This window comes from Planococcus halocryophilus, from assembly GCF_022489025.1.
Taxonomy (GTDB): Bacteria; Bacillota; Bacilli; order Bacillales_A; family Planococcaceae; genus Planococcus; species Planococcus halocryophilus_A.
In genome coordinates this window covers 57,672-115,342 of record NZ_JAKVTG010000009.1, presented here as the reverse complement: position 1 = coordinate 115,342, position 57,671 = coordinate 57,672, and the positions used below count along the sequence as shown (strand labels likewise).

The window sequence follows — 57,671 nt, the reverse complement described above, 5'->3', positions numbered from 1 at the left end:
GAAGTCCTAGAAAATCCATCTTTAATAAACCGACCGCTTCAAGTTCCTGCATCGGCCACTGCGTCAAATAAATGCCTTCATGACCTTTTTCAATTGGTACATGATTGACTAATGGAGTTGGGCTTAAAATCACACCTGCTGCATGAGTAGAAGCGTGTCGTGGTAGTCCTTCTAATTTCAAGGCAGTCTTAAACCAAGATTTTCGTTCTTCACGTTCGATGATCCAGTCATTAAACTTTGTAGATTCTTTTAAAGCTGAACGCAAAGTTGTGCCAGGACGATTTGAAATTAGTTTTGAAATAGCTTCAAGTTCTTCTGCTTCAAAACCAAATACACGCGCAGTATCTCGCGCAACTGCTTTTGCAGATAATGTTCCAAATGTAATGATTTGCGCGGTTCGAACAGCTCCGTATTTTTGTGCCACATAGTCTACCACTTCATGGCGTCTATGATCAGCAAAATCGATATCGATATCCGGTAGCGTAATACGCTCTGGATTTAAGAAACGCTCAAATAACAAACCATGTTCGATAGGATCGACATCGGTAATTTTCAATGAATAAGCAACAAGCGAACTCGCTGAAGATCCCCGACCAGGTCCCGTCATGATGTCTTGATCCTTGGCGTATTTCATAAAATCCGCAACAATTAAGAAATAATCGATGAATCCCATTTTCGCAATAATCGATAATTCATAGTTTAGCCGCTCCTGATATTTTTCCGAAAAACCTGATACTCGTTCTTCAAGTCCCGTTTTGCATAATTGTGCAATATAAGCTGCTTTATCCGTTTTCTCGGATAAGGGAAATATCGGTAACAACTGACGATTCATTGGTATATTCACTCTACAGCTTTTCAACATATTTGCCGTTTGTTCCATCCATTCTTTTTGGTCTTCGAACCACGACAAAAACTCTTGTTGGCTCGGAACGTAAGCATTCGTATGTTCCGGTTTCTGTCTTTCTGGATCATTCATTTTGAGGCCTTGACCAATCGCAGATGCAACTTCATAAGCAAAAGCATCTTGTTGATGCATATAGCGGATTTCATGTGAAGCAATGATTGGAATATTGATTTTTTCACAAAGCGCAATAAATGCGGATTCGTATACAGATACCACGCCACCAGGACGTTCTATGCTACCAAATGCTGCTTTGCCAAATAAACTCTTTATGTACTCGACAACTAAACTGCGATCGGTCATGAGCCATTCAGTTTTGTTTGGAATTACACATATTAAACCTTCTCTATACGCTTTTAGCCATTGCTCAGGAATGGCGTCTTTATCTCGAGTAGATAATGCGCTCGAAATTTTCAACAAATTGTCATACCCTTTGTTTGTTTGAGCATATAAGACAATTGGGTAATGTTGATCTTCATATTCGATAAAAGTCGAAAGGCCGACAACCCCATGGATGCCGGCGCGGCGGCACGCTTCCCAAAATGGAAGGATGCCATATAATTTTGTATTAACGATTGCGACTGAAGTAGCTTCTTGCTCCTTTAAAAACGGGAAAAGTTCGTCAAGGCGCACCGTGCTTTTCAGCAAATCAGCCGATGTGCTTATATGCGGATAAACCATTGACACTAGACTCTCCTCCTTAGTTTGCGGCTGCACAAATTTCTGCAAGACGTTCGATTACACGATCAGCTTCTTCCCATGAATATGCTGTAGCACCAGAAGCCATTGGATGGCCGCCGCCACCAAACTCTTTTGCTAATGTATTGATAATAGGTCCTTTTGAACGCAATCGAACTCGAATTTCTTTTTCTTCTTCAATAAAGATTACCCAAGCTTTCATCCCTTTTACATTGCCGAGTGAGCCGACTAGTAAAGAAGTATCCGATGCCGTTACATTAAATTCTTTTAAAATGTCTTTCGTGATTTTCACATGTGCTGCACCATTTTCATCCATTTTGAAATTTTGGTACATATATCCTTGCAGATGCAATAATTTGCGGTCCATCTCGTACATTCCGTTATGTAGGGCATTGCGATCAAAGTCATATTTGATCAGTTCACCTGCAACCGCAAATGTTTTTTGTGTAGTACTCGGAAATAAAAACCGCCCCGTGTCTCCAATAATACCTGCATACAATAAACGAGCAGCTTTAGCAGACATTGTCCAAGCTTCATGTTTATGACCATATTCGTAAAGCTCATAAATAATTTCCGAGGCAGAACTTGCTGCCGTATCAACATGTATGATATCGCCATAGGCATCGTCATTTGGATGATGGTCAATTTTAATAAGCTTGGCACCCGTTTTATACCGCTGATCGTCAACACGGTCAGTATTCGCTGTGTCCGTTACGATGATTAAAGCCCCTTCAAAATCTTGATCTTCAACAATATCCGGGAAATCTAGAAAGTCCATTGTGTATTCATGTGTGCCCGCAGCTAAAATGCGCTTGTCCGGGTAATTTTGTTCTAATAAATATTTCAAACCAAGCTGAGATCCATACGCATCTGGATCTGGTCGAACATGACGATGAATAATAATTGTAGAATATTGCTTAATTGTGTCGATGATTTGGCTGCTCATTTTTAAGTTCCTCCATTTATAAGGAAATCCATTCGCAATTTTCTTCAATTCTCAGTACAATGAGGTATGAGTTTTGAATTCAGGAGGTCCTTATGTTAATTTTTGTAATTTTAATTATTTTATCATTTGTTGTTTATTTTTATAACAAAACAAAGCAATTTCGTACACGAACAGTTTTACCGATTCGAAAAAAATGGTATGCGGCGCGTGCTTCAATGGCGCTAGGTAGTTTCGTTACATTCTTCGGCATTAATCAACTATTTGTTTTTCAGTCGATACTTACGTATATCATTTCAAGCGTCTTTATCATTCTTGGCTTGGCTTTAGTCTATTACAATTTCAAAGCATCAAAACATTACCATGCATTTCTTGAAGAAGAAGCAGATTTAAATCCTTAAACAAGCTTAGAATTTCAGGCAGCAGGCACACTCATTTAAAGAGTGCTCCTGCTGCCTTTTTTACATCGTAATTTCTGTATTAACGATCCAATAATTGGAAAGTCAACATGGCTTTTCCAACAATTTCATTTTCTAACGATACTTCAACATCCACTTTTGCCGACTTTCGACTAATATCCAAAATTTGAGGTCGGACTAAGACGAGTGCATCTAGTTGAACAGGCTTTAGGAAATAAATTGACGCGTTTTCTAGCACGCTGTCTTTACGGTTTTTTGTTTTCAAAATCGCCGACGCCGCTTCCGTCAAAATCATCGTATAAGCAGCATGGGAAATCGAGCCGTACGCATTGGTCATTTGGGGTGTAACACGAAACTCCAAAATCAATTTATCACTTATTTGCTGATGTAGTTGGCTTTTGATAATGTCATCGATAGTTTCGCCTTGTTGGGGTTGACGCTGTGCTGTTTGAATCGCTTTTAACACGTCTTGTCGACTAATGACACCTTTGAGTTTGCCATGATCATCTGCGACTGGCAGTAAATCAATGCCTTCCCAAATCATCCGATGTCCTGCAGCGGCAACACTTGTTTGCATAGAAACGGTTATCGGATCTTTAGTCATCACTTTTTCCACTAATTCTGTAGCTGAATGACCAATTACATCACGCGACGTAATAATTCCGACTAGCTTGTTCGTATGATCTACTACTGGAAATCCGCCATGAGTTGTTTCTTCATTTAGCTCATGGTAACGGCTAATTGGCTCTTTAAGATTCAAATGTGCCGTTACTTCTAATGGAATTAAGATATCTTCAATTAACAAAATCTCTTTTTTGATCAGCTGATCGTAAATTGCTCGGTTAATCATTGTCGCTACTGTAAACGTATCATAGCTAGTTGAAATGACAGGCAGCTCAAATTCATCCGCCAATTTTTTTACTTGATCAGCTGCTTCAAAGCCTCCTGTTACGAGTACTGCTGCACCTGCCCTAAGTGCATATTCATGCGCTTTGTACCGGTTACCGACAATCAATAAATTGCCCGCTTCCGTATAACGCATCATGTCTTCTAGTTGCATTGCCCCAATTACAAATTTGTTCAATGATTTATGCAATCCCGCTCTACCGCCTAGCACTTGTCCATCGACAATATTTACAATTTCAGCATATGTAAGTCGCTCGATATTTTCTTTCTTTTTGCGTTCAATTCGAATGGTCCCAACGCGTTCTATAGTAGACACCAAACGTTTTGTTTCTGCTTCTTTAATCGCTCGGTAAGCCGTTCCTTCACTTACCTGCAAATCTTTTGCAATACGCCGCACTGAAATTTTCTCACCTACGGCTAAAGTCTCAATATACGCTAATATTTGTTCATGTTTAGTCGCCATGATTTCACCCATTCTTTCTACGTTCCTATATCCTCTAGTGTAGCATAACTTACGAAAAGTTGAGAGGGCCGTTTAGTCTCGACAGGCATAAGACGCACCGGCGACGTGGCGTTCTTTGCCACACAGTCGGGGTGACTTATGTCCCGGGAGACTGGTCCTCGAAACTAGACATGACGAAAAGTTGAGAGGGCCGTTTAGTCTCGACAGGCATAAGAAAACACATAAAAAACCACGAAAAGCTAAAGCTTCTCGTGGAACTATCTTTTGATAAATCAAGCATCTAGCAAGCTCATATGTTTCCTATCAGTTTGTAGGAATTGATTCTAAATCAACACTTTCTCCTGGCTGTAAAATGTTTACTTGGACATTTTTAACTAATGACTTGAAATGCTCAGGATCTTGTTCAATGGGTGGGAATGTATTGTAATGAATTGGTACAACTATTTTGGGATTTAGTAACTCGACTGCATAAGCTGCATCTTCTGGTCCCATTGTAAAATAATCACCAATGGGCACAAATGCCACATCAATATCATTTCGCTCACCCAAAATCTTCATATCTCCAAACACTTCTGTATCCCCAGCATGGTAAATAGTTTTTCCTTCTGCTTTAAATAAAATACCAGCAGGCATACCGCCATAAACAACTTCTCCATCATCGGTTGTAAAAGATGAACTATGGAACGCTTTCGTAAACTTCACCACTCCAAAATCGAACTTATGCGCACCGCCCAAATTCATACCAACTGCATTTACGCCTTGACTGCTTAAATAATTAGCAAGCTCGACTGGTGCTATTACTTGTGCGTTATTGTTTTTTGCCAGTTCAACCGTGTCCCCGACATGATCATTATGAGCATGCGTTAATAGAATGGCGTTTGGCTTTTCATTTGCAACCTGCAAATCTGTAAGTTTGTTTCCACTAATAAATGGATCAATTAAAATCGTAAATGCACCTGTTTTAATTTTGACGACAGAATGACCGTGATATGAAACGTGCATAATATCCCTCCAATAATTTTTGGAAATCGTAATTCCATCTTTCATAGCTGTATTATACCCTGATTTTTGATATGCTACACATGTAGAGGAGGAATATACATATGAACAAAATTCAGCAATTGCAAAGTTATTTAAAGGAACAATCAATTGATGCGGCGTTTATTACAGATCCTTATAATGTTTTTTACGTTAGCGGTTTCAAGAGCAATCCACATGAACGCCTATTAGGTGTTATGGTGTTCGCAGATGCTGAACCATTTTTGATTTGCCCGAAAATGGAAATTCCCGATGCTAAAAATGCAGGGTGGATTGGCGACATCGTCGGTCACGAAGACACGCAAAATTCGATGGAGATTTTGTACAATACAGCCCAATCACGCGGGATCGATTTGAAAACGATGGCTGTTGAAAAAGCCCATATGACTGTTGAGCGTTACGAATCGCTCTTATCATTCTTCGGCTCACTTTCAATCGCTCAATTGGACGACCAGCTAAATGCGATGCGTGTCATTAAAGACGATGCAGAATTACAAATCTTGCGTGAAGCAGCAGCATTAGCTGACTACGCAATTGAAGTAGCTGCTCGAACGATTAAAGAAGGCATTACCGAAATTGAAGTTATGACAGAGATTGAATTGGCATTGAAAAAACGTGGTGTTACGCATATGTCATTTGATACTACTGTATTAACTGGCGCCCGTGCAGCTTCACCTCATGGCAAAACTGGAGAATACAAACTACAACAAGGCGACTTAGTTTTGTTTGATCTTGGCGTTGTTCATAAAGGCTATTGCTCAGATATTACTCGCACATTAGCTCTTGGTGAACCAAACGAAGAACAAAAAGAAGTCTATGACGTTGTATACCGTTCTGAAATGGCTGCTCTTGAAGCGGTTAAACCTGGCGTGACAGCAGCTGAACTCGACCATATTTCACGTCAAGTAATCGCAGACGCTGGATACGGCGACTATTTCACACACCGTCTAGGACACGGTCTTGGAATTGATGTTCATGAGTTCCCTTCAATTCACGGAGAAAACACAATGACGATGGAAAAAGGAATGGTCTTCACATTAGAGCCGGGTATATATGTTCCAGGCAAAGTTGGTGTGCGCATTGAAGATGATGTAGCTGTTACTGCTGACGGCTACGAAGTATTAACAAAGTATCCAAAAGAACTTCAAATTATCAACAACTAATCGCGAAAGCGGCATCGGAATTTTTCCGATGCCGCTTTTCTTTAGGAATTAGTTAGATTTATCATTTAATAGACATAAAATTCAGCAAATTAACTTCAATTTAGCAGGAACTCTTCTTTTTATAGCGAATGAGTACCTATAGACAGATGAAGGAGGAATGTAAGATGACATTAAAATACAGTCAAATTCTTGTAGCGGTAGATGGTTCTAAAGAAGCAGAGTGGGCATTCAAAAAATCAGTGGGTATTGCAGAACGAAACAACGCTACATTAAACTTAGTCAATGTAATCGATACACGTTCGTTTGCTGCAATCGAGGCATATGATCGATCAATTGCTGACCGTGCACAAAAGTTCGCTGAAGATTTATTGGAAGAGTATAAAAAAGAAGCGTTAGCTGGCGGTGTTGAAAAAGTAAATATTGTCGTCGATTACGGTTCTCCAAAATCCATGATTTCTAGAGACTTAGCTCAAAAAGTTGAAGCTGATTTAATTATTTGTGGTGCAACTGGATTGAATGCGGTTGAGCGTTTCTTAATCGGCAGTGTATCTGAACATATCGTTCGGTCTGCCAAATGCGACGTTTTAGTCGTACGTACAGAAGAAGCTCAAGACGATGCACCTACTGAATATTACTCAGCAGACAAAGCTGGAAAACCTGAAAACTTCTAAACTCCATTGAAAAAATCCTTTCGCTAATGTGAAAGGATTTTTTTGTTTTATGATTTTATTTTGATAATAATTTTTCCGCGGGCGTGGTGAGTTTCACTCAATTCGTGAGCGTCTCTTACCCCCTGTTCAGTAAAATCGAATACATGGCCAATTGTTGGTTTTAATTCTCCAGATATGAAAAGGTTGGCCAATTGATGCAATTGGGCACCACTTGGCTCTAGCCAATAACTCGTCGCATTTACTTCATGCTCTTCAGCTTTCTCAGGAGATGGTTGTCCGGCAATGGAAATCAACTTACCGCCCTTTTTCAACACTTTGAAACTTTTATCTAATATTTCACCGCCCATAGTATCTAAAACGACATCAAAATTCTCCAGCAATTCACTAAAATCTTCTTGACTATAGTTAATCACACGGTTTGCTCCTAAAGATTTAACCAATTCATCATTGGTATCACTCGCAGTCGTTGCTACATAGGCTCCAATGCTATTAGCTATTTGAATAGCCATCGTTCCCACTCCACCAGCTCCTGCATGAATTAGGACCTTTTCTCCTTTTTTCACATGTGCAAAGCCAACAATACATTGATAAGCAGTTAGTCCAGCTAATGGAATAGCCGCACCTTCTTCAAATGACATACTTTCAGGCATATGCGCAAGTAAGTGCGCTTCTACTGGGACAAATTCCGCGTAGGTCCCTTGTCTTGTTGTCGCAGGTCTTGCGAAGACGCGGTTTCCTACATTGAAATGCTTAACGTTTGCTCCAACTTCAGAAACTACACCTGCCATATCCCACCCCAAAATAATCGGAAATTCCCAAGGTAGCATTTCTTTTAAATAACCTTCACGTAGCTTCCAGTCAATTTGATTGACTGAAGTTGCATAAACTTCAACAAGCACTTGATCATCCGTAATTGATGGCTTTTCAATTTCTCGTTCAATTAATTGCTCTCTGCCACCGTAGTTATCAATAACAATTGCTTTCATCTCGGACCTCCCCTTTCGTTGTTATATAAATATACCCTCTTTCAAGAAATTGTATACCTAGTTAAAGACGATATTTGCAGCCTTCTTTTTATAGGTGGATATGTTATTATTAATCCTGTTCGTTAAAGAGGTTCGCAAACTCCCTCTCTAAAAAACTAAGGAGTGTATCAGATGAAAAACGAAAAAGCAGTCGTCGTTTTTAGCGGCGGCCAAGACAGTACCACTTGCCTATTTTGGGCGATTAAGAACTTTAAAGAAGTTGCAACGGTAACTTTTGATTATGGACAACGCCATTCTGCTGAAATTGAATGTGCTCGAAAAATCGCCGATGAACTTGGTGTCCTTTTCAAAGTACTGGACATGACATTGATCAACCAACTTTCAGCAAATGCGCTGACGCGAGATGACATTGAAGTAACAGCAGAGGAAGGTGAACTTCCTTCGACATTTGTTCCAGGTCGAAATCTCTTATTTTTATCTTTTGCAGCCGTTTATGCAGATGCCATTGGTTCGCGACATTTGATTACAGGTGTCAGTCAGACCGATTTTAGTGGATATCCCGATTGCCGCGATACGTTTATCCGGTCATTGAACGTCACATTAAACCTGGCAATGGATAAACAATTTATCATTCACACACCATTGATGTGGCTCGACAAAGCAGATGTATGGGAACTCTCCGATACACTTGGAGCGCTTGATTTTGTTCAAGAAAAAACATTAACATGTTATAACGGCATTCCGAGCACCGGCTGTGGCGAATGTCCAGCTTGCCAATTACGCAATGAAGGCCTCGCGCGCTATCAAGCGAAAAAAATGGCAGGTGCAAACACATGATGCAGCAATTTTATCCGACGGTTTCTCATAATTATCAATTTGAACTCAATAAAGACATGCATTTTTCTGCCGCTCATTTCATCCCAAGTGAAGATGCCGGAAAATGTAAAGTGATGCATGGGCATACGTACCACCTCAATATTACAATCGGGGGCAATCAACTCGATTCCATCGGTTTTCTAATTGACTTTAAATTATTGAAAGAGTTGATCCATAAAAAATACGATCATAGTGTTTTAAATGATCATCCTGAATTTGCAAACAAATTTCCGACAACCGAACTTCTAGCTCAACAAGTATGGCAATCGATTCAAACAATGCTTCAAGCAACAACCAATCGACCAAATTGCCTGCAAGTCATTGTTCGCGAGACACCGACAAGCTATGTCGTGTATCGACCACGTCAGGAGGATTTGTTATGAAAATTCCTGTTATGGAAATATTCGGCCCAACTGTTCAAGGAGAAGGCATGGTAATGGGTCAAAAAACGATGTTTGTCCGCACAGCGGGCTGTGATTATTCTTGTTCTTGGTGTGATTCCAAATTTACTTGGGACGGCACAGGGACTAGCGTTTCGAAACAACCAGCTGATATTGTCGAAGAGTTGATCCAAACTGGTGGCGAAAATTTTTCACATGTTACCATATCAGGCGGGAACCCTGCACTTCACAAAGGGATTGGCGAACTGGTAGAACTTTGTCATCAACAAGGTTGGAAAGTAGCAGTAGAAACGCAGGCCTCTATTTGGCAAGAATGGATGCCAGCAATCGACGACATTACCTTGTCACCAAAACCACCTAGTTCAGGCATGAAGACCGATTTTGCGAAACTAGATTTGTTTTTGGAGAAATTGCAAACTGCCAATGTCAGTTTAAAAGTTGTTATTTTTGACCAAGATGATTTCGCCTATGCCGAAAACCTTCATCAGCGTTATCCGAATGTCCCATTCTTTTTACAAACGGGCAATGAAGATACAACTACGACAGATGATGCTCAACTCGTATCAAACTTACTCGAGCGCTATGAACAATTAATCGATTATCATGTGAAGTCTCCTATCATGAATGATGCGAAAGTGCTGCCGCAATTGCATACGTTAGTATGGGGCAATAAACGAGGCGTTTAATAGATTTGTATTTGATAAACGTGATGGCAAATCATACAACAATTATTCGAAAACAAAGGGTGTTGGAATAAACTTATTCCAACACCCTTTTCGTTTTATGCTTTTTTTACAAATTCTGATTTCAGTTTCATTGGACCAAAGCCATCGATTTTGCAGTCAATATCATGATCGCCTTCGACTAGTCGGATGCTTTTTACTTTTGTGCCGATTTTCAACGTTGATGAGCTACCTTTAACTTTCAAGTCTTTAATAACTGTAACTGCATCGCCATCTTTTAAAATCGACCCATTTGCATCTTTTACGACTTTTTCTTCTTCAGATTGTTCTGCCTCAGCAACAAAATTCCATTCATGCGCACATTCAGGACAAACCAACAGACTACCATCTTCATAAGTATATTCCGAATTACATTTAGGGCAATTTGGTAATGCTTTCATGTTCTCCTCCACTTGGTCTACCCATATATCACATGACAATAAGACCGCTCTTTTTAATCATTATACCAGAATTCCAAGGTGGTAAGCAGACATTATTTGACAACTAATACCGGACAATTTGAATGATTAACAACTTTTTGACTAACTCCACCAAGTAATATTTTTGAAACGGGATTTAATCCACGGCTTCCGATAACAACCAAATCAAATCCGCCATCGTTTGCCATTTCAATAATGACCGGGGCCGGACGACCATGCATCACTTCGATTTTATAAAACGTTTCATTTAATTCAAGTTGCTCTCTAATTGATTGAACCTTTTTCTTTCGTGACAACTCAAATTCAAGTTGACCTCCGTCATGGACTTTTTCATGACTGTCTTCATTAAAATCAGACACATAGACAACGGTCACTTCTGTATCTTTACTCATTGCTGCCAACTGTACAGCGTGTTTGCCTGCTCGCTTCGAATTTTCGGAACCATCTACGGCGACTAAAATTGACTTATACATTTTCTCCACCCCTTCGACTATTTTCCGCGGCTTAGTAACAAAACGCTCTCTATAGTACTATTCGACTTTAATATCCCTTTTCCTGCTAAGTGAAGAAAAACCGGTGATATGTAGCATCACCGGTTTCTTCTATACTTACTTATTGTTTATTTATAAGTTAATGTTTTTCCTGTAAATCCAAATAACACGGTCAATACTGGAGACAACAGACAAAAGACGGCAAATGGCAAGTACTCGAGAGTGGGAACGCCGATAACACCGGTTATGAAAATTCCACATACACTCCATGGCACGAGTGGATTAACAACTGTTCCTGCGTCTTCCATGACACGGCTCAAGTTTTTACCGGCAAGTCCCACTTTATCATACGGTTCTTTAAATGCTTGACCCGTTAACAAAATCGATAAGTATTGTTCTCCGATTAAAATATTGATACCGATTGCTGTCAAAGCAGATGCGGCAATAACAGAAGATACTTTTTTCAACAAGCTTTCAATTTTAGCTAATAGACACTGTACAATCCCTAACGTGAATAACAAGCCACCCATGCTTAATGCTAAAAGTACGAGTGCCACTGTAAACATCATACTTTCCATGCCACCTCGTGATAACAAACTATCAATCTCTGCAATCCCAGTAGATGACACATACCCGCTAAATAGCACATTGAAAATCTCAGAAGCTGTGGATACTTGGTGCAGAAAAGAAATCACAATAGCCGAAATTGAGCTAATCGCTAGCGTCATCAATGCCGGTACCTTTATAAATGTTAAGACAATCAAAACAATTAGCGGAATCAACGTATACCAATGAATCATCCCTGTAGCTAACAGACCTTCCTTAAATCCACTGACATCTTGTATCGTCCCCTTTGTAGACCGTGGGGAAACAATGAGGAAAAAAATCAACGTAAGCACAAATGCTGGTATCGTGGTCCAGCCCATATTGCGAATATGCTCAAACAAATCAACACCTACGATAGAAGACGATAAATTTGTTGTATCTGACAACGGCGACATTTTATCACCAAAAAATGCGCCTGAGACGATAGCACCCGCCGTTACTGCAAGCGATAAGTCCATTGCCGTTGCCATACCTATAAATGCCACACCAATCGTCGCAACCGTTGTTAGCGAACTACCGACCGATAAACCAATTAACGAAGTAACAATAAAAACAATAGCAAAAAAGAACGTCATTGAAATTATTGAAAATCCAGCATATATCATTGTCGGAATGGTCCCACTAATCATCCAACTACTAATGAGCATGCCGATAAAGAAAAACAAAAATACGGCACTCATGCCTGCTCCTGCGCCTTCTACCAAACCTTTTTCAAGTTTTTGGTAAGATACACCTTTTACTAAGCCATAACCAAACAACAATAATATCGATAGTAGAATTGGAATATGAGGAACCGATCCAAACTGAATGATGCTAATACTTATCAGTAAAAAGATCGCAATTGTAATAAAAATAGCTTCCAAAAACTTTGGTGTGATGACTGGTTTAATCATATGCATAATAAAATCTCCTTTTCTATATAAAAAAGAGAAAACCCCCGCCCCAATAAAGGGACGAAGGTTTTCTCCGCGTTACCACCCATTTTGATGTTCAGATTTCGCTAAACATCCGCTCTTTTACGAATCGTTCCAAACTGAAAGCGTAATTCACCCAATTTGTTGCCTGAATTCTCACCCACCATTCAGTCTCTTGTTGCTGCACACAAATTGCCTACTAAACTATCAAACGATTATTCTATATAGTGTAACTGAACTTAATAGACCATAATTATAACTATTTCTTTTTAAAAAGTATATTGAAATAGATTTTACCAGTCTTCTCGGACAAGTCAATACTTTTAGTCAGGTTTTTATTTGATGACATATGTTTTTGTCAGCCAATCATATAGTGTCTGCTTGTTTTTTGTGAAAATGACCATGATAACGGAAAGAAAAATCAATCCATAGATTAATCCCCAAATAAAGTAATCTGATAATTGGAGTTCCGCTTCTTTTAACTGAATCATCCGATAGACCATAAAATGAGACAGTTCCCAAGGCAAAAATTTCAAGAACGTCCGACTAACTGCTCGACCAACCGACAAAGGTTGGTTATTTTCGTCCGTCACAATAATGTTTATTTTATGTTTCCCAAAAGACTGCTTACCAATCTTTGAGTCAGCAATAATAAAATAGATGGAAACAGGTAGCGTAAGCATCATAAATCCCGTTAGTTGAGCGATAACCCGAGAACCTTGAAACCACTCTTGTACTGTAGGAATTACAAACATTGATAACATAAGCAATAGCAACATATAAGAAAAAATCAACACATAGTCAAATGCAAATGCTTTTAAACGTCGTCGAAATCCTGCATACATCAAACTCCTCCCAGTCACTATTGAAGACCCATTTGAAATTAAGGATGAGTGGTTAGTTCTAAAAAAAGAGACAAGGATTTTCCCCTGCCTCTTTTCACCTAAGCTCAAAATCGAGTTACGCTATCAATCACGTACCCATTTTTCGACGGTTATTGCTTACTTTTTTCGATTGTTGGCTCTTCATTTTTTTAGTTGAAAGTGAAGCGTTGCTGCCACCTTGTTTATCGTCAGCCTGGTTTTTCTTTGCTTCTAGTTGACGTTTTACAGCTTCTTGAAGACTTACTTTTTTCGGCGCTTCGTTTGACTCAGTCATTGCGCATCCCTCTTTTCGTCTGAAATGGTACATATGGCTTTTTGTAGCTTAAGTATAGCACAATTTGGTTGGACTATTCTTTGTTTTCTTTAAACCAGCTTGTTACTTGTGAAAAGAATTTAGACATTGATTCTGGCTTTGACATATTCGGAACGCGCGCTAACAAGACCTCTTTCGGTGCTTTAATACCTTCTTGTTTTTTCTGTAGTACAAGAATTCCTTTAGCATGAGCCGAGTTTTTAAATAAGCTTTCCGGTAATTCCATGACCGATTGAATATGAGCATGTTTTTTCAAAAAGCTATGTAATTGACTCGCATGTTCGGATTCAAACAAAGCTTTTGGAACGATGAAAAACAAATAACCGCCATCAGCCGTATGTTTTAACGATTGCTCGATAAATAAATGATGTGCATAAGACATACCTTCATCTGCTTTTAATTCGTATGTGGCTGCAGTTTCATCGTCTGGATAATAACCTACTGGTAAATCCGAAACGACAACGTCTACTGGATCAATTAATAAGGGTTGCAATGCATCTTGCAAGTAAAAAGTAATAGGCTGTTCTACTAAGTTTCCAGCGTTTGATGCGAGACGAACAAGAAGGTCATCAAGCTCTACGCCCGCTCCGGTCATGCGTCCATCCAAGTAATTCATAACAGTTAATAGCAAATTCCCTGTTCCAACAGCCGGATCTAAAATTACTGCCTGTTCTTTTTTAACAAACAACTCAACTAAATAACCAACTAACAAACCAAGAGCGTCGGGTGTCATTTGGTGATGCGGTTGAATATGTTCTTTCATGCCTTTTAATACTGCTAATTGAAGCGCTTTGCGAATATCTTCTTTGCTTGCGCCTTCTTCAGGCTTAATCAAACCATCTAACCATTTTTCAGTAGTAGTCAATAAGCTCTCCAAATACGCATTATCTTGTTCTTTTTGGATTTCTGTTGTGTGATTATCAATAAAATTAAAGGTTTTTTCCATTGCTGAATTCATACTTTCGCCGTCCTCAATAAGGAAACCCACTCTCTCGAGTGGGTTTCATGTATTATTTTGTTAATTCTTTAACTGCATTTAATGCTTTCTCGTAATCAGGATGATCTGTTCCTTCAGAAACATACTCTGCGTATGTAACTTTGTCATTTTCATCAAGTACGAAAACTGAACGAGCCAACAATCGAAGCTCTTGCATCGTCAATCCGTAAGCTTCACCGAATGACAAATCGCGATGATCTGACAAAGTCGTGATGGCATCCACTTTGTTAATGTCTGTCCAACGTTTTTGTGCAAACGGTAAATCAGCCGAGATAGTCAATACTTCTACATTGTCTCCTAAAGAAGTAGCTTCTTCACTGAAACGTTTTGTTTGGTCTGAACATACCCCTGTATCTAGTGATGGAACTACACTAACTAAACGAACTTTACCAGTTGTATCTTTTAATGTAACTGGTTCCAAGCCGTTTGATAAAACCGTAAATTCAGGTGCTTGATCTCCTACTTTTACTTCTGTGTTCGGTAAAGTAACAGGATTATTTTTGAATGTAATTTGTGCCAATCAATACGCCTCCCTTTTCATAATATCTTCATCATACTAAAATGCCTTGGTCTCTTGCAACTCAGACCCCTCTGTCTGATTCTTCTTTAACATTTTGTTTTTTCTAAAAGAATCTTCATGAACGACTGTCGTATCTGCAATATAGTCGTGGACGCCTTGTTTTAATGGTGTAAAGCCGACGATCCAGTAAAGCGGTAATATCGTCACCGAAATAAAGCGGCCAATCCACTCTCGAAACAAAAGCGTCACAATCGATAGGTTATCAGATTTCAACGACACGACACGAATACCCATAATCATCTTCCCAACCGTTTGTCCGAAAAACTTAGTCATTAAAACAAAATAGCCATAGAAAATCACAGCGGATACAATTGCGAACGGTCCATACCAAGGCATGTTAGTTGTTTCCAGTCCAGATAATGCAAATACCGGTTTAACTAAAATTGAGGTAAGGGCCGCAACAACAAGCAAATCAATTAAATAAGCCCAAAAACGCACCCAAAATCCAGCCGGTTTCCGTTCGTAAAAAAGAACTTCTTGATAACTCGGTGTTTGAGAAAACTCCTTCGCACCTTGCATTTCTGCTGATTTCTCTGTTTCATGGTCTGTCATGATGGTCCCTCCTTATTTATCACCGTATAAATACATCATACGCGGAGAACTGTATTCAGTAAGTAATTTCGAAATCATCTGTGTCTCGATATCATTACCAAAGAAAGAATTAACTTTCATTGATAGCAATGAACTCCAACCTTGCGAAGTTCCATATTGGAATACTTGTGCATTGCCTAAATCAAAATCTGTTTTTACTTGATCGATGACGTCTTCTTCAAAACCAAAATCATCTGCTAAATTCACTTCTACTGCTTGACGACCATTCATAATCCGACCATCTGCTACAGCTTTAACTTCTTCTTCAGTCATACCCCGACCATCTTCAATAACGTCTACAAAGGATTCATATGAATCATCGAGCATCTCTTGAAGCAATGCACGTTCATCATCTGTCATATCACGCGTTGGGCTCATAATATCTTTGTAAGGACCCGACTTGATCGTCACAAAATCAACTCCGTAACGTTCTGCTAGTTCCCCATAATTGACGCTTTGCATGATGACACCAATTGAACCTGTTAAAGTTTCTTCATTAACAAAAATCTTTTCTGCCGGTGCTGCAATGTAATAGCCACCAGAAGCAGCAATTGCACCCATCGAAACGTAGAATGGTTTTCCAGTTTCTTCTTGAATTTCCGTGATCTTGTCATAAATCTCAGCAGACTCGACAACTCCGCCTCCTGGAGAATTCACAGCAAGTACAACTGCTTTAACCGACTCATCTTCTTTAATATTTTCTAATTGTTCCATAAAGAAAGAGTGATTATAACCTGTTGTTCCGAAGAACGAAGCTGCATCTCCTGTGTCTTGAATAACGCCATCCACATTTAAAACAGCTACGCGACTATTATAATCGCCATCTTCCATAACTACTTCCGACAAACCAGTTTGTGTACTCCCCATTATTTCATCGACACTTTCACTAAATCCGCCTTGAAGAAATGCAAAGGCTGAGTTGATAACCAGCGAAATTCCCAATACGGCTGCAGCCACTACTAAAGCAATCCATCGTTTCGTATTCATTTTTATCATTCCCTCCATAGTTTCTACTACTTACTATACGTGAAACATCTGAAAATGTTTCATTAAAAAATTTAAACTGAAACTTTTCGGTTAGCTCGTCGAACTCCCCTAGCTTCTAAAAATTTTGAGGACGTAAACAAAATTAAGGCACTCCATATTAATGAAAACGAAATGATTTTAATCACATCAAAAGCTTCTCCATAAATGAAAACACCGATTAATAGCATTAATGACGGGGCAATATATTGAAGGAACCCAATCATATACATCGGAATTAATGGAGCTCCAATGGCAAACAACAATAATGGAAATGCTGTAATCAATCCACTAGCTAATAACAAACTATCTGTCGACAACCCCATCTGTAAAAAAGAGACGCGGTCAATGGAAAATAAATAAAAATAATACCCAATTGCGAGCGGAAAAACAAACAAAGTCTCAATCGCTAATCCACGAAGAGCATCGAGTCGAATTGTTTTTTTGATTAATCCGTAAAAAGCAAAGCTAAATGCCATACCAAGTGCTAACCAAGGCAAAGAGCCGAAAGAGAAAGTTAAAATCAAAACGCCTGTCGCAGCTAGCAAGAACGCAACTTTTACCGCTGGTGATAATTTTTCTTTCAAAAAAATGGCCCCCAATAACATCGAAATCAATGGATTGATGTAATAGCCAAGGCTAGTTTCGACGATCCGATCATGAGAAACTGCATAAACATAGAAAAACCAATTGGCGGAGATTAAAAAAGACGCAAGCATTAATAAGAAAAACTTCTTCTTCGCTGCCCATAAACTTTTCAAGTCAAGCCATAATTGACGACCTCCATTAATTAATAAAATAAATCCAAGAGTCAATATAAAAGACCAAATAATCCTCGCTGCCAACACTTCATCTGCCGGGACATGTGCAAGCTGTTTCCAAAAGATCGGCATGAACCCCCATAATGTGTAAGTTAAAATAATGACCAAAACACCTTTTTTAGAATCTATCACTCTGCATCGCGCACCATTCTTATTATATTTTGTATTTCGAAATAATAGTCTCATTATAGGCTGCTAATAGGCAGAAAGTAAATGTAGGTGCATTAATATTCAGCCATAAAAAAACAGTGTAAAAAGAAACACCTCTCATTAAAAAAAGAGGTGTTTCTTTTTTAGGATGCGTTTAGTTTTTTACACTTTCTTGCTGACGCAATTCTACACGTCGAATTTTTCCTGATGCCGTTTTTGGCAATTCTGTTCGGAAATCAATGGCCCGCGGATATTTATACGGAGCCGTTAGTTTTTTCACATGATTTTGTAAGTCTTTTACTAACTCATCTGATGCAAATTCACCTTCTACTAAAACAACAAAAGCTTTAACGATTGTGCCACGAACTTCATCTGGTGCGCCGATAACTGCACATTCCTGAACAGCTGGATGCTTGACTAGCGCATCTTCGACTTCAAATGGCCCGATTGTATAACCGGAGGAAATGATGATATCGTCTCCGCGACCTTCAAACCAGAAATAACCATCCTTATCTTTAGACGCTTTATCACCAGTAACATAATAATCTCCGCGGAACTGCATACTAGTGCGTTCAGGGTCTTTAAAATATTCTTTAAACAATGCAGGTGTTTCTACATGAACTGCAATATCTCCAACTTCGCCAACAGCGCATGGTTTACCTGAGTCATCGATAATCTCTACACGGTTGCCCGGTGTTGGTTTGCCCATTGAGCCCAGACGAGATTCCATGCCTTTCATAACACCAACGAGTAAGGTATTTTCCGTTTGACCATAGCCATCTCGTACTTCCAACGAAAAATGCTCTTTAAAGACATTGATCACTTCGGCATTTAGTGGTTCGCCTGCCGATACTGCACTATGCAATGCGGACAAATCATATTTCGCTAAATCTTTTTGCTTGGCCATTAATCGATATTCCGTCGGTGTACAGCAAAGCACGTTGATTTTACGTGTTTCCAAAAGATCCAAATACACTGTAGGATCAAATTTTCCGTTATAAACAAAACCAGTAGCTCCACTACCCAACGTTGCTAAGAACGGACTCCAAATCCATTTTTGCCAGCCTGGACTTGCTGTTGCCCAAACGACATCGCCTTCTTTCGCTCCTAGCCAGTGTTCTGCTGACGTACGAAGATGTGCGTATGCCCAGCCATGACTATGGACCGCGCCTTTTGGATTTCCAGTAGTTCCTGATGTATAGGACAAAAACGCCATATCATCTTTTTTGGTTGGTGCAGCTTTGTATTCTTCAGAAGCGCTTGCCATTTCATCTAGTAATGAAATCCACGATTGATCTGAATCACCGATAACAAACTTCACGACATTGTCCATTTCTTTTACGCCTTCAAATTGATCCATAAATGGCTCATATGCAATAACTGCTTTCGCATCACTGTGATTTAATCGATACGCAATATCTTTAGCACGCAGCATCTCAGAACTAGGTATAACGGCTAACCCCGCTTTTAGCGCTCCTAAGTAGGCAACATATGCTTCAATAAGGCGTGGTACCATCACAAGCACGATATCCCCTTTCACTAGTCCTGCTTTTTCAAAGCTATTCGCTGCACGATTCGCTCGTTTGATTAATTCATCATATGTAAGTTGATGTTTCTCACCTTTATCGTTTTCCCAGAGGATTGCAAGCTTGTCTTCTCCTGTTGCATATCGCTCAATTTCTTCAACTAAATTATATGATTCTGGCGCTAACAAATCTTGTCTTTTCAAAATAATTCCTCCTGCTCTTGATGTAAGTGCTTGTCCATATATTATTATACAATAGAAATTTAAGTATTCATACAATTTCATATAATTCGACTACTAAGCAATAAATTATACCGAAACATTATTTTTATCTATCTGGCTTTACTCATCTATAAACGTTCCTATTTAAAACAACAAAAAAACCTCCTAAAAGGAGGCTTCACATTCATAAAAAATCTTCAAATTGGTTAACTTTAGGACGCGGGAACTGGATTACTTCCCGTTCTGCTACAGCTTCTTCGATCAACTCATCAAAAGACACAAAGTTCTCATAGTATTCTACTTTTTCAAGCTTCGGTTTGGTCTTTGGATTAGCCGGTGTGAAAATTGTGCAGCAATCTTCAAACGGTCGTATGGAAATATCATAAGTCTCTATTTGTTGAGCGATATCAATAATTTCTAATTTATCCGTCGCAATAAGCGGGCGTAATACCGGCGTATTCGTCACTGCATTAATCGCTTGCATGCTCTCTAAAGTCTGACTCGCAACTTGCCCTAAACTTTCTCCCGTAATAATCGCTCTGCAATTGGTTTCCGCTAATACCAAATCCGCTACACGCATCATCATGCGACGTGTAGAAGTCATTGTGATATTATCAGGCACTTGCTTATGCACTTCTTGTTGAAGCTTTGTAAAAGGAATAATATGCAGTTTGACAGATGAACCGAATTGCGACAATCTCTCAGCCAGATCAAAAACCTTTTCCTTTGCACGATCATTAGTAAACGGCGGGCTAAAAAAATGGATTAGTTCTAATCTGACGCCTCGTTTTAACATATGATAGCCTGCAACTGGACTGTCGAGACCGCCTGATAGCATTAACAAAGCTTTGCCTCCTGCTCCAACTGGTAAGCCTCCAGCTCCTTGAATGACTTCTGCCATCATATAAACGGCTTCTTTTCGAACTTCCACTTTCAAATCAATCTCAGGATCTTTCATTTGAACTTTTAAATCTGGAAAGATTCTTAATACATGAGAGCTTAGTTCTTTCATGATTTCAGGTTTTTCGTGAGGAAATTCTTTGAATGGTCTTTTTACCGATACTTTAAAACTTTTATCGGTATCTTCTATTTTAGCAATTACGGCTTCTGCTGTTTTTTTCATAGCTTCGATGTCTAGTTCACATGCCGTTACTGGACTAAACGATTGGATACCAAATACATGGGGCAAACGCTCAATCACTTGAGCCAATTCTTGTTCATCGTCTGAAGTGATAAACATGCGGTCGCGTTCGGCCTTTATGTGAATTTGGTCTAAGTCAGAAAAAGTTTGTCTGACATTGTCGCGTAGCCTTCCGATAAATGAACTACGATTTTTGCCTTTTGTTGATAATTCTCCGTAACGGACAAGAATTTGATTGGTTTTCATAACAGTTTAAACTCCTTTAATCATGCGGTATACCCGCTGAAACGCTTTTTTTAGCGCATTGATGTCTTGTTCAGTTGTAAACTCGCCAAAGCTAATTCGGATTACACCATCTTTAAACTCTCGCGGTAAACCAATAGCTAGAATTACCGGACTTGCTTGGCTATTTTTTGATGAGCATGCACTTGAAGTAGAGATGATTACCGATTCTTTTTGTAAACCGGATACAAGAATTTCACCTTTTAACCCTTTTACTGCTACTGTCAGAATATGCATGGCCCCGTTTTTAGGACTCACAATTTTGACACCCGTAAATCCCGAAAAAAATTGACGCAATTCTTGATTCCATTGCGAATACAATGGGTTTGGCGCAGCCAATCTCAATGCTTTCGCCAATGCCACTGCATTTGGTACAGAAACAGTACCGCTTCGCATGTCGGATTCTTGACCGCCACCGTATTGGATAGCTTGTAAATCTACTCCGGAATAGGCTAGTAATCCGCTACCTTTTAAGCCGTGTATTTTATGCCCTGATATGGTCAATAAATTCGGCATAGCAGTTGTGTCAAAATCGAGTTTGCCGATACTTTGAACAGCATCCACATGGAAAAAGATGCGCCGCTTTTTCAAGAGATGCGCAATGTCTGCAATTGGATGAACGGTTCCAATTTCATTATTAACATGCATGAGTGATACTAGAATCGTATCGTTTCGCAAAGAATTTTTCAACTTGTCAATATTGATCTCTCCGGCATTTCCTACTGCCAAGCGCGTAATTTCAAATCCTTCGCTCTCTAATGCATCAATACTTTTCAACACAGAAGGATGTTCCGTTTCGAAAGTAATAATATGTTTACCACGATGTTGATAGTTTCGAGCTGTCCCAATCAATGCCAGGTTATTAGCCTCTGTGCCACCAGATGTGAAGATGATCTTATCCATATGCAGCAACTCTTTTATTTGGCTGCGTGCAGTTTCTAACAAATCTTCAGCCTGATTGCCTAATTCATGGAGTGACGCTGGGTTTGCATAAAACTGTTCGTTAACTTTCACAAAAGCGTCAAGTACTTCTTTTTTCGGCTTAGTCGTTGCACTATTATCCAAATAAATCATCTTGCCACCTCCGAAAAGAAAACCACCAGCAATGTCAGCTGGTGGTTTTACATTTTGTTTTGTTTACATGCATTAAGCGTCTTCTTTAACCAATACTTCAATTCGTTTCATTGAACCTGGTTCAAAGTTTTCAACCGCTGTTGCGGCTTCTTCTAATGCTTTCGTGTAGCGAAGCTGTCTGAATGATTCTTCAGCCTCTTCCAGTTTTGCATCTAATTGAAGATTGGATTTGCGGTAACGGTTTCCGTATTGAATAATGCGTTCAATCAATAGGACATTCTCAACCATTTCAACTGCTTTCGCATGGCCATCTTCAATACTTTTTTCAGCTTGCTCTAAATAACTATGCACTAACTTAATATTCAATGGAACTTCTCGTAAAGTTTGCATCGTAACAAAGAGATGTTCTTCAGCTTCTTCAAGACGCACATCCATGTCTTCCGGTATTCCAGGTATATTGGCTTTGTGTAACACACGATCTGTTTCTTGCAATTTGCGTTTTAATAGCTCTACTTTTTCGCGAGCCTTGTTTTCTTCGATACGCAAGTTCTTCAATGCCGTCATAAAATCAATTTGAGTCGAATCGACAATCGATAAGTCTTCACGAATATGAACCAATTCTTCTTGAAGACTTGAATAAGCTGATTGATCTTCTTCTAAACGAGTCATCAGTAGTTCAAAGCGTTTTGCTAATTGCTCCATCTTGTCCATACACGATTTAGGAATAGCCGCTTCGCTTTCAGTAATTTTATAGCTATGTTGAACGTATCTGCTTTCTTCTTCCATTTCTTTCGTATCGCGCGCTACAACTTCTAAATGACGTTCTGTGTCAATACGGTGCTCATCCACATACATCTTCGCTTCAACTTCTTTTTCTAACATTTCATAAAACGAATCGATGCGATCTTTTATTTTTTCAACAGCAATTTTTGTTTGTGTCATTTCTAAGTTTTCAATGTTTTCTTTCAGTACTTCCAACTCTTCTTCTATTTCATCAAGTTGAAGGGTTAACTCTAAATGCCCAAGATAATAAGAGTTTTCTTCCATTTCACTCTTACCTTGACGCAATTCAGCAATATAAGAAGGGATTTTCGTTTGAATATCCGCCAATAATGAAGGAATATCGTCTACTAATAAAAACGCTTCTTCGCCTTCTGCTGATAACCCAATGACAATTTCACGAGCTTTCAAGTAATTGCCTTCGCCCGTTAGTTTTTCGTATTCATCAAATAACGGAATAAACGATTCGAGTTTTTTCTCAAGTGGTTCACCTGCTGCTCCGTAAGATTGCTGGTGAGCCAATAGATTTTTACGTGCACGTCTATATTTTTCTTGAAGAAGATCAATTTCGCTGCGATTTTTCTCTTCGCTACCGATCAATTCTTCCAACTCCACCAAAATGCTGTTCATTTGTTGATCAACGCTATCAATCTTCACTTCTGTATCTTGTTCTAGTTTTGATGCTTTGTTAAATCTAAAACGATTGATCGCTTCCTCAGCATCGTATAGTGAAGCATCAATTTTCGGGATATGTACGTCCATGATTTCAGTCCATACGTTGCGCCAGCGTTCGAACATTTCTTCTGTCTGGCCGTTCATGTTCAATTGTTTCACTTTAGTTAGTTCTTCAAGAATTGGTTTATTTTGTATTTGCAGTTTTAACTGTTCCAAGCGCTCAATTTCAGCTAAATGTTTTTTACGAAACATAAAACCAATGATTGTTACCGCTAATAGAATGATGACCGCAATGATGATATACTCCATCATAAGTCACATAGCCCCCTGTTCCAAAATCACATTACCAGTTATACGTAAATGTATTCATGATTCTTTTATTTTAACATGTATTCTACTCTTTTGTTTGCCAAATTAGAAGAAAAGCGATTATATTTTTTAATAAGTAGAAAAGAGGATGCCTTAATGAGACGAGATGGTCACATTCACACCCCCTTTTGTCCACACGGGACAAAAGACTCAACTAAATTATACATTGAAAAAGCAATAAAGTCCGGATTTACTGATATTTCATTTACAGAACATGCACCACTTCCAGCCAATTTCACTGATCCAACACCTGACCAAGACAGTGGCATGAGCATGACTCAGCTATCATCATATATAGATGAAATTACCCACCTTAAAAATGTTTATCAAAAAGATATTCGCATTCGCTTAGGGTTGGAAGTCGATTATATCGAGGGCTTTGAAAAAGAAACGACTCATTTTTTAAATGATATGGGTCCAGTTCTAGACGATGCCATTTTGTCGGTTCATTTTCTGCAAGTAAATGACCAATATTTTTGCGCTGACTTCAGTAAAGAAATTTTTACAGAACTCGCAGTGGCTTGTGGATCTGTAGAAGCTGCTTATCAGCTTTACTATGACACCCTTGAAAAATCGATTTACGCAAACCTTGGACAATTCAAACCAAATCGAATTGGACATCCAACATTGATTCACAAATTCCAAAAAGCACATGGCGAAAAGATCAATGATGACAAACAAATTCGGCATATTCTTCAGCTTATGAAAAAAAACGGCTTTGAACTGGATGTAAACGGTGCAGGATACTCGAAACCAGAGTGTTTGGAAGCTTATCCCCCACTCCCTTATATCGAATTTGCTAAATCACTTGGTATTCCGTTAGTGTTCGGCTCAGATGCCCATAGTGTCAATGGCTTGCATAAGCATTACGACAAAATTTATACTTACTTAAGTTAACGAAATTTGATTTACAACAAATACTATAAACTGAAACGAGGGAATTTTTTTATGTTCACACAAGCAAATTACAGTGGCAGCAGCATCGAACAATACACCATGCTTTCAAAGCAATTAGATGCTTTGTTAGACGGCGAGAAAAACAGCATTGCCAATTTAAGCAACGCCTCTGCTTTACTCAATCAATTTCTTGAACGCATCAACTGGGTTGGGTTTTATTTGATGGAAGAAGGCGAGCTTGTCCTTGGTCCTTTCCAAGGTTTGCCGGCTTGTGTACGAATTCCTGTCGGAAAAGGCGTTTGCGGTACAGCCGTTGCTGACAAAAGAACAATGTTAGTGGAAGACGTTCAAGCATTCCCTGGCCACATTGCATGTGACGCAGCAACACGTTCTGAAATCGTTGTTCCCTTGATGAAAGAAGATCAAGTAATCGGCGTTTTAGATATTGACAGCCCCGAGCTAGATCGTTTCACAAAAGACGATCAGCAAGGCTTAGAACTTTTCGTTAACGTGTTAATGAAACATTTATAATTGTAAAAAACCCGAAACTCACGTTGTGAGTTTCGGGTTTTTTTTAGATTTCTTGAAGTTTTGGTTTAACTTGCTCAAATGCTTTGTTTAGATCAGCGATCAAGTCATTCGTATGCTCAAGTCCAATTGACAAGCGCAGCAAGGAATCACTAATCCCCATCGCTTGTCTGCTTTCAGGAGGCACCACCGCATGCGTCATTGTTGCCGGATGTTGAATTAATGTTTCGGCATCGCCTAAACTAACCGCAATTTTGATAAGTGATAACGCATTTAAAAAGGCTTGCGCTTCTTTTTTACCACCTTCGATTTCAAATGAAATCAACCCGCCACCTTCACGCATTTGGCGTTTCGCAATTTCAACCTGCGGATGACTGTCATCGAACGGATAATATATATTTTTCACGATTTCTTGTTGTTTTAAAAAGGCTAATACAACTTTTGTGTTGCTAACATGTCGATCCATTCTGACATGCAGCGTTTTTAATCCTCTAAGCAATAGCCATGCATCAAATGGCGACATAATGCCACCGACATCTTTTTGTACGGTCATACGAATATGTTGCATCTCTTCAGCATCGCTTCCGACTAGCACTCCACCGACCACATCCCCATGACCGTTCAAGTATTTCGTTGCGCTGTGCAAAACAAAGTCTGCACCCATTCGTAACGGATTTTGCAAATAAGGTGAACAGAACGTATTATCCACAACGACACGAATATTATGTTTTTTCGCTACAGCCATTACTGCTTCAAGATTCACGAGTTCCATTGTCGGATTGATTGGCGTTTCTACGTAAATGCAAACGGTCTCTGGACGAATCGCATTTTCTACTTCTACTTCTGTTGTCATCGACACCAAGCTATGCGTAATTCCGTATTTTTCTTCCATAATTTCTAATAGCCCAAACGTACATCCGTAAATACCTCTTGAGCAAAGGACATGATCTCCTGCTTTAGTCAAATAAATTAAAATCGCACTAACTGAGGCCATCCCCGACCCAAAAGCTAATGCACCTTGACCTCCTTCAATTTCCGCCATTCGCTCTTCGAGTACGCGAACTGTTGGATTTCCAAGACGCGAATAAATATTACCTTCGCAATTTCCTGCAAAACGATCTTCCCCCTGCTCTGCATTAGCAAACGAATACGTTGAGGTTTGATAAAGCGGTGTCACCAAACTATCATGATGTTTTGTACTGTCATAACCTTTGTGGATAACCGCCGTTTCAAAATTCATCTCTTGTTCTTTCATAACCAATACACCCCTTAGACATTATAGAAAGCGCTTACATACATTCTCACTTTCATTCTACCCCGTCTAATAAGAAAAAGAAAGCTAGTACTCCAAACTATTCTATGGCTTGCTGTTGACTTGAGGTTCCAAAATCAGTTATACTATTCTTTGTGTAAAATAATCGCAGCAGTTGTATGTGCGTGTTTGTCCATTCTATTCCTCATAGCAGGTGTATCGTGTAACTCTTTGGCTGCTGAGCGAAGGTACAAGAATATAAAATGGCTTGCAGCATGAATGCATCTGGTTTTTATTTTACTCTAAAAACCAAAAACAGAGGAGGAGACTTATATGTCTCGTTATACAGGTCCATCATGGAAACTGTCACGCCGCTTAGGAATTTCCCTTACAGGCACAGGTAAAGAATTAGAAAAACGCCCTTACGCACCAGGTCAACACGGTGCTAACCAACGCAGAAAAGTTTCTGAATATGGTTTACAACTACAAGAAAAACAAAAACTACGCTTCATGTTCGGAGTTACTGAACGTCAGTTCAAAACTTTGTTCAACAAAGCTGGCAAAATGCCTGGTAAACACGGTGAAAACTTCATGATCCTTCTTGAAGCTCGCCTTGATAACGTTGTTTATCGTTTAGGTCTTGCGCGCACTCGTCGCCAAGCTCGCCAAATCGTAAACCACGGCCACATCCTTGTTGATGGCAAACGCGTTGACATTCCGTCATTCAGCGTGAAACCAGGACAAACAATTGCTTTCCGCGAAAAATCAAGCAATCTTGATGTAGTAAACGAAGCAATCGAAGTAAACAACTTTGTTCCTGAATACGTTACTATCGATACTGATAGCAAAACAGGAACTTTCGTACGCTTTCCAGAGCGTAGCGAATTGTCTGCTGAAATCAACGAACAGTTGATCGTTGAGTACTACTCACGTTAATTCCAACTTGATTTCGAAAACCTCTCAAAACCTTTCAAGGTTTTGGGAGGTTTTTTCTTTCGTTTTTGAAATACGCAAATAAACTAGGTTATTGCGCAAACAAAGCGCGCTATCCTGCAAACAACTTCAACGTTGCCGCAAGCAAACCACTCTATTGCGCAAACAAACTTCTATCCCGCAAACAACCCGTGCCATTGCGCAAGCAAACTATTCGAATCTGCAAACAACCAAGCCCATCCCGCAAATAAAAACGGCATCCCTTTGAATAAAATCAAAAAAATCCCTAGAACCAATTATGGTTCTAGGGATTTTCATCAAAACGAATCAATTTGATTTTGTTTTAACGCATGAGCTAGTGTATTATACACTTCAATATCTATAAACTTAATGCCCAACTGCACAGCTGTTTGAGCAATCACCGGGCTAATGCCTGACAAAGCAACTTGTACACCGATAATTTCCAAGCCTTTAATCAGTTGAAATACTTGTTGCGCAACCATTGTATCGATCATCGGCACACCTGATAAATCGATAAACAATTTATCCAAATCGTGTTTAGAACTTTGAGCTAAAGCTTTTTCAAATATAATTTCTGCTCTATGCGGAGTGATTTCACCGACTAGTGGCAACATACCAATTTTTTTTGCTAATAAAATAACCGGCGCACTCATCTCCACAATCATCTGTTGCTGGGAATTCATGCGCTTTTCCGCAGCTTTCGAATTTTGATCCGTAAATTCAACAATCACTTTGCTAATAATTTGAACAACCGCTTGTGTCCATTCCATCAATTTTTCATGGCTGACTTGTTCTTTATTTTCTAACGCATACTTTCCAAGTTCATTTAAATATTGTTCTTGAGTACGGAAAAATTCACCAATGACGTCTACGATTGGTGTGTCTAGATGAGCTTCATCTTTTACAATAGATTCTATCCACCCCTGAAAATTTGTTACAAAGTCTTTGTTTTCTTTTTCAAACATCGTGCAAAAGCGAAGATGAAATTCGTGATTCTGTTTTTTTAACAATGCTATTTTATCAGGATCTGTCGTACCGTAGACACCAGCTTTACTTTTGTTTAAAGAACTATACCAGTCCTCCGTCATTTTCAAAGTCCGTCCGCTTAAGTGTTCGTATAAGTCTTGATCTTTCAACATTTAACAGCTATTGCTGCAAATCGACACTCGGTACCGTAATACGCAAGTTCACATTCTTTAATCGATTAGGCAATAGCTTCACCCCGCTCTCGCTATTAATTTCCAGTCATTTGTTTATTAATTTTATTGAAATCCAATTTATCTACACCTGTATATTTACCCGGACTTCTGTTTGTTAAACACAAGCTCCTCTTTCTTCATTAAATAAAAACGAAATAAAGACAGCGTTCCTGAATTTTACAACTTGTGTGCTTTCTTCCTTATATAATACTTTGTTTTCACAGTTTCTTCAAATAGGAAGAATTTTTTTCATTAGTCATGGTAAACTGGAAAAAATGGAGGTGGAGCTGGATGCGAATTATTTCAATTTGTCCAAGTAACACGGAACTTTTAGCATTTTTAGATGCTGAACATCTGTTAGTCGGGATTGATGATTATTCTGACTGGCCAAAACAAATTACGACATTGCCTCGACTTGGACCTGATTTATCCATTCGGATGGATGAACTCGAAGCGTTAAAACCTGATTTAGTGCTAGCTTCTTTAAGCGTTCCCGGAATGGAAAAAAACGTCGATGAATTGGTACGACGAAACATCCCGCATCTTGTCCTTGATCCCCAATCGCTCGATGAAATCGGACAAGACTTATTACAAGTAGCCGAAGCATGCGGAATCAATGCGACAGCAATCCATTCTGAATACTTGGCCGTTATCGAAGACATCAAGTCACGTGGAAAACGAGCAAATAATTGTCCGTCATTATACTGGGAATGGTGGCCAAAGCCTGTTTTCACTCCCGGCAATATTAACTGGTTAACTGAAATTAGCAGCATGACTGGTGCTCGCAACCTTTTTGAAGACATCGATTCTGCTAATATTCAAACCGATTGGACAGATGTACTAGAGCGGCAACCCGATTATATTTTACTTGCTTGGGTCGGCGTTTTAACCTCAAAAGTAAAGCCTGAACTTGTCAAAAAACGGCCTGGCTGGACTGACATGAAAGCTATCGATCAGATTCATGTAATGGAAGAAGAATTGTATTGCCGCCCTTCTCCACGCTTAATCGAAGGCGCTATACGGTTAGGAAAACTAATTCACCCAGACGAATTCGAAGATATGGAACTGCCTCGTTTCATCAAAGAAAAACAAATGTAACATATTAAAGGACAGCCGAAAAATTCGGCTGTCCTTTAAGTTATTCTTATTGGAATTGCACCATGTGGTATTTCTTTTTGCCTCGACGAATAATGGCAAATGCATCATCTAAACGATCTTTATCGCCGACGACATATTCCAAGTCCATCACTTTTTCGCCGTTTACAGAAATCGCGCCATTTGTAACGTCTTCACGAGCTTGTCTTTTCGAAGATGAAATGCCCGCTTCAACGATCAAATCTACTATCGACTTGTCTTCTTTTGGCATCTCCACAGAAGGAACATCTTTAAATGCGGCTTTCATTTCTGAAGAAGACAATGCTTTCAAATCACCACTAAACAACGCTTTTGTAATGCGCTGAGCGTCAGCTAATGCTTCTTCTCCGTGAATTAGTTTCGTCATTTCTTCAGCCAATGTTTTTTGTGCTTGGCGCAAGTGCGGTTCTACTTCGACCGCTTTTTCTAACGTTTCGATGTCTTCACGATTAATAAACGTGAAAATCTTCAAGTACTTGATCACATCTGCATCTGCAGCGTTGATCCAAAACTGGTAAAACTCGTATGGTGACGTCTTTTTCGGATCTAACCAAACAGCCCCACCAGCTGATTTCCCGAATTTGGTGCCATCCGCTTTTGTCACAAGCGGAATTGTAATACCGAAAGCTTTTGATTCTTCATCATGTGTTTTGCGAATCATTTCAAGACCAGTTGTGATATTGCCCCATTGATCAGATCCACCAATTTGAATGCGGCAATTGTGTTCGTTGTATAAATGATTAAAGTCAATCGCTTGGATTAATGTGTACGAAAACTCCGTAAACGAAATCCCTGTTTCAAGACGTGATGCAACCGAATCTTTCGCCAACATGTAATTTACGGATATCAATTTACCGTAGTCACGTAAGAATTCGATCACGCTCATGGCGCCGATCCAATCACGGTTGTTGACCATTTTCGCACCGTTTTCAGATTTAAAATCAAAAATTTGTTCCATTTGAACTTTAATCCCCTCAACGTTACGGTCAATTTGTTCAGTCGTTTGCAATTGACGTTCTTCGTTGCGTCCTGAAGGGTCTCCAATCATTCCTGTCGCTCCACCCACCAATAGAATCGGTTGATGGCCATGCATTTGAAAACGACGTAATGTAAGTAACGGCACAATATGTCCAATGTGCATACTGTCTGCTGTTGGATCGACTCCGCAGTATAATGAAATTTTTTGTTCGTTTAATAATTTCTCCATGCCTTCTTCATCTGTTTGTTGGTACAACAAACCGCGCCATTGTAAATCTTGAATTAATTCGTTCGTCATTGTTGTTCCTCCTTATAATGTATTAATCCGATGAGAGTTTTATAAATCCACATAAAAAAGTCCCTGCATGAAAAATTCATGCAGGGACGCAATTGCGCGGTACCACCCAGCTTGGAGAACCTCGTCTCCCTCTCATCATGTGCCGAACGGGGCACTTCCGTAAACTCCAAACCTGTAATTCGATTCATGCATTTTGACCGGTTTTCACCACCCACCAGCTCTCTAAACAAAACTGCACAATCTACTTCGGATTCTTCACTGTTTTAATATGAAATATACTAGTATTTTACTTTATTATTGCAACTTGTCAATATGCTTAGATGCAATTATAAGAATATGATATACTATAAAAGATTTTAGGAGGGCGATAATGTGCGTGATAAATTTAAGTATTGGATAGGTAAAGCTGAAGAAACAACCAATAAATTGACTTCAACAAAATGGTTTAAGCGTATGAGCATAACAACAGGTGTGATTTGGAATTTGGCATTAATTTTGGCGATTGTCTTGGTCACAGTCGGCGTTTTTGCCGCGTCTGTTGGAGCAGGCTATTTTGCTTCACTAGTAGACGAGGAAAAGCTTCGCCCTAAAGAAGAAATGTTGAAAGAAATTTATAGTTTTGAAGAAACTTCCGAAATGTTTTTCGACAATGATGTTTACCTCGGAAAGCTTCAAACAGATTTGGAACGTAGAGTTACTTCATTAGACAATGTATCAGATTATGCAATAGATGCTGTTCTGGCAACTGAAGATGAGTATTTCCTGGAACACGAAGGAATCGTTCCAAAAGCTATTTTCCGTGGTTTGATGCAAGATGTGTCAAATGCAGACACCCAAACAGGTGGTTCTACTTTGACGCAACAATTGATTAAAAACCAAATTTTAACCAACGAAGTTTCTTACGAGCGAAAAGCAAAAGAAATTCTTCTTGCTATGCGTTTAGAGAAATTCATGGATAAAGACGAAATCATGGAAGCCTATTTGAACATCATTCCGTATGGTCGAATTTCTTCAGGTGCACATATTGCCGGTATTGAAACAGCGGCTAAAGGAATATTCAACGTATCGGCTAAAGATTTAAACTTGCCACAATCGGCATTTATTGCCGGCATTCCAAAATCTCCTTACACATACACTCCATATGCCGAAGGTGGTGTAGTAAAAGAAGGAGATGCATTAGCTCCAGCACTTGATCGAATGAGAACTGTTCTTTTCCGTATGAAAGAAACGGAATACATTACACAAAAAGAATACGATGAAGCAATGGCTTATGACATTGTTGCTGATTTCCGCAAAGACGAAAAACGCTCATACTCTGAGTTTCCTTTTGTCACAGTTGAAATTGAAAAACGGGCGTCTCGAATCATTATGGACGTTTTAGCGGAGCAAAATGGAATCGACCCGATTACATTAGAAGAAAACAACAAACTTTATGAGGAATACGCAATTTTAGCTGATCGAGCTGTTAGATCTAATGGTTATCGAATTCACTCGACGATCGACAAAGACATTTACCTAGCTCAAGAAGAAGCTCAGAAATCGTATGAATCTTTTGGTACAACTGCATTAGGAAAAGGGTATAACGAAGTTGGAGAAGTAATAGACAAAGAATATCCTGTTCAACTTGGTAGTATTATGATTGAAAATGGCACCGGACGCATCATTAGTTTTGTTGGTGGCCGAAATCATGAAATCGAAAAGTTAAACCATGCGACTTCAGCATATCGCTCAATGGGTTCTACCGTAAAACCTTTATTGATATATGCTCCCGCGATTGAATTAGGTCAAATTGGTGCTGGATCCCCTCTTGTCGATGTAAAATTCGAATACATGGATGGCAAAGATATATGGAGTCCTAGCAACTTTATCGCATCAAGTGAGCAAGGAATAATGCCAGCACGAGATGCGTTAGCACAATCTCAAAACTTACCGACAATTCGCTTGTTTGCTCAAATTCAACAACAAATGCCGATTCAATATATGATGAATGCTGGTTTTTCACGAGTTGAAGAACAGGAAAACAATCATTTAGCTTCTGCTTTAGGCGGCGGAATTGAAGCCTCTATTGAAGAAATCACTAATGGCTATGCAATGTTTGCGAATAATGGTCAGTATGTAGAGCCTACAATGATTGATAAAATCGAAGACGCTGATGGAAACGTTATTTATGAACATAAAACAGAATCAAAAGAAATCTTTACGCCTGCTACATCTTATGTGTTAACAGATATGCTGCGTGATGTTTTTAAAACGGACCGTGGTACTGCAAATCGAGCGAATAATTTGTTGAAATTCGACGCTGATTTCGCTGGTAAAACAGGTACGACTCAAAGTACTACAGACGTATGGTTAGTCGGTTATAACCCGAATGTAACAATGGGACTATGGCTTGGCTACGATACCGAAAAAATCAAGTTATCAAAATTTGAAAACCGTGATTTGCCCGCTTCATTACGTGTCAATCAAGTATGGGCTCGCTTAATGAACGCTAGTTACGATGCAAAGCCAAAACTTGTTGGAACTTCAGAAAAATTCAAGCAGCCTGATGGGGTTGTTACCAAATCGTTCTGTGGTATTTCTGGACTAGCTCCAGATGAGGCCTGCAAAAATGCGGGACTTGTTCGTTCAGATTTGTTTAACGCTAAAGCTATGTTGCCTACAGAAAAAGACGATAGTTTTACAAGCGGTTCGTATACAACAATTAATGGCAAACGTTTTGCCGTGTTGTCTAATACACCAAGCGACTTTATCTCAGGCGGTGGAATCGGTGTTTCTCAAAAATACATCGATCGCATAATGGCTCCACTTGGAGGAGATGCGAGCAAACTATTCCCAGGCAACTCAAAATTCTCATCGATTGTTGCAAGTGCAGAGTTCAAAGCTGATGACGCTGCTCCTGGTGGTGTTCAAGCAGCTATTAACGGAAAAACCATTACATGGACCAATTCTGGTTCAAATGACGTTGTCGGTTACAGAGTTTATAAAGATGGTTCGCGTATAGCTTCTATTTCAGAAGCTCAAAGTAATTCCTATACGGCGAGTTCTCCTGGAAGCTACACGGTTGTTGCGGTAGATATTACAGGAAAACAATCAGCGTCTTCAAATAGTGTCAGCATCGCTGCACCAAAACCTGAGCCGAAGCCAGAACCGAAACCTGAACCAAAACCAGATCCTGAGCCAAAGCCAGACCCTGAACCAAAACCAGATCCTGAGCCAAAGCCAGATCCTGAACCAAAACCGGATCCTGAGCCAAAGCCAGATCCTGAACCAAAACCGGATCCTGAACCAAAGCCAGATCCTGAACCAAAGCCAGATCCTGAACCAAAGCCAGATCCTAAACCTGAGTCGAAGCCAGATCCTAAGCCGGAAAAACCAGCGGAAGGTGACGCAGCATAGCAACATTAACCCGATTTGCTAATAAAGCGAATCGGGTTTTTTTCAATTCAAAAAGCAGCAGACAGATAATACTGTCCGCTGCTTTTTTGATTAATCTTCCATTGTAGACAAATCGCCAGCTGGTAAATCCAATTCCCAAGCTTTTAAGACACGGCGCATAATTTTCCCACTGCGTGTTTTCGGGAGCTTGTCTTTAAACTCGATTTCGCGCGGTGCAGCGTGTGCGGCTAATCCTTTTTTAACGAACTGCTGAATTTCTTGCACTAACTCTTCTGATGGTTCGTATCCATCAACCAAAGCCACAAACGCTTTGATGATTTCGCCACGAACCGGATCCGGCTTGCCGATAACCCCTGCTTCAGCAACTGCTGGATGCTCTAGCAACTTACTTTCTACTTCAAACGGTCCAACACGCTCTCCTGAAGTCATAATAACGTCATCTACACGTCCTTGGAACCAGAAATAACCTTCTTCGTCCATATAAGCTGAATCTCCCGACACATACCATTTATCCTTCAAGAAATACGAATCATATTTTGCTGGGTTGTTCCAAATTTGGCGCATCATTGATGGCCAACCTTTTTCAATCGCCAAGTTCCCCATTTGATTTGGTGGCAATTCATTTCCTTGATCGTCAACAATAGCCACATTCAGTCCAGGGATTGGTTTCCCCATTGATCCTGGTTTAATCGTCATCGATGGATAGTTACAAATAGTCTGCGCACCTGTTTCTGTCATCCACCACGTATCATGAATGCGTTTATCAAACACTTGAGCTCCCCATCTCACCACTTCTGGGTTTAACGGCTCACCTACTGACAATACATGTCGAAGTGTAGACAAATCATATTCTTTTACTAATGCATCTCCTGCTCCCATTAACATACGGAATGCTGTGGGCGCACTATACCAAACCGTCACGCCAAAGTCTTCAATCGCTTGGTACCAACCTTCCGGTGAAAATCTTCCGCCAAGGATAACTGTAGTAACCCCGTTTAGCCAAGGAGAGAATACACCGTAAGCGGTTCCAGTTACCCAACCTGGGTCAGCTGTACACCAGTAAATATCAGTTTCGTTGAAATCCAAGACCCATTTACCTGTCTGGTATTGCTGGACCATCGCATATTGAGCGTGCAAGACGCCTTTTGGCTTACCCGTAGACCCAGAGGTATAGTGGAGAACCAAGCCATCTTCCTTACCTAACCATTCAACATCAAATTTATCGGAGCTAACTGGTAAATGTTTCATGACATCAATGTGCCCGTCCTGCTCTTTGACATCATCCCCTACAAGGAAAATTGTTTCTAATTCTGGCAAACGGTCATAAGGAATACGCTCTAACAACTCCGGGGTTGTAATAATCGATTTGGCTTTGCTGTCATCAAGACGATCGTAAATTGCCCCTTCCATAAACGCTTCAAAAAGTGGTCCAACAATAAGACCCATTTTCAACGCCCCAAACATCAAGAAATACAATTCCGGAGAACGTGGCATAAAAATGAAAATACGATCTCCTTTTTCTAGGTTTGAATTTGCTTTTAGCAAATTCGCTGCGCGATTGGTCATCCGCTTCATTTCATAAAATGTATACGACTCATTTCTGTTTTGATCTTTATAATAAAGAGCAACTTTGTTTTTCCGGTCAGAATCAGCATGGCGATCAATTGCTTCATGAGCCATATTTACTTTGCCACTTTCATACCAACTAAACGCCTTCTCAACTTCTGTCCAATCGAAGTTAGCTGCTGTTTCTTCGTAATTATGTAATTGATGTACCCCTGGTTTTGCTGGTAATGCTTCTAGCTTCATTCCATTCACCCTTTCGTATTGATTACTTACATTCTACAACAATGTCACAATTGAATGCGAATTATTTTAATTGTTTAGAAAAAACAGCTAATTCTGTCTGCTTTTTTCCAAAACGATAAACGTTCATGTATAATAAAACTAATTGCATCTGACAGGCGGTGAAATGATGGAACACACGAAAACGTATAACTCTATGGAATTGAAAACTGAACATGGCCCGATCATTATCGAAGGCCCGATTGTAGGAAAAGATTTAAGCGAGCTTGAGTTTCACGAAGATTTAGTGGCTTTTAGACCACCCGCTCAGCAGCATAAAGCCATTATCGAAATTGCGGATTTGCCAGAAGGACGTATTCTTATCGTGCGCGCAGACAAGATGATTGTCGGGTATGTCACATTCTTATACCCCGATCCTCTGGAACGTTGGTCGGAAGGAAATATGGACAACTTAATCGAGCTTGGGGCAATTGAAATCATTCCAAAATACAGAGGCAACGGAGTCGGAAAAGCTTTACTCAAAGTTTCAATGATGGATGACGCTTTTGAAGATTTCATCGTTATTACGACTGAATATTACTGGCATTGGGATTTAAAAGGAACCGGTTTAAATGTGTGGGAATACCGAAAAGTGATGGAAAAAATGATGCAGGCCGGCGGTTTGGAATACTATGCCACCGACGACCCTGAAATCAGCTCACATCCAGCGAATTGCTTGATGGCCAAAATTGGCAGCCGAGTCGATAATGAATCTATTCAACAATTTGACCGACTCCGGTTTATGAATCGCTATATGTATTGATTTAATTTTAAAGGGGTGCTTTTATGTTAGTCGAAGAAATTATGAAAACCGATGTGTATACATTAAGTTCAGAGCAGACGGTTCAAGACGTTATGGATTTGTTTAAAGACAAACGAGTTCGACATGCACCGGTTGTCGATGATGGAAAAGTCGTCGGCATCGTGACAGATCGGGATTTAAAAGAAGCAGTTCCTTCTCGCTTTACCGTAGCACCTAAAGGTGAACCGTATAAAAAGAAAGTTGCAGAAATTATGACAGCAAATCCCGTTATCGCTCACCCACTAGACTTTGTCGAAGAAGTAGCGATGATTTTCTATGAACATAAAATTGGCTGTATTCCTGTTGTGAGCAACGAAAAACTGGTAGGTTTCTTAACAGAGACAGATCTTTTATATACTTTTATCGAATTAACTGGAGCGCACCAACCCGGCTCACAAATTGAAATTCGAGTTGATGACCGATCGGGCGTCTTATATGAAGTATCGAAAGTTTTTCAGCACCAAAATGTTAATGTGTTGAGTGTGCTCGTATACCCCGACAGAGAAAATAAGGCGAGTAAAATTTTAGTATTTCGTGTTCAAACGATGAACCCACTGGCCATCATCAATGAGCTACGAAAAGAAAATTTTGATGTTTTATGGCCAAGCACGCCGCAAGTGAACGAATGAAACACGCAGTATTCATCTTTTCAGAAGATCAATTGGGGTATAAATTTTCTGAAACACATCCATTTAACCAGAAAAGACTCGTTTTAACGATTGATTTATTAAAAAAAATGAACGCTCTTTCAAGTGATTCTATTGTTCCTGCTCGTATTGCAACAGATGAAGAGTTATTATTAGCTCACGATCAGCGCTATATCGATATTGTCAAAAAAGCGAGCCGCGGAGAAATCACACCAGAAGCTGGTGAAAGTTATGGCATCGGAACAGATGATACACCTATATTTGAAAATATGCATGAAGCAAGCGCACGATTAGTTGGCGGCACACTGACCGCTGTCGATTACGTTATGGAAGGCAAAGCTCAGCACGCATTGAATTTAGGCGGAGGCCTTCATCATGGCTTTAGAGGCAAAGCCTCTGGTTTTTGTATTTATAATGACAGTTCGGTCGCTATCAATTATTTGAAAACCAAATACAACGCTCGCGTACTTTATATTGATACGGATGCACATCACGGCGATGGCGTTCAATGGAGCTTTTATGACGATCCTGATGTTTGTACTGTCTCAATCCATGAAACAGGTCGCTACCTTTTCCCTGGAACAGGTAATATCAATGAACGTGGCAGTGGTCAAGGATACGGCACGTCCTTCAACTTTCCTATCGACGCATTTACAGAAGACGAATCTTTTCTCGAGATTTACCGAACTTCTATGAGGGAAATCTTTGAATTTTTTAAACCCGATGTAATTTTAACGCAAAATGGTGCAGACGCCCATTATCTTGACCCTCTGACCCACTTGTACGGCACGATGGACATTTACAAGGAAATACCCAAGATTGCGCACGAACTCGCTCACGAGTATTGTCAGGGCCGTTGGATAGCCGTTGGTGGCGGTGGATATGATATTTGGCGCGTTGTCCCTCGAGCTTGGTCATTAATCTGGATGGAAATGAACAATTCTCCCCTTCCTTCAGGAAAACTACCAGTTTCTTGGGTAGAAAAATGGCAACCAGAGTCCCCAGTCAAATTAATCGAGACATGGGAAGATCCACCGAATATGTACAAAGCGATTCCGCGAAAAGCGGAAATAACCGATAAAAACCTACAAATGCTTAATAAAGCTTTATACATGATTCGTAATAATTAAAGAAAGTAACCTTTATCTTTTCAAAAAAAGAAGACACCTTGCTTGGATCAAATGATTCCAGGCAGCGTGTCTTCTTTTTTGTAAGTATCGTTTTAAAAAGGAATATTAATCATTTTTTGTCGATTGTCTTTCTTCAATTCGATATGGCAGTATAACTTGCTTTTCTTCGATTTCTTCGTTATTCATGTATTTTGTTAATAAGCGCATCGAAACTGCTCCAATATCATAGAGTGGGAAAGCTACAGAAGTCAACATAGGACGCGCCATACGTGCTAACTTAGAGTTTTCATAGCTAATCACTTCGACATCCATCGGAATTTTCTTACCTTGCTCTTCTACTGCATGAATAACACCAATTGACATTTCGTCATTGCTGACAAAATAAGCAGTTGGCTCAACAGGAGCTAAAGTTTGAACAGCCTCTATTGCTTCATCGTATGAATTATTGCATTCTACAATAAGCTTTTCGTCATAGTCAATACCGGCATCTGCTAGTGCTTCTTTATAAGCTTTTAACTTGTATTCTTTGTTAATCATTGACGTCAACGGTCCAATAATAAAGGCGATTTTCTGGTGTCCATTGTCGATTAATTTTTTCACAGCTTCATAAGCTGCACCGTAATAATCGATATTTACAGAAGCGATTGCCGCTGATTCATCAATAGAGCCAGCTAACACGATTGGAGTCGGTGAGCGTTCCATTTCTTTAAGAAGTTCAGCAGAAATTACATCACTCATAAAGACAATTCCGTCTACTTGTTTTCCGAGCATAGTTTCCAATAACTGAAGTTCTTTGTTTTCGTTTTGATCCGAGTTGGATAAAATAATGTTGTAGCGATACATTGTTGCAATATCTTCAATTCCACGGGCTAGTTCAGCGTACATACTATTGGAAATATCAGGTATGATGACGCCGACCGTCGTTGTCTTTTTACTTGCAAGTCCACGAGCAACAGCATTTGGACGATAGCCCAATTCTTCTATTACTTTTAATACTTTCTTTCTTGTAGCCGGTTTAACGTTTTGATTGGCATTAACTACACGTGACACAGTAGCCATGGAAACGTTTGCTTCTCTTGCCACATCATATATCGTAACGGTCATTGTGCGCCCTCCTTTTCCAGTCTTTCTTTAATCATACGATAAAAACTTCATGAATATCAACTAAAAAAAAGAAAAGCCGGAGTAACTCCGACTTTTCCGATTTACATTTTCATTTCGTATTGTTTCATGAATTTCATCAATGCATCGTAGTACTCATCGAATTGGCCAATATCCATTTGCTGTTGAGCATCAGATAATGCTACCGCCGGATCTGGGTGAACTTCAGCCATTACGCCATCCGCACCTATTGCGATTGCCGCTTTAGCAGCTGGAAGCAATAAGTCACGACGACCTGTTGAGTGAGTTACGTCTACAAATACCGGAAGATGCGTTTCTTGTTTCAAGATAGGTACAGCCGAGATATCTAATGTATTACGTGTCGCTTTTTCGTATGTGCGAATTCCACGTTCACATAAAATGATGTTTTCATTTCCTGAAGCAATAATATATTCAGCTGCATGGATAAATTCATCCACAGTTGCTGACATCCCACGTTTTAGTAAAACCGGCTTATTGATCGAACCTACAGCTTTAAGCAATTCGAAGTTCTGCATATTACGTGCGCCAACTTGTACAACGTCAACGTAATCAAGAGCAGCTTCTAAATGCGAAGGTGTCACGATCTCTGAAACAACTGCTAAGTTGTATTGATCAGCTGCTTTTTTCAGCATCTTCAAGCCTTCTAAGCCCAGTCCTTGGAAATCATAAGGCGATGTACGGGGCTTGTAAGCTCCCCCACGAATCATTTTCAATCCTTTGCCGCCAATAGCTTCGGCAACTTTCATTACTTGCTCTTGAGATTCTACTGCGCAAGGTCCAAAGATGAATGATGGATCTCCAGCGCCAACTTGTTCGCCGTTAATATTGATAATCGTATCTTCTGCTTTTTTCTTACGTGAAACAAGTAATGCTTTGCGGATATCTTCTTCTTGCATATCCAATGCTGATTTGAAAATTTCTTTAAAGATATGATCAACTGTTTTCTGATCTAATGGTCCAGCATTATTTTCTTTTAACAGATTTAACATATGGCGCTCGCGCAACGGGTCGTAGCGGTTAACTCCTTGTTTTTCTTTTGCTTTTCCGATTTCTTGAATTACGGAAGCTCTCTCATTAATAAGAGACAGAATCTGCAGGTTGACTGCGTCCACTTTTTCTCTTAGCTGCTCTAACTCTAAATTACTCATTCTATAACTTCCCCTTTCGCGATTAACCTTTATCAGGTGACGCATATTAACTTGATAGGACTATTATAAGCAAACTATTCAGGAAAGTCACGTAAAATGTTTTAACGCTTCAACGCGCTAAAGTATTTAGAACATGAAAAAGCCGAAGCATCAAGGCTTCGGCTTTCCTGTTAGGCGATAAATTCTTTCATAAACTTACTTTTAATTTTGTTGTGGGAAGCATGCCAGTCCATTTTTTGACTCGCAAAGTGAAATAATTGTGGTGACTCATGCCTTACCCCTGTAATTTCTTCAATCGCTTTGGAAAACTCTCGATCTTCCTGTACGACGAGGTATAAGAATAATTGATTCGAATGCAATGAGGCATATTCATTATATTCATTCCACGCTCCAGCGGATACCGGGCACGTACTGCTATGTTTAAACAACCAGTAATGTTGATTACTTCCTACTGCCTGTTTTAGACTGTCCATACTGTCTACACGCATTAAGTTTTTCATTTAAACCGCTCCCAAATTAATTCTTTTGATTGTAGTTCTTGTTTGAACCATTTGATGATTTATTGCTGTTGTTGTTGCTGCTGGTCGTGTTTGGACCTTTGCTTGCATTTGCTGTATTGCTGTTCGTATTGCTGCCTGTGTTGCCGGCTGTCGTCGAAGTTGAATCTGATTTTTTTTCTTCTTTAACTTCTTCAACTGCTTGTTTTAACGCATTTGCAGTTGACGTAAATTCATCAGAACTTTTAGTTTCAGGTTGGTTTTGTGTATTTTGAACTGTCGAAAGAATATCAATCGACTCTTCTCCTTCTGATGAAGCGGTGCCATCGTCCATTGGAGAACTTCCAGCTTTCATATTTTTTACTTTCTCGACTACTTTAGTAGATTGTTCTTTTAGTTGATGCGCAAAACCTGCGCCATCTTCACTAAAATCCGCTTGTTGAGAAGCTTTTTCTTTTAAAGTTGTTGCTTGTGTTTTTAAGTCCGCTTGGAATTCTTTTCCTGTTTTAGGCGCTAGGAATAAAGCAGCTGCTGCTCCGATAACACCACCTACTAAAATACCAACTAAGAAGCTTGAGTCGCCAGATGACTCTTCGTAATCGTATAGATCATCATAACGGTTAGATGCACCGTAAGATTGCGGCACATAATCACTTTGTTGATAATTCTTGCCGCTGTTTTGTCTGTATTGTCCACCTTGTGTATAATAATCTTGGTTATTTTGTGAATCGTTAACATCAGATTGATTGTACTGGTCTTTGTTTCTGCTCATTAAAATTCCCCTCCATTTAGTTAGTAGTAAAAGATTTAGTATTGACCGTTATGAGGTAATTTTTTCTGTCCTGGTACCGGAGTTTGTGTTGCATTTGTTTGAGCTTCGTAAATTTTACGCTCGTTCCATTTCTCACGGATGCCCATAAAGACGTTACCCCATTGAACTACTTGAGCAATCTTTTCTTCGTTTTGTTCTACTTGCACACCAACGCGTGACGTAATGCTGCGAACCGTCGAATTTAAATCAGTAACAGAGTTGCCAACACCTTTAACTGCATCTACTACTCCATTTAATTTTTCTGATTTTACTTGAATGTCTTCAGCAAGTTCATTTGTTTTATGCAATAAGTTTGTCGTTTCCAACGTTACCCCTTGCAATTGATTTTCAAGACCAGCAACGGTACCTGAAACTTCTTTTAATGTGTTTTTCAATGAATTTAATGTCATTGCCAACGCTACGCATAATATTAAGAATCCAATAGCGGCTACGATTGCGGCAATGTAAAGTAAAATTTGCCAATCCATCTTGTTTCCTCCTTTTAAATAAATTATGTTATATCCTTTTCTACTTCTACCCTTGAGCAGTTTGGATTAAACACCGTCTTTATTATTATTCGACAAAAACAGTTTCATTCCTGCAGAAAAAAACAGTTTAACTCGAAAGTTAAACTGTTTCTCCTGTATTCAATGCATTTTCGAACGCTTCTTGGAATTTTGTAACGTCTCCTGCTCCCATAAACAAATAAACGGCATTGCCGTGCTCCGCTAAAGAAGCGACTTCGTCTAATTGCAAAATATGACTACCTTTTATTTTTTCAGCTAAATCTTGAATTTTTAAAGTTCCTGCTTTTTCGCGCGCAGATCCAAAAATATCACAAAGATAAACATGATCTGCTTCAGTTAAACAATCAGCAAACTCTTGTAAAAATGTTTGAGTTCGTGTAAATGTGTGTGGTTGGAAAATAGCAATCAGTTCCCGCTCTGGATATTTTTGACGTGCAGATTGCAAAGTCGCACGAATTTCTGTTGGATGATGTGCATAGTCATCGATTAAAATTCGATCAGCAATTGCTGTTTGTGTAAATCGACGCTTTACACCTTCGAAATCTTCAAACTGCTGCTGAATAATATCCGCAGGAATGCTTTCATAATGGCAAAGAGAAATAACCGCCAATGCATTTAAAATAGCATGGTCTCCAAACATTGGAAGCTTAAATGTATGGAAAAACTCATTGCGAATTACGACATCAAATGTAGTCCCGTCAACAGACTTCACTATATTTCTTGCTTGAAAATCATTTTCTTCTCCAAAACCATAATACACAACAGGAATTGGCGCTTGAATTTGTTGCAAGTATTCATCATCGCCACAAGCAATGATGCATTTTTTGACTTGCTGAGCCATTTCTTCAAATGCCTTAAAAACATCATCAATTCCTGTGAAATAATCTGGGTGATCAAAATCAATATTTGTCATGATCGCGTAATCTGGGTGATATGCAAGAAAATGACGACGGTATTCACAAGCTTCAGCAACGAAGAAATGAGAATCTTCTTGACCCACACCTGTCCCGTCTCCAATTAAATACGAGACGGGCTTATATCCACCTAAAACATGAGCCATTAAACCAGTTGTTGAAGTTTTACCATGTGCTCCTGTAATTGCTACAGAAACATATTGTCTCATCAAATCTCCTAAAAACTCGTGGTAACGAATAATAGTTGCACCTAATTCACGTGCTTCTACAAGCTCCGGATGATCGTCACCAAATGCATTACCGGCAATGATGGTCATATCTTTTTCTATATTGTTTGCATCAAATGGCAGAATGGTGATACCTCTTTCACGCAATCGATCTTCAGTAAAAAAATGTTGCTCTATATCTGAGCCTTGTACTTGTTTGCCCATGTCATGCATGATTTGTGCAAGCGGACTCATACCGGAACCTTTGATCCCAGTAAAATGTAAAACTGTCATAAATGGACCTCCTGTGGGAGTTGAAAATTAGTCTACATAAATCGCAAAGCGAGTTCTATAGCTAGTAAAGATAAACATAGTACAACATTATATCATAAATTTGTCTTTTTTTAAATGCTTCAATATTCTATACATTTTAACAACAGTTAAATCCTAGTTGATTTAGTACAACAGCATAAAACCGAAGTCGCCTGCAGTAAACTAGCAGACTACTTACGATTAACTGAACACTCTTTCGATTTCATTTTCTGTGATTAAAACAGTACGAGCTTTACTGCCATTTTGCTCAGAGATAAAGCCATGCTGTTCGATCAAATCCATTAAACGAGCGGCACGGTTATAGCCGATGTGGAATTTTCGTTGCAAGAGAGAAGTCGAAGCACTTCCTTGAGTCATAATAAAGCGACAAGCATCTTCAAACAAATCATCCTGTTCAGCAGGAGACTCACTACGCTTGATCAATTCCTCTTCTTTAAAAAAGTACTCTGGCTTTCCTTGAGATCTCACATGCTCGATAACTTTCTCAATTTCATCATCGGTAACAAATGTTCCTTGCAAACGACTAGGTGCTGACATACCGTTACCAAGATACAACATGTCCCCTCTTCCAAGTAATCGCTCGGCTCCTTGGGAGTCAAGGATTGTTCGGCTATCTACTTGAGATGACACAGAGAACGCAATACGCGTTGGGATATTAGATTTGATCAATCCCGTAATGACATCAACTGACGGACGTTGCGTCGCGATTACTAAGTGAATTCCGCAGGCACGAGCTTTTTGTGCAATTCGACAAATCGAGTCTTCAACATCTGAAGGCGACATCATCATCAAATCGGCTAACTCATCAATCACAATTAAAATATACGGAAGATGCTGAGCATGATGCCCTTTTTCTTTAACCCGCTTATTGTATCGACTAATATCGCGCACTTCGCTATGGGCAAATAATTGATAGCGACGTTCCATTTCTTCAACTGCCCATTTTAACGATGCAGTTGCGGCTTTAACATCTGTGATAACTGGGCTCACTAAATGCGGAATATGATTATACGGTGCCAACTCAACCATTTTTGGATCAATTAACAATAATTTCAAATCTCTTGGAGACGACTTATACAATAAGCTCACTAAGAGTGAATTGATGCAAACTGATTTACCCGATCCAGTCGCTCCTGCGATCAAGCCATGCGGCATTTTACGCAAATCTAATGTAACAGGTTTTCCTGTTAAATCTAAGCCAAGAGCAGCCTCAAGTGGTGAATCCGACTCTTCAAAAACAGCACTGCCGATAATTTCAGAAATGCGTACGGCACGACTTGTTCGGTTTGGAATTTCAATACCGATTGAGCTCTTGCCCGGAATCGGCGCTTGTATCCTTATGTCCCGCGCAGCCAATGCTAGTTTTAAGTCATCTGCTAAATTACGAATTTTACTGACCTTTATACCTTGTGCCACTTTTAGTTCAAACTGAGTCACAGCGGGTCCTTGGACTGTACTCACGATTTCCGCTTTAACTTGGAAGTGGGATAAAGCTTCAACTAATCGCTCTCCTTGTTCTTCCATCCATTCTTCGTCTTTTCGATCGTTTTCAGGAACCAGTAAGTATTCTCGTAATGGCAATTGATAAGCTTTTGGTTCAGCCGAATCTAGTAAATCCGAATCGGGTTCAACTTGTTCAACTAAATTTGCCGTTTTTTTTTCCGCTTCTGGCACCTGAGCTACAGGTTTTTCATAACTTGGCGTCGTTACTGAAAGCGATATAGCCTTATTTTTCAAAGACTCTTTGTCCGATTTAAGCATTAACACATTAAACGGCACTGTTTTTTCACGTTTCGGTGCAACTTCTGGTTTCATGTTTACTTCTACTTCTGAAACTTGTGGTTCTTCTATTTCTTCTGTTGTTGGTTCTGCTAGTGTCTCTGATTCGGCTTGCACTTCCAAATCCAACTCGTTGTACAATTCTGGCTGTTGTTCAGTAACACCCAATTCAATTTCTACTTCTGGCTGCTCTTCGAATTCTAACTCGGCAACGACTTCTACTTCTTCATCTACTGAAACCAGTTCAATTTCTGGAGACGACTCTTTTAGCTCGTTCGCTTCTTCTAGAGCTTCTTCTTTTAATAACAAGGCTTTTTCTTCCCGCTCTCGCGCTTCTAAAACAAATGACACTGTATTCGACACAACGCTCGTTGCTGGCGACTCATGTTTAACTTCTGTCTTTGGACTCTGAATCGATTCTTTTTCATAAGAAGAACGAATTTCAGGCTCAACTTGTGTTCTTGGTTTATGGAATCCAGCTCTGGCTTTTTCTTGAATGGCTTCATCATACATTTCACGATCTAATTTACTTTCACGCTGTTCTTCTACCTTTTTTTGAATAGGCTCAGGTCGTGACACATTATAGCCGTGAACCGGTGATACTGAACGACTTGGTTCAAAACGACGGGCATTTTGGTTAGGCAATTCTGGCGTTTTGCGCTTTGTTTTTGCCACAGAGCGAGTAGGTGCCTCTTTTGGTCCCATAAGCGGTTTTTCAACTTCTTTTCGATGAACGTCTCTTTCTTGTTCATCGAAAATCGGCATTTTTGTACGCGGCTCTGGACGTTTTATATCATGGAAAAAATCTTCTTTTTCTTCATCTGGAATAAGTGGAAAACGAAATGGTGCTTTTTCTTTCTTCTCGGTCGGGGCCTCTTCATAGATGATTTCTTCGTCGATTTCTTCGACACCATCTGTATCTGTGAACATGCGGTTCCATACGTTTTTAATCCAGCTCATAATGCTTTACGCCTTTACTTCAAAAGCTGAGCCAGTTTCTGCATCTTCAGACAAGACAAGAATGCCTTTTTCCTCAGGCGCATTTGGCAAAGCCAACTCTTTTGCTGAACAAATCATTCCAGACGATGCCACTCCCCGAAGTTCCGCATCGCGAATAACCATTCCAGAAGGCATAACAGCACCCACTTTAGCTACAACAACTTTCTGACCTTGCTCAACATTTGGAGCACCGCATACAATCTGCAATTTTTCTTCTTCCCCAACAACAACTTGGCAAACATTCAATTTATCAGCATTTGGGTGTTTTTCTTTTGCATCGACAAACCCAACAACAAATTTCGGTGAAAAATCGACTTCGAGCGTATAATCAACACCATTTTTAGCTAATGCATTTTGTAGAGAGGTAACAAGCTGTTCGGACACTTTTATTTGTTGACCTTCAGCGAAGTCCGTATAACTAGAAGCGTTAAATACATTAAAACCAGCAATTGTTCCTTCTGCGTCTTTGATCAACGTTATGTCCCCAAATTGTTCGGGATAAATTTTTTCTGGAGTTTCTGTTTGAAGTTGAACGAGCAACACATCGCCAATTCCTTCTTTGTTATAAAATACATTCATTTTTTATCGTTCTCCTCGTTAGGTCTATTTTTTGCCATAATGAAAATCGGCTCTAGTTCGTCATTTTCATAAATGAACGATAAGGAAGTGATCGGCACTTTGCCATTCGTAAAGAAATGCATAGCCATTTGTGCGAGCACGTCGTATCCCGTTTCATTTCGGATATCTCCAATAATCAATACATCTTGATGCGGAACAGATACAGTCATGTCACCCGTAATTTTTGTTTTCATTTCTTTTAAAAACGATTCGTTTAAAACTCGTGAAGCGTCATATCCGTCATTTTCATTTAGAAAATAAAAAACATTACCAGCAACATGGTCTTCTTTTACAGCAGTTTTCAATTTTTTCACTTGAAACTTCGCAATTTCTTTAATCTGCTCTTCTGTCAGACTTAATGAATTTACCACATTTTCATCAATTAAGCGATAGGTTGTGCCAGCGTCCAATGCAAAATAAATGCGGGTTTCCGCTGTATGTTCAGCCGTAATAAACTTATGGCCTTCATTTGATTCCATTGGGAATGAAGTTGAACGAATAACTGGAAAAATATGCTCGGTCGATTTCATTTCACCTCTTGCTTCTCTTTCCATTGCTTCAAAAGTTTCTGTGATCGTGTAGACGATTTCTTGAATCGCTGAATCACCTTTGGCTTCAAAACGATTGATAACTTGTGGCAAGGAAATACTCATTCCTTTGCCCAGTTCTTTATGTTGAATATTTGCTACATCTTTCTCGCGGTCAAAGCGCCACTCTAATTGACGGCTTGGCATACGCTCTCTTAGTATATTAAAAAGTTCTGTAGATTTCATTGTTGTTTTGCCTCACTTTCATAAATAAACGGTTCAGCCTATTTAGGCGAACCGTTTTTATTGTTATTGTGACAAGTTCGAAATAAACGCTTCGATTTCTGCCTGTGTTTTACGGTCTTTACTGACATAACGACCCGTTTCTTGACCATTAGCATAAGCTAGAAAACTCGGAATACCAAAAATATCCAACTCGATACAAAGATCAATAAATTGATCACGATCTACCGATACAAACGTATAGTCTGAGAATCTTTCTTCAATCTCAGGCAAAATTGGATCAATGACGCGGCAATCTGGGCACCAGCCTGCTGTGAACATGAAAATTGTAGCGGGCTCTTTTGTTAATGTGTGAAATTCCTCAGTCGATTGTAATTTTCTCATAAGATTAATCTCCTATTCATCAAGTTCTATTGAACGAACCGTTTTCATCATCCAGTCCATGTTTATAGGAAGGTCATTTTCTGTTGAAATGGTTGTTATTTTAACGCCACCGGCTCCAACTACGAGCTCCAATTTATCTTCTGCAATTTCTGTTACGGTCACAAAGCCAAAACGGCCATTTTGACGAAACTTCTCATCTACCAACCATTGTTGCTTTGGATTAACTTTTTGCAAATCATAAAACAATGTACTTATCGCTTTTTCGTTTGGGTTAATAGACAAAGAAAACGAATTGCCATCTTTGGTGATTAAGCCATTAAAGTCGTCTTGCGGTTCTTCAATAATATAGCCATTGGGCAAATAGAGAGCGGTTTGCCCTATTTCTTCGTTATCTGTTTTTGGCTCTGCTTCAAACGCATCACGCGCGTTCGATATTCCTTGAATAACCAGGTTTTCTGATGTAGCACTACAGCCAGCCATTAGCCCGACTAACAAAAGTAGCATCACCATCCATCTAGCTCGAGGCACGCTCATTCCCCCTGACATTACTGCTATTTATTTTAAAGGTGTTTACAAGGACATGCAACTTAATCGCTGTGTCGTTGATATTGACCAATTAATAATTTAACGATATGCCCGAACATTTCTCCTCGGTTCACTAATCCATTCGTTAATATGCCAATGGCGCCTTTATGTTGGCGAATTCCACTTTCATTGGCGTATTCGTCCATAATCGGCCCGAGTTCTGTTCCTTTTCGAAGACCTTCTGCAATTTCTTCTGGCAGTGGAATTTGAGCGCCGGCAGCGGTAAACACTTGTCCATCCTGAGTAGCTAATGCGCCCCAGTTGCATAAGAACAACGTGCCTTCCAATTCATAAACGCCGCCTTCTAAACCAATCGCAAAATCATAATCTCCTAAAGCATTTTTTGCGCGATTTACAGCACCTTGACGTGTTTCTTGTTGAGAAAATGGTTGTGCGGATACTTCTGAATCAGCATCTATAGCCGATAAGTCGATTGCCCATTCCATATTTTTGAGCACGTTAGATACGGCATTGATTTTCGCTGGATTTTTAGATGCTATTGCTGCACGAATTTTTTTCATGATTGTTATTCCTTTCAAAAAAAAGAGCCCATAGGCACTTTTTTACACATTTTGTTTAATGGTTTCAAGAGTTGTGCGGTCTGTTGCTTTAACTAACTTTGTTAGTAATTCTTTCGCTGCAGCGTAATCATCTGTATGAATGATGGATGCTGACGTATGAATATAGCGAGAACAAATTCCAATTACGGAACTAGGTATCCCTTCATTGGCTGTATGTACACGACCTGCATCTGTTCCGCCTTGCGAAACGAAATATTGATAAGGGATATGATGTGTTTCGGCTGTATCGAGTATAAACTCACGCATGCCTCGGTGAGTAACCATGCTCTTATCTAATATACGCAATAAAGTTCCGTTGCCAAGCTGTCCGAATTCGTTTTTATCACCTGTTGCATCGTTAGCTGGACTTGCATCTAATGCGAAGAATAAATCTGGCTGGATCATCGTAGCCGCTGTTTGTGCACCGCGTAATCCAACTTCTTCCATGACTGTTGCACCAGAAAATAATTGGTTTGGTAATTTTTCATCTTTTAACTCTTTTAAAAGTTCAATCGCTAACCCACATCCATAACGATTATCCCAAGCTTTTGCCATCATTTTTTTGTCGTTAGCCATCGGTGTAAACGGACTAAAAGGTACAATTTGCTGACCTGGGCGAATACCAAGTGCTAATGCATCGTCTTTACTATCTGCACCAATATCAATGAGCATATTTTTTATTTCCATTGGTTTACTGCGCAATTCTTCACTTAATAAATGCGGAGGAATTGATCCAATAACACCTGGAATTGTTTTTTCATTCGTAATAACATCTACTCGAGTAGCCAACATCACTTGGTTCCACCAGCCGCCTAAAGGCTGAAAGCGCAACATACCATTATCTGTAATTTGCGTAACCATAAAGCCGACTTCATCCATATGTCCCGCTACCATAATACGAGGTCCATCTTCTTGACCTTCCTTAACTCCAAAAACGCTCCCCAAATTATCTTGGATCAAGCGATCTGAATACTTCTCTAGTTCCTGACGCATAAACTTGCGCACCGCATGTTCATTCCCCGGAGCTCCCGGTAGTTCTGTCAAAGTTTTAAACATTTCACGTGTTTCAGAATTCATTTTAAAGTTCCCCCTAAATAATTACCTTTATTAAGTTTAGAGCTTTATTCAGATAATTTCCAGTTTTGCACTCTCTTTTTTAAAGTATACTGACTTTCATGCTATCATTTCGTCCTTCAAAATATTTATGGTACAATTTATCCAGTATATAGAGGAGGGATTTTAGTGAGAAATCGTGATTTACTTATTGGATTTGCTACAGGAATCGCCGCAACGTATTTGGTAAAAGAACTATACAGTCGTTCTGAAAAACTATATCCAGCAGATGACGTCTTAAAAGAAGTTAAATCTGCATTTAAAGAAGAGGGACCGATTGATGGTTCGTGGATTTTCATGAAAACTGAACCTTATAAGCAACACGCGTTAACAACAGAAGTTTACAAAGGCGGAATTACACGTCATAAAGAAGACGAACTTCAACAATTTGAATTTTTAGCTGATGCTTATACAGGCGCAGTGATCGAAGTAAAACAAGTATAAAAAAAGAGCCCAGGGGCTCTTTTTTTTATATTTTTTTTTCTTTGCGAACTAATGACTCCATAATTTCTTTGCCGTCTGCACTCCATTTTAAGATACGATAATACGCATCATGGTAAAAGCTGAAATAATAACCGCTTTCTAAAGCTTCTTTCATCAACTTTTCTTTAGCGTAAATTGAATCCATTGGATAATCATCAAATGCTAGTACCCATAATGGATTTTGATGGGCATGAGTTGGCATGATGTCACCCATATGCAAAATCGTTTCATCGCCACTTGTCATTTTAATGACACTGTGGCCATTTGAATGACCTCCGGTATGAATCATGGTGATTGCCCCGAATAAGGTTTTCTCGTCTTCAAATGTTTCAACTTGATCGACAATTGGTTCCCAATTTTCTTTCCAGTATGTATTGCGTGACCGGATATTTGGATTTTGCATTTCATCCCACTCTACAGCTGACACATAAATTTTGGCGTTTGGAAAAGTCGAAACTAACTCTTCTCCTTGCCATTTTGTAAGTCCTGCCGCATGATCTCCGTGTAAATGAGTCATTAAGACTGTATCGATGTCTTCAGGTTTTAACCCAAGCTCGGACAAGTTTTCTTCTACACGGGATTGTTCTGAAACCCCTAAGTTGCGCAACTGACGCTCTGTCAATTTGCCATCACCAAGACCGCTATCGATCAATATATTATGTTCTTTAAATTGAACAAGTATTGGGTGTGTTGGCAATTCGATTTGGTTTTTTTCATTGACCGGGTAACGTTTCGACCAAATGACTTTTGGTACTACCCCAAACATTGTCCCGCCGTCTAAAAATGTGGTTCCCCCATCAAGCCAGGTTAAGTTCATTTCGTGAAATTGAAATTTCTGCATTCCCTTTTCCCCCTTGTCAAAATCAACTAGCTTAAAACTGTGCTTCTAAACGGTAAATCGGCTGTCCTTTTTTTGAGAACTTTTCTTCGTATTCCGTCATGATGTTCCATTCAGGTTCGTTATCGTGAAGATCTAATGAGACATCCGTTAATAACATACCATATTCAGAAATACTCGTAAGGGAATATTCAAAAAGTTTCCGGTTATCGGTTTTAAAATGAATTTCACCTTTTTCTGGTAAAACAGCCTGATACAACTTCAAGAACGATTCATGCGTTAAACGGCGCTTAGCGTGGCGCGTTTTCGGCCATGGATCGGAGAAGTTTAAGTACAATCTGTCAACTTCCCCTTTTTCGAAATACTCGGCGATTTTTTTTGCATTAACTTTTAAAAGACGCAAGTTTGGAATCCCATTTTCTTCTTCAAGCACTGTCTCAAGAGCCGTAACAATGACGCTGTCGAACAGCTCGATGCCAATATAATTGATGTCTGGATTCGCTTTAGCCATTCCTGTAATAAAGCGGCCTTTACCTGTTCCCGCTTCAATATGCAATGGGTTTTTGTTACCAAAGACTTCTTGCCATTTTCCTTTTTTCTCTTCTGGGTTCGGAATAACAATTTCTGGATGTGAATCGATTAAATCTGATGCCCATGGTTTAAAACGTGATCTCATATTTCATCCTCTTTCTATTTTCCATTAATTTATTGATAACCAATTATGTGGACTAACTGCATAGACGACCATTTCGTTTTGAGGGCTCTTACCGGCATCGTCACCATCCACATGGCGAAAAACCGATTTGTCAGATGAGAGCCGAAACTCCGAGTTGCTCATTTGGCTGACCTCTTTGAAACGTGTATGTGCTCCGCTGAATACCGTACCAAAAACGAGCAAGAGTTTCAAACGGGATATTTGATGAACCACTGTCAATTCAAGCAATCCGTCATCTGTGTATGAGGCTGGAGAGATTTTCATGCCCCCACCGAAATAAGGTTGGTTGCTAACAGTCGCTAACCAAACATCTTGATAAACAACGGTTTCATCACCACTCTGAACTGTTAATGTGAATGTTTCAAACTTCGCTAAGGTCTTAATCACATAAAGATAATAAGCTATTTTTCCAAGGCCAAACTGATTCAGTTTTTTCTTGAGAGACGACTGATTCACAGCAATCGTGATTTCCGCATCAAAACCAATTCCTGAACTGCTGACAAATTGATAATTTTGTCCGTTAGCAAATTCACCTAGGTCTTGGCTTTTAAAACGAGGTGTTTCTCGAAATTGTTCAATTGCATGTGCGTCTTTGAACGTTCCATAAGCTCTCGCAAAATCATTGCCAGAGCCAGCTGCTACAGATCCAATAATTAACTCTTTCGCGCCAGCTGCTCCTACTACGATTTCACGCAATGTCCCGTCACCGCCAAAGCCGATTAACAAAACTTGTTGTCCATCGTTTTTGTAGGCGGCAGCAATTGCCGTAGCATGACCTGGAAATTCCGTTAACATGTGTTCAAACGGAAATTGGATAGTCTTTTCAAAGCCCCGCCATTGCTTTAACGCCCTACCATTGCCAGCTGTAGGATTGATAATAAATACAGTTTTCATAAACACTCGCCTTTGGATGTAGTAGATGCATTTTCTAAAGTATAATTTGCGATTTTTTGATAACGTGGTGTTTCTTTCGGTGCAATTCGGAACAATGAAAACTCCGTTACACCGAATCGCATATTAGCGATTGCAAATTGACGTTCAGTTGGTTCTCCCCCTGCCCATCTGCTTGCCAACGTGATATGTGGCACAAAATTCTTTGGATCCGGTTTGATTTGTAAAGATTCCATGGATTTATGTACTTGCTGTTGCAACTCGGCCAATTCCCGACTCGTTTCAAAAGAAGCATAAATAATACGAGGTGTCGTTGGATTCCCAAAAGTTTTGATGTCATCAATATTTAAAGTAAAAGCTTGTTGCTTAATGGTTCCCAGCAATTTCTCAACCTCGTTGATTTCACCATACACGTCTTCGCCGATAAACAATAAAGTAATGTGCATATCTTGCGCTGGCGTTAGCCTTTTGTGACTTTTCAATTGCCAACTTTCTCTTTCTGCGGCCAAGGTTTCGGCTATGTCTTTTGGTATTTCTATCCCAATAAAATAATGTGGTTTCATTTAGCATCACCTTATTCTAGTTTACCATGCAAATAAGCGCAAAAAAATAGTGATTGGCCGGAGCCAATCACTTTTATTTTAAATTTATGATTTAACGCCAACTTGAATGCGTGCTTCAAATGCAGTTTGTAATTTACGCGTCAATTCTCCAGGAACACCTTGACCGATTTTTTGATCACCAATCGCAACAACTGGCATCACTTCTGTAGTCGTTGAGGACATGATGAATTCATCCATTTCAAGTGCTTCCGTTTTTGTAAATGGAGTTTCTACTACTGGTATTCCCAATTCTTCACACAACTCAAGAATCACTCGTCTTGTAATTCCATTTAAAATAAGGTTGTTTGCAGGATGAGTATAAAGAGTGCCATTTTTAATACCGTACATATTCGACGAACAACCTTCTGTCACAGTTTCACCTCTGTGCAAGATCGCTTCGAAAAACCCTTCTTCATATGCTTCTTGTTTCGCTAATACGTTGCCAAGTAAATTCAAGCTTTTAATGTCGCAACGCAACCACCGGATATCTTCGATAAATTTAGCCGTAACGCCTGAGTTCAAGCTTGCAACAGGACGTTCAACTGATTTTGTATTGCCGATAATCACTGGCGTAGCTTGTGTCGGGAATTGATGTTGGCGCTCTGCAGCACCTCGTGTAACTTGCACGTATACTTGGCCAGTCTCAATATTGTTCACTTCAACAAAATCGTAGATCATTTTATGGAAAACATCTTTTGTAAAAGGGATGACAATTTTGATTTTGTCAGCACTGTTGTAAAAACGGTCGATATGTTCTTGAGTCGTAAACAAATTGCCATCGTATACACGAATTACCTCATAAATTCCGTCACCAAACTGATAACCACGATCTTCTCTCGAAATTACTAAATCTTCTTCACGAATAAATTCTCCATTGTGCAATATCAAATCCATATCCATTCCTTCTTTCCTCATTTTTTACAAGCTAATTGATAAATTGCTTCTGCGTAAATGGCAGTCGCTTTTATTAAATTGTCGATGTCGACAAATTCATCCGCCTGGTGAGCAACATCGGGTTCGCCAGGAAACAGCATCCCAAAAGCTACACCTTTGTCTAGTACGCGCGCATAAGTGCCTCCGCCAATGGCGATTAGATTTGCTTTTTCACCCGTTTGCTTTTCATATGCGCTTTGTAGCGTTTTAATGAACGGATCGTTTTCGTCCACATAATGAGGAGGAGAATTGGACGCAATGTCCAGTACGAAATCCTTCAACTGATAGGCATCGATTTTTTCTTTAAATGGATAGCTAATCGAGTATCGCATACTTACTGTAATCATAGCGGTTTTCTTTTTTTCAAACCGAATAATTCCGGCGTTAAACGTTGTATCTCCAGATTGTTCATCCGTAAAATCCAACCCAAGCTTACGTCCACGAGAATCTTTATAAAACGTGTCCGCCACAAATTCAACAAACTTTTGGCCATCGCCTTCTAAACGATCTTTCAAAAATACAGCTAGTAGCACCCCGGCATTTATACCATCTTCTGGCTCCATGGCGTGAGCAGATTTCCCATTTAACGTTAATTCTGTTGAACCGTTATGCTGTTCGACTTTACCTGTAACGTCATGTTTTTTGCAAAACACCTTAAAATCTTCTTGCCATTCCGCTAATTGGCCATTTAAAATAGCCGTTGCTTTGTCAGGTACCATATTGGTACGATGTCCGGCAATAAATGATTCTAAAATCGCATCTTCGTGCATTGAAAACGTTGAGAAAACTAAAGATGCGATTCCTTTTTCTGCATTGATGATCGGAAAATCGGCGTCTGGAGTAAAGGCTACAGCTGGCATTTCTTCTGTTTGAAAATAACGTTCCATACAGCGGAAATCGCTTTCTTCATCTGTACCGATAATTAAACGCACGCGCTTTGTAAACTCCACACCCGCATCCTTTAGTATGTTTAATGCAGCCCATGCAGCAATTGTTGGCCCTTTATCGTCAATGGCGCCACGACCGTAAAGTCGCCCATTATGAATTTCTCCACCAAACGGAGCTGTTGTCCAACCCTCACCAACCGGCACAACGTCGACATGTCCTAAAATCCCAAGCAATTCCTCGCCTTGCCCAATTTCCAGATGTCCTGCGACATCTCCAACATTTTTCACCGTATATCCTTCTGTTCTTCCTTTTTCCAAAAACCAATCCAATGCCTGTTTAACTTCTTTCCCAAAAGGAGCTATTGGCGTGGTTTCATTACTTAGTACACTGGGAATCGCTAGTAACTCTTGCAATTCGCTCAGTATTTTTTCTTTGCGTTTTGTAGCTTCTAACTGCCAATCCATGTTTCACACTCCCTTTTGTTATGGCTATTGTACACCTTTTTTCAGGAAATTAAAGATTTTGTCGTTAATTCACATAAAAAATTCTGTCTTTCCATCGTAAATTTTTTGTAAATTCAGCTAAAATCCTAGAATTCGAGATGTTTATCCGGTATAATCAAATTGTCAGATTAGTTAGATTGACATATCTTTTAGGAAAAGGGGCTGTCTTTGGCATCAATTATACTTGCTGTATAACCTCAGCACATCGTCCGCTAGTCTTTGCCAATGGGAAAAAAGATGAAGGAGTGGTTCTATTATGAAACCCACAACCGATCGAATGCTCATTCGAATTAAAGATATGTATA

Annotated in this window: 58 protein-coding genes, 1 riboswitch and 1 other annotated feature (2 of these 60 cut by a window edge); of the genes, 16 read left to right on the top strand and 42 right to left on the bottom strand. The window is 39.5% G+C overall.

The genetic code is table 11. The annotated features are described in order from the left end of the window. Both dnaE and MLE13_RS11755 read right to left on the bottom strand, forming a co-directional pair. Positions 1-1,588, bottom strand: partial view of a DNA polymerase III subunit alpha gene (gene dnaE / locus MLE13_RS11760; RefSeq protein WP_430905215.1) — the 5' portion only. 1,475 nt of this gene lie to the left of the window's left edge; 1,588 of the gene's 3,063 nt are visible here — the first part of the coding sequence; it begins with the start codon at positions 1,586-1,588; the stop codon falls past the left edge of the window. A gap of 13 nt (positions 1,589-1,601) precedes the next feature. Continuing rightward, the gene (locus MLE13_RS11755) at positions 1,602-2,546 is read right to left on the bottom strand and encodes a DHH family phosphoesterase (RefSeq protein ID WP_240749877.1); all 945 of its coding nucleotides are present in this window, start codon (positions 2,544-2,546) and stop codon (positions 1,602-1,604) included. A gap of 92 nt (positions 2,547-2,638) precedes the next feature. On the opposite strand from MLE13_RS11755, the gene MLE13_RS11750 reads away from it, so the two are divergent. Continuing rightward, complete coding sequence (locus MLE13_RS11750; RefSeq protein WP_240749876.1) at positions 2,639-2,944, top strand: YtpI family protein; 306 nt, start codon at positions 2,639-2,641, stop codon at positions 2,942-2,944. Positions 2,945-3,023: 79 nt separating this feature from the next. Here the strand turns inward: MLE13_RS11750 and MLE13_RS11745 are convergent, their stop codons facing one another. Together MLE13_RS11745 and MLE13_RS11740 are read right to left on the bottom strand one after the other, a co-directional pair. Further along, on the bottom strand, positions 3,024-4,331 hold the full coding sequence (locus tag MLE13_RS11745; RefSeq protein ID WP_240749885.1) for a DRTGG domain-containing protein: 1,308 nt from the start codon (positions 4,329-4,331) through the stop codon (positions 3,024-3,026). A 303-nt stretch (positions 4,332-4,634) separates the two neighbouring features. After that, positions 4,635-5,333: a metal-dependent hydrolase gene (locus MLE13_RS11740; protein WP_240749875.1), complete on the bottom strand. Its 699-nt coding sequence runs from the start codon at positions 5,331-5,333 to the stop codon at positions 4,635-4,637. Between the two features lie 101 nt (positions 5,334-5,434). On the opposite strand from MLE13_RS11740, the gene MLE13_RS11735 reads away from it, so the two are divergent. Continuing rightward, the gene (locus MLE13_RS11735) at positions 5,435-6,532 is read left to right on the top strand and encodes a M24 family metallopeptidase (RefSeq protein WP_240749874.1); all 1,098 of its coding nucleotides are present in this window, start codon (positions 5,435-5,437) and stop codon (positions 6,530-6,532) included. 164 nt (positions 6,533-6,696) lie between these two features. Further along, complete coding sequence (locus MLE13_RS11730; protein WP_065526691.1) at positions 6,697-7,203, top strand: universal stress protein; 507 nt, start codon at positions 6,697-6,699, stop codon at positions 7,201-7,203. Positions 7,204-7,250: 47 nt separating this feature from the next. Here the strand turns inward: MLE13_RS11730 and MLE13_RS11725 are convergent, their stop codons facing one another. After that, positions 7,251-8,189: an NADP-dependent oxidoreductase gene (locus tag MLE13_RS11725; protein ID WP_240749873.1), complete on the bottom strand. Its 939-nt coding sequence runs from the start codon at positions 8,187-8,189 to the stop codon at positions 7,251-7,253. A 121-nt stretch (positions 8,190-8,310) separates the two neighbouring features. Then, positions 8,311-8,354: riboswitch (PreQ1 riboswitch) on the top strand. A gap of 6 nt (positions 8,355-8,360) precedes the next feature. Here MLE13_RS11725 and queC point away from each other — a divergent pair. From queC to queE, 3 genes are read left to right on the top strand one after another with little or no spacing between them, the layout of a single operon-like run. Then, positions 8,361-9,026 (top strand): 7-cyano-7-deazaguanine synthase QueC, encoded by a 666-nt coding sequence (gene queC, locus MLE13_RS11720; RefSeq protein ID WP_240749872.1) that lies wholly within the window; start codon positions 8,361-8,363, stop codon positions 9,024-9,026. Then, the gene (queD, locus tag MLE13_RS11715; RefSeq protein ID WP_240749871.1) at positions 9,023-9,448 is read left to right on the top strand and encodes a 6-carboxytetrahydropterin synthase QueD; all 426 of its coding nucleotides are present in this window, start codon (positions 9,023-9,025) and stop codon (positions 9,446-9,448) included. Before queC ends, queD begins: the two co-directional genes overlap by 4 nt. Beyond that, positions 9,445-10,152 carry a 7-carboxy-7-deazaguanine synthase QueE gene (gene queE, locus MLE13_RS11710; protein WP_240749870.1) on the top strand — a complete coding sequence of 236 codons (708 nt, stop codon included), beginning with the start codon at positions 9,445-9,447 and terminating at the stop codon, positions 10,150-10,152. The genes queD and queE overlap by 4 nt, the downstream gene beginning before the upstream one ends. 95 nt (positions 10,153-10,247) lie before the next feature. Here the strand turns inward: queE and MLE13_RS11705 are convergent, their stop codons facing one another. From MLE13_RS11705 to ezrA, 14 genes are all read right to left on the bottom strand, one after another. Continuing rightward, on the bottom strand, positions 10,248-10,589 hold the full coding sequence (locus MLE13_RS11705; RefSeq protein ID WP_240749869.1) for a zinc ribbon domain-containing protein YjdM: 342 nt from the start codon (positions 10,587-10,589) through the stop codon (positions 10,248-10,250). Between the two features lie 92 nt (positions 10,590-10,681). Next, positions 10,682-11,101, bottom strand: a complete 420-nt coding sequence (locus MLE13_RS11700; protein WP_240749868.1) for a universal stress protein — start codon at positions 11,099-11,101, stop codon at positions 10,682-10,684. Between the two features lie 146 nt (positions 11,102-11,247). Then, positions 11,248-12,624 carry a Na+/H+ antiporter NhaC gene (gene nhaC / locus MLE13_RS11695; protein WP_240749867.1) on the bottom strand — a complete coding sequence of 459 codons (1,377 nt, stop codon included), beginning with the start codon at positions 12,622-12,624 and terminating at the stop codon, positions 11,248-11,250. Between the two features lie 350 nt (positions 12,625-12,974). Continuing rightward, entirely contained in the window at positions 12,975-13,484 is a 510-nt protein-coding gene (locus MLE13_RS11690) for an RDD family protein (RefSeq protein WP_240749866.1), read from the bottom strand. Positions 13,485-13,611: 127 nt separating this feature from the next. Next, positions 13,612-13,797 (bottom strand): hypothetical protein, encoded by a 186-nt coding sequence (locus MLE13_RS11685; RefSeq protein WP_240749865.1) that lies wholly within the window; start codon positions 13,795-13,797, stop codon positions 13,612-13,614. A 73-nt stretch (positions 13,798-13,870) separates the two neighbouring features. Continuing rightward, a complete protein-coding gene (locus MLE13_RS11680) occupies positions 13,871-14,794 on the bottom strand; it encodes a class I SAM-dependent methyltransferase (protein WP_065527871.1) in 924 nt (307 codons plus the stop codon). A gap of 52 nt (positions 14,795-14,846) precedes the next feature. Beyond that, positions 14,847-15,353: a thiol peroxidase gene (gene tpx / locus MLE13_RS11675; protein WP_240749864.1), complete on the bottom strand. Its 507-nt coding sequence runs from the start codon at positions 15,351-15,353 to the stop codon at positions 14,847-14,849. Between the two features lie 36 nt (positions 15,354-15,389). Next, positions 15,390-15,965, bottom strand: a complete 576-nt coding sequence (locus MLE13_RS11670) for an RDD family protein (protein WP_240749863.1) — start codon at positions 15,963-15,965, stop codon at positions 15,390-15,392. A 12-nt stretch (positions 15,966-15,977) separates the two neighbouring features. After that, positions 15,978-16,991, bottom strand: coding sequence for a signal peptide peptidase SppA (gene sppA, locus MLE13_RS11665; protein WP_240749862.1), 1,014 nt, complete (start codon positions 16,989-16,991; stop codon positions 15,978-15,980). 71 nt (positions 16,992-17,062) lie between these two features. Next, positions 17,063-17,980 carry an EamA family transporter RarD gene (rarD, locus tag MLE13_RS11660; protein ID WP_240749861.1) on the bottom strand — a complete coding sequence of 306 codons (918 nt, stop codon included), beginning with the start codon at positions 17,978-17,980 and terminating at the stop codon, positions 17,063-17,065. A 172-nt stretch (positions 17,981-18,152) separates the two neighbouring features. Continuing rightward, positions 18,153-19,727, bottom strand: a complete 1,575-nt coding sequence (gene mbcS / locus MLE13_RS11655; protein WP_240749860.1) for an acyl-CoA synthetase MbcS — start codon at positions 19,725-19,727, stop codon at positions 18,153-18,155. A 202-nt stretch (positions 19,728-19,929) separates the two neighbouring features. Further along, positions 19,930-21,132 (bottom strand): tRNA uracil 4-sulfurtransferase ThiI, encoded by a 1,203-nt coding sequence (thiI, locus tag MLE13_RS11650; protein WP_240749859.1) that lies wholly within the window; start codon positions 21,130-21,132, stop codon positions 19,930-19,932. Positions 21,133-21,138: 6 nt separating this feature from the next. Further along, complete coding sequence (locus MLE13_RS11645; RefSeq protein ID WP_240749858.1) at positions 21,139-22,242, bottom strand: cysteine desulfurase family protein; 1,104 nt, start codon at positions 22,240-22,242, stop codon at positions 21,139-21,141. Positions 22,243-22,314: 72 nt separating this feature from the next. Then, the gene (ezrA, locus tag MLE13_RS11640; RefSeq protein ID WP_240749857.1) at positions 22,315-24,009 is read right to left on the bottom strand and encodes a septation ring formation regulator EzrA; all 1,695 of its coding nucleotides are present in this window, start codon (positions 24,007-24,009) and stop codon (positions 22,315-22,317) included. A gap of 153 nt (positions 24,010-24,162) precedes the next feature. On the opposite strand from ezrA, the gene hisJ reads away from it, so the two are divergent. Together hisJ and MLE13_RS11630 are read left to right on the top strand one after the other, a co-directional pair. Continuing rightward, a complete protein-coding gene (gene hisJ, locus MLE13_RS11635) occupies positions 24,163-24,963 on the top strand; it encodes a histidinol-phosphatase HisJ (protein WP_240749856.1) in 801 nt (266 codons plus the stop codon). A gap of 51 nt (positions 24,964-25,014) precedes the next feature. Beyond that, positions 25,015-25,494, top strand: a complete 480-nt coding sequence (locus MLE13_RS11630; protein WP_240749855.1) for a GAF domain-containing protein — start codon at positions 25,015-25,017, stop codon at positions 25,492-25,494. A 43-nt stretch (positions 25,495-25,537) separates the two neighbouring features. Here the strand turns inward: MLE13_RS11630 and megL are convergent, their stop codons facing one another. Beyond that, positions 25,538-26,746, bottom strand: coding sequence for a methionine gamma-lyase (gene megL / locus MLE13_RS11625; RefSeq protein ID WP_240749854.1), 1,209 nt, complete (start codon positions 26,744-26,746; stop codon positions 25,538-25,540). 330 nt (positions 26,747-27,076) lie between these two features. On the opposite strand from megL, the gene rpsD reads away from it, so the two are divergent. Next, on the top strand, positions 27,077-27,679 hold the full coding sequence (gene rpsD / locus MLE13_RS11620) for a 30S ribosomal protein S4 (protein ID WP_240749853.1): 603 nt from the start codon (positions 27,077-27,079) through the stop codon (positions 27,677-27,679). A 314-nt stretch (positions 27,680-27,993) separates the two neighbouring features. Here the strand turns inward: rpsD and MLE13_RS11615 are convergent, their stop codons facing one another. After that, positions 27,994-28,785 carry an STAS domain-containing protein gene (locus MLE13_RS11615; protein ID WP_240749884.1) on the bottom strand — a complete coding sequence of 264 codons (792 nt, stop codon included), beginning with the start codon at positions 28,783-28,785 and terminating at the stop codon, positions 27,994-27,996. A gap of 402 nt (positions 28,786-29,187) precedes the next feature. On the opposite strand from MLE13_RS11615, the gene MLE13_RS11610 reads away from it, so the two are divergent. After that, positions 29,188-29,994, top strand: coding sequence for a cobalamin-binding protein (locus tag MLE13_RS11610; RefSeq protein ID WP_240749852.1), 807 nt, complete (start codon positions 29,188-29,190; stop codon positions 29,992-29,994). A 46-nt stretch (positions 29,995-30,040) separates the two neighbouring features. On the opposite strand, the gene tyrS is transcribed toward MLE13_RS11610, so the two are convergent. Then, positions 30,041-31,306 (bottom strand): tyrosine--tRNA ligase, encoded by a 1,266-nt coding sequence (gene tyrS, locus MLE13_RS11605; protein WP_240749851.1) that lies wholly within the window; start codon positions 31,304-31,306, stop codon positions 30,041-30,043. Positions 31,307-31,385: 79 nt separating this feature from the next. After that, positions 31,386-31,574 (bottom strand) — a binding site (T-box leader). 104 nt (positions 31,575-31,678) lie between these two features. On the opposite strand from tyrS, the gene MLE13_RS11600 reads away from it, so the two are divergent. Further along, positions 31,679-34,702: a transglycosylase domain-containing protein gene (locus MLE13_RS11600; protein WP_240749850.1), complete on the top strand. Its 3,024-nt coding sequence runs from the start codon at positions 31,679-31,681 to the stop codon at positions 34,700-34,702. Between the two features lie 90 nt (positions 34,703-34,792). Here the strand turns inward: MLE13_RS11600 and acsA are convergent, their stop codons facing one another. Next, positions 34,793-36,511, bottom strand: coding sequence for an acetate--CoA ligase (gene acsA, locus MLE13_RS11595; protein ID WP_240749849.1), 1,719 nt, complete (start codon positions 36,509-36,511; stop codon positions 34,793-34,795). A gap of 166 nt (positions 36,512-36,677) precedes the next feature. Here acsA and MLE13_RS11590 point away from each other — a divergent pair, with 166 nt between their 5' ends. The 3 genes from MLE13_RS11590 to MLE13_RS11580 are packed head-to-tail and all read left to right on the top strand — an operon-like array spanning position 36,678 to position 39,126. After that, a complete protein-coding gene (locus MLE13_RS11590; protein ID WP_240749848.1) occupies positions 36,678-37,310 on the top strand; it encodes a GNAT family N-acetyltransferase in 633 nt (210 codons plus the stop codon). Positions 37,311-37,333: 23 nt separating this feature from the next. Beyond that, positions 37,334-37,978: an acetoin utilization AcuB family protein gene (locus MLE13_RS11585; protein WP_240749847.1), complete on the top strand. Its 645-nt coding sequence runs from the start codon at positions 37,334-37,336 to the stop codon at positions 37,976-37,978. Continuing rightward, positions 37,975-39,126 carry an acetoin utilization protein AcuC gene (locus tag MLE13_RS11580; protein ID WP_240749846.1) on the top strand — a complete coding sequence of 384 codons (1,152 nt, stop codon included), beginning with the start codon at positions 37,975-37,977 and terminating at the stop codon, positions 39,124-39,126. The genes MLE13_RS11585 and MLE13_RS11580 overlap by 4 nt, the downstream gene beginning before the upstream one ends. Before the next feature lie 105 nt (positions 39,127-39,231). Here the strand turns inward: MLE13_RS11580 and ccpA are convergent, their stop codons facing one another. From ccpA to MLE13_RS11515, 13 genes are all read right to left on the bottom strand, one after another. Next, positions 39,232-40,230 carry a catabolite control protein A gene (ccpA, locus tag MLE13_RS11575; protein WP_240749845.1) on the bottom strand — a complete coding sequence of 333 codons (999 nt, stop codon included), beginning with the start codon at positions 40,228-40,230 and terminating at the stop codon, positions 39,232-39,234. A 101-nt stretch (positions 40,231-40,331) separates the two neighbouring features. Next, positions 40,332-41,417: a bifunctional 3-deoxy-7-phosphoheptulonate synthase/chorismate mutase gene (locus MLE13_RS11570; RefSeq protein WP_008429054.1), complete on the bottom strand. Its 1,086-nt coding sequence runs from the start codon at positions 41,415-41,417 to the stop codon at positions 40,332-40,334. Between the two features lie 170 nt (positions 41,418-41,587). Continuing rightward, the gene (gene ytxJ, locus MLE13_RS11565; protein ID WP_240749844.1) at positions 41,588-41,917 is read right to left on the bottom strand and encodes a bacillithiol system redox-active protein YtxJ; all 330 of its coding nucleotides are present in this window, start codon (positions 41,915-41,917) and stop codon (positions 41,588-41,590) included. A 16-nt stretch (positions 41,918-41,933) separates the two neighbouring features. Continuing rightward, complete coding sequence (locus MLE13_RS11560; protein WP_240749843.1) at positions 41,934-42,686, bottom strand: YtxH domain-containing protein; 753 nt, start codon at positions 42,684-42,686, stop codon at positions 41,934-41,936. A 35-nt stretch (positions 42,687-42,721) separates the two neighbouring features. Further along, on the bottom strand, positions 42,722-43,213 hold the full coding sequence (locus tag MLE13_RS11555; RefSeq protein WP_240749842.1) for a DUF948 domain-containing protein: 492 nt from the start codon (positions 43,211-43,213) through the stop codon (positions 42,722-42,724). Between the two features lie 139 nt (positions 43,214-43,352). Beyond that, positions 43,353-44,666 (bottom strand): UDP-N-acetylmuramate--L-alanine ligase, encoded by a 1,314-nt coding sequence (murC, locus tag MLE13_RS11550; RefSeq protein WP_240749841.1) that lies wholly within the window; start codon positions 44,664-44,666, stop codon positions 43,353-43,355. A 219-nt stretch (positions 44,667-44,885) separates the two neighbouring features. Next, positions 44,886-47,444 (bottom strand): DNA translocase FtsK, encoded by a 2,559-nt coding sequence (locus MLE13_RS11545; RefSeq protein WP_240749840.1) that lies wholly within the window; start codon positions 47,442-47,444, stop codon positions 44,886-44,888. 6 nt (positions 47,445-47,450) lie between these two features. After that, positions 47,451-48,062, bottom strand: a complete 612-nt coding sequence (gene ytpR, locus MLE13_RS11540) for a YtpR family tRNA-binding protein (protein WP_240749839.1) — start codon at positions 48,060-48,062, stop codon at positions 47,451-47,453. Beyond that, positions 48,059-48,874 carry a DUF1444 family protein gene (locus MLE13_RS11535; protein ID WP_240749838.1) on the bottom strand — a complete coding sequence of 272 codons (816 nt, stop codon included), beginning with the start codon at positions 48,872-48,874 and terminating at the stop codon, positions 48,059-48,061. The genes ytpR and MLE13_RS11535 overlap by 4 nt, the downstream gene beginning before the upstream one ends. A gap of 63 nt (positions 48,875-48,937) precedes the next feature. Beyond that, complete coding sequence (locus tag MLE13_RS11530) at positions 48,938-49,255, bottom strand: thioredoxin family protein (RefSeq protein WP_240749837.1); 318 nt, start codon at positions 49,253-49,255, stop codon at positions 48,938-48,940. 12 nt (positions 49,256-49,267) lie between these two features. Then, positions 49,268-49,789 carry a hypothetical protein gene (locus MLE13_RS11525; RefSeq protein ID WP_240749836.1) on the bottom strand — a complete coding sequence of 174 codons (522 nt, stop codon included), beginning with the start codon at positions 49,787-49,789 and terminating at the stop codon, positions 49,268-49,270. Positions 49,790-49,842: 53 nt separating this feature from the next. Then, a complete protein-coding gene (locus tag MLE13_RS11520; RefSeq protein WP_240749835.1) occupies positions 49,843-50,361 on the bottom strand; it encodes a DUF84 family protein in 519 nt (172 codons plus the stop codon). A gap of 42 nt (positions 50,362-50,403) precedes the next feature. Next, the gene (locus MLE13_RS11515; RefSeq protein ID WP_240749834.1) at positions 50,404-51,477 is read right to left on the bottom strand and encodes a M42 family metallopeptidase; all 1,074 of its coding nucleotides are present in this window, start codon (positions 51,475-51,477) and stop codon (positions 50,404-50,406) included. A 165-nt stretch (positions 51,478-51,642) separates the two neighbouring features. Between MLE13_RS11515 and MLE13_RS11510 the strand changes: the two genes are divergently transcribed. Next, the gene (locus MLE13_RS11510; protein WP_240749833.1) at positions 51,643-51,957 is read left to right on the top strand and encodes a PepSY domain-containing protein; all 315 of its coding nucleotides are present in this window, start codon (positions 51,643-51,645) and stop codon (positions 51,955-51,957) included. Between the two features lie 25 nt (positions 51,958-51,982). On the opposite strand, the gene MLE13_RS11505 is transcribed toward MLE13_RS11510, so the two are convergent. The 6 genes from MLE13_RS11505 to pepV form a co-directional block, all read right to left on the bottom strand. After that, complete coding sequence (locus tag MLE13_RS11505) at positions 51,983-52,837, bottom strand: YtnP family quorum-quenching lactonase (RefSeq protein ID WP_240749832.1); 855 nt, start codon at positions 52,835-52,837, stop codon at positions 51,983-51,985. Between the two features lie 31 nt (positions 52,838-52,868). After that, the gene (trmB, locus tag MLE13_RS11500; RefSeq protein ID WP_240749831.1) at positions 52,869-53,510 is read right to left on the bottom strand and encodes a tRNA (guanosine(46)-N7)-methyltransferase TrmB; all 642 of its coding nucleotides are present in this window, start codon (positions 53,508-53,510) and stop codon (positions 52,869-52,871) included. Positions 53,511-53,534: 24 nt separating this feature from the next. After that, positions 53,535-54,443 carry a diacylglycerol/lipid kinase family protein gene (locus tag MLE13_RS11495; RefSeq protein ID WP_240749830.1) on the bottom strand — a complete coding sequence of 303 codons (909 nt, stop codon included), beginning with the start codon at positions 54,441-54,443 and terminating at the stop codon, positions 53,535-53,537. Next, positions 54,440-55,003: an RNA 2',3'-cyclic phosphodiesterase gene (gene thpR, locus MLE13_RS11490; RefSeq protein WP_240749829.1), complete on the bottom strand. Its 564-nt coding sequence runs from the start codon at positions 55,001-55,003 to the stop codon at positions 54,440-54,442. The genes MLE13_RS11495 and thpR overlap by 4 nt, the downstream gene beginning before the upstream one ends. Before the next feature lie 84 nt (positions 55,004-55,087). Next, positions 55,088-55,936 carry a D-amino-acid transaminase gene (dat, locus tag MLE13_RS11485; RefSeq protein WP_240749828.1) on the bottom strand — a complete coding sequence of 283 codons (849 nt, stop codon included), beginning with the start codon at positions 55,934-55,936 and terminating at the stop codon, positions 55,088-55,090. A gap of 17 nt (positions 55,937-55,953) precedes the next feature. After that, complete coding sequence (pepV, locus tag MLE13_RS11480) at positions 55,954-57,327, bottom strand: dipeptidase PepV (protein WP_240749827.1); 1,374 nt, start codon at positions 57,325-57,327, stop codon at positions 55,954-55,956. A 295-nt stretch (positions 57,328-57,622) separates the two neighbouring features. Here pepV and MLE13_RS11475 point away from each other — a divergent pair, with 295 nt between their 5' ends. Next, positions 57,623-57,671: the beginning of a DeoR family transcriptional regulator gene (locus tag MLE13_RS11475; RefSeq protein ID WP_008429018.1), read on the top strand. The gene runs 173 nt beyond the window's last position; only the first 49 of its 222 coding nucleotides appear in the window; its start codon is at positions 57,623-57,625; its stop codon lies beyond the right edge, outside the window.

Coding starts and splice junctions, on each gene's coding strand:
- MLE13_RS11755 (WP_240749877.1), bottom strand. CDS start 2,546: ATGAGCAGCCAAATCATCGACACAATTAAGCAATATTCTACAATTATT.
- MLE13_RS11750 (WP_240749876.1), top strand. CDS start 2,639: ATGTTAATTTTTGTAATTTTAATTATTTTATCATTTGTTGTTTATTTT.
- MLE13_RS11745 (WP_240749885.1), bottom strand. CDS start 4,331: ATGGCGACTAAACATGAACAAATATTAGCGTATATTGAGACTTTAGCC.
- MLE13_RS11740 (WP_240749875.1), bottom strand. CDS start 5,333: ATGCACGTTTCATATCACGGTCATTCTGTCGTCAAAATTAAAACAGGT.
- MLE13_RS11735 (WP_240749874.1), top strand. CDS start 5,435: ATGAACAAAATTCAGCAATTGCAAAGTTATTTAAAGGAACAATCAATT.
- MLE13_RS11730 (WP_065526691.1), top strand. CDS start 6,697: ATGACATTAAAATACAGTCAAATTCTTGTAGCGGTAGATGGTTCTAAA.
- MLE13_RS11725 (WP_240749873.1), bottom strand. CDS start 8,189: ATGAAAGCAATTGTTATTGATAACTACGGTGGCAGAGAGCAATTAATT.
- queC (WP_240749872.1), top strand. CDS start 8,361: ATGAAAAACGAAAAAGCAGTCGTCGTTTTTAGCGGCGGCCAAGACAGT.
- queD (WP_240749871.1), top strand. CDS start 9,023: ATGATGCAGCAATTTTATCCGACGGTTTCTCATAATTATCAATTTGAA.
- queE (WP_240749870.1), top strand. CDS start 9,445: ATGAAAATTCCTGTTATGGAAATATTCGGCCCAACTGTTCAAGGAGAA.
- MLE13_RS11705 (WP_240749869.1), bottom strand. CDS start 10,589: ATGAAAGCATTACCAAATTGCCCTAAATGTAATTCGGAATATACTTAT.
- MLE13_RS11700 (WP_240749868.1), bottom strand. CDS start 11,101: ATGTATAAGTCAATTTTAGTCGCCGTAGATGGTTCCGAAAATTCGAAG.
- nhaC (WP_240749867.1), bottom strand. CDS start 12,624: ATGCATATGATTAAACCAGTCATCACACCAAAGTTTTTGGAAGCTATT.
- MLE13_RS11690 (WP_240749866.1), bottom strand. CDS start 13,484: ATGTATGCAGGATTTCGACGACGTTTAAAAGCATTTGCATTTGACTAT.
- MLE13_RS11685 (WP_240749865.1), bottom strand. CDS start 13,797: ATGACTGAGTCAAACGAAGCGCCGAAAAAAGTAAGTCTTCAAGAAGCT.
- MLE13_RS11680 (WP_065527871.1), bottom strand. CDS start 14,794: ATGAATTCAGCAATGGAAAAAACCTTTAATTTTATTGATAATCACACA.
- MLE13_RS11670 (WP_240749863.1), bottom strand. CDS start 15,965: ATGACAGACCATGAAACAGAGAAATCAGCAGAAATGCAAGGTGCGAAG.
- sppA (WP_240749862.1), bottom strand. CDS start 16,991: ATGAATACGAAACGATGGATTGCTTTAGTAGTGGCTGCAGCCGTATTG.
- thiI (WP_240749859.1), bottom strand. CDS start 21,132: ATGAAAACCAATCAAATTCTTGTCCGTTACGGAGAATTATCAACAAAA.
- MLE13_RS11645 (WP_240749858.1), bottom strand. CDS start 22,242: ATGATTTATTTGGATAATAGTGCAACGACTAAGCCGAAAAAAGAAGTA.
- ezrA (WP_240749857.1), bottom strand. CDS start 24,009: ATGATGGAGTATATCATCATTGCGGTCATCATTCTATTAGCGGTAACA.
- hisJ (WP_240749856.1), top strand. CDS start 24,163: ATGAGACGAGATGGTCACATTCACACCCCCTTTTGTCCACACGGGACA.
- MLE13_RS11630 (WP_240749855.1), top strand. CDS start 25,015: ATGTTCACACAAGCAAATTACAGTGGCAGCAGCATCGAACAATACACC.
- megL (WP_240749854.1), bottom strand. CDS start 26,746: ATGAAAGAACAAGAGATGAATTTTGAAACGGCGGTTATCCACAAAGGT.
- rpsD (WP_240749853.1), top strand. CDS start 27,077: ATGTCTCGTTATACAGGTCCATCATGGAAACTGTCACGCCGCTTAGGA.
- MLE13_RS11615 (WP_240749884.1), bottom strand. CDS start 28,785: ATGACGGAGGACTGGTATAGTTCTTTAAACAAAAGTAAAGCTGGTGTC.
- MLE13_RS11610 (WP_240749852.1), top strand. CDS start 29,188: ATGCGAATTATTTCAATTTGTCCAAGTAACACGGAACTTTTAGCATTT.
- tyrS (WP_240749851.1), bottom strand. CDS start 31,306: ATGACGAACGAATTAATTCAAGATTTACAATGGCGCGGTTTGTTGTAC.
- acsA (WP_240749849.1), bottom strand. CDS start 36,511: ATGAAGCTAGAAGCATTACCAGCAAAACCAGGGGTACATCAATTACAT.
- MLE13_RS11590 (WP_240749848.1), top strand. CDS start 36,678: ATGGAACACACGAAAACGTATAACTCTATGGAATTGAAAACTGAACAT.
- MLE13_RS11585 (WP_240749847.1), top strand. CDS start 37,334: ATGTTAGTCGAAGAAATTATGAAAACCGATGTGTATACATTAAGTTCA.
- MLE13_RS11580 (WP_240749846.1), top strand. CDS start 37,975: ATGAAACACGCAGTATTCATCTTTTCAGAAGATCAATTGGGGTATAAA.
- ccpA (WP_240749845.1), bottom strand. CDS start 40,230: ATGACCGTTACGATATATGATGTGGCAAGAGAAGCAAACGTTTCCATG.
- MLE13_RS11570 (WP_008429054.1), bottom strand. CDS start 41,417: ATGAGTAATTTAGAGTTAGAGCAGCTAAGAGAAAAAGTGGACGCAGTC.
- ytxJ (WP_240749844.1), bottom strand. CDS start 41,917: ATGAAAAACTTAATGCGTGTAGACAGTATGGACAGTCTAAAACAGGCA.
- MLE13_RS11560 (WP_240749843.1), bottom strand. CDS start 42,686: ATGAGCAGAAACAAAGACCAGTACAATCAATCTGATGTTAACGATTCA.
- MLE13_RS11555 (WP_240749842.1), bottom strand. CDS start 43,213: ATGGATTGGCAAATTTTACTTTACATTGCCGCAATCGTAGCCGCTATT.
- murC (WP_240749841.1), bottom strand. CDS start 44,666: ATGACAGTTTTACATTTTACTGGGATCAAAGGTTCCGGTATGAGTCCG.
- MLE13_RS11545 (WP_240749840.1), bottom strand. CDS start 47,444: ATGAGCTGGATTAAAAACGTATGGAACCGCATGTTCACAGATACAGAT.
- ytpR (WP_240749839.1), bottom strand. CDS start 48,062: ATGAATGTATTTTATAACAAAGAAGGAATTGGCGATGTGTTGCTCGTT.
- MLE13_RS11535 (WP_240749838.1), bottom strand. CDS start 48,874: ATGAAATCTACAGAACTTTTTAATATACTAAGAGAGCGTATGCCAAGC.
- MLE13_RS11530 (WP_240749837.1), bottom strand. CDS start 49,255: ATGAGAAAATTACAATCGACTGAGGAATTTCACACATTAACAAAAGAG.
- MLE13_RS11525 (WP_240749836.1), bottom strand. CDS start 49,789: ATGAGCGTGCCTCGAGCTAGATGGATGGTGATGCTACTTTTGTTAGTC.
- MLE13_RS11520 (WP_240749835.1), bottom strand. CDS start 50,361: ATGAAAAAAATTCGTGCAGCAATAGCATCTAAAAATCCAGCGAAAATC.
- MLE13_RS11515 (WP_240749834.1), bottom strand. CDS start 51,477: ATGAATTCTGAAACACGTGAAATGTTTAAAACTTTGACAGAACTACCG.
- MLE13_RS11505 (WP_240749832.1), bottom strand. CDS start 52,837: ATGCAGAAATTTCAATTTCACGAAATGAACTTAACCTGGCTTGATGGG.
- trmB (WP_240749831.1), bottom strand. CDS start 53,510: ATGAGATCACGTTTTAAACCATGGGCATCAGATTTAATCGATTCACAT.
- MLE13_RS11495 (WP_240749830.1), bottom strand. CDS start 54,443: ATGAAAACTGTATTTATTATCAATCCTACAGCTGGCAATGGTAGGGCG.
- thpR (WP_240749829.1), bottom strand. CDS start 55,003: ATGAAACCACATTATTTTATTGGGATAGAAATACCAAAAGACATAGCC.
- dat (WP_240749828.1), bottom strand. CDS start 55,936: ATGGATTTGATATTGCACAATGGAGAATTTATTCGTGAAGAAGATTTA.
- pepV (WP_240749827.1), bottom strand. CDS start 57,327: ATGGATTGGCAGTTAGAAGCTACAAAACGCAAAGAAAAAATACTGAGC.